The following is a 55183-nucleotide window of genomic DNA, read 5'->3' on the forward strand; positions in this document are numbered from 1 at the left end:
GCAACGCCCATGACATTGTAGTTCGGCATGATGCGCGTGGAGCCGCCATAGGTCAGCGTCAGCATCGCGCCGCCGTCGGTCATGAGATCGGCCGCGCGCTTGGCGATCTCCGTGAAGGAGAAGCAGGAGATCACCATGGTGCGCGAGAAATTGTCGCGCGAGGTGTCCGCGTAGAGGCCCTTCAGTTCGTTCTTGTCGGAAAAACCGATGGCATGCACGACGAAATCGAGCTTGCCCCACTTCTCCTTGATCGCCTCGATCGTCGCATCGACCGAGGCGATGTCCTCGACGTCGCAGGGAATGACGAAATCCGAGCCGAGTTCGGCGGCGAGCGGCTTGACGCGCTTACCGAGCGCCTCGCCCTGGTAGGTGAAGGCGAGCTCCGCGCCCGCACCGGCCAGTTTCTGCGCGATCCCCCACGCGATGGAATGGTTGTTCGCGACCCCCATGATGAGGCCGCGCTTGCCGTTCATGATCCCCGTCATTGACGTCATCCGTTGTGGCGCTGGAAGACCAGCGTGGCGTTCGTGCCGCCGAAGCCGAAGGAGTTGGAGAGAACCGTGTCGATCTTGGCATTGTCGATGCGCTTGCGCACGATCGGCACGCCGTCGAATTCCGGGTCGAGCTCGGTGATGTGCGCGCTTTCGCCGATGAAGCCGGCCTGCATCATCAGGAGGCCGTAGATCGATTCCTGCACGCCGGCCGCGCCCAGCGAGTGGCCGGTCAGCGACTTGGTCGACTGGATGTGCGGGATCTTGTCGCCGAAGACTTCGCGGATCGCGCCGATCTCCTTGCTGTCGCCGACGGGCGTCGAGGTGCCGTGCGTGTTGATGTAGTCGACGTCGCCCTTCACGGTGGAGAGCGCCTGGCGCATGCAGCGCACCGCGCCTTCGCCCGACGGGGCCACCATGTCGTAGCCGTCCGAGGTCGCGCCGTAGCCGACGATTTCGGCGTAGATCTTCGCGCCGCGTGCCTTGGCGTGCTCCAGCTCCTCGAGAACCAGGACACCGGCGCCGCCGGCGATGACGAAGCCGTCGCGGCTGACGTCATAGGCGCGCGAGGCCGTCGCGGGCGTGTCGTTGTACTTTGAGGACATGGCGCCCATGGCATCGAAGAGGTTCGACATGGTCCAGTCGAGGTCCTCGTGGCCACCGGCGAACATGATGTCCTGCTTGCCCCACTGGATCATTTCGGCAGCATTGCCGATGCAGTGCGCCGAGGTCGAGCAGGCCGACGAGATCGAATAGTTGACGCCGTGGATTTTGAACCAGGTGGCAAGCGTTGCCGACGCCGTCGAGGACATGGCCTTCGGCACGGCGAAGGGGCCGATGCGCTTCGGCGAATTGTTCTTGAGCGTGATCTCGGCCGCTTCGATCAGCGTGCGGGTGGAAGGGCCGCCCGAACCCATGATGATGCCGGTGCGCTCGTTGGCGGCGTAGTCTGCCTCCTCCAGGCCGGAATCGGCGATCGCCTGTTTCATGGCGACGTGGTTCCAGGAGCCGCCCTGCGAAAGGAAGCGGGCGGCGCGGCGATCGACGAGCTCGCTCGTGTCGATGCTCGGCGCGCCCCAGACCTGGCACTTGAAGCCGTGGTCGGCGAAATCCTGCGAGAAGCTGATGCCCGAGCGCGCGTCGCGCAGCGACGCCGTCACCTCGTCCGCATTGTTCCCGATGGAGGATACGATCCCCAGACCCGTGACAACTACCCGTCTCATGTTTCTGACCTTTTCTAGAACGTCTCGTTGTGAAGGCGGCTGACCGCCGCCTTCTGGCTTCCGGTGGCTCGCGCCGCCTTAAGCTTCCTTGTCCTTCGACAGGCCGACGCGCAGGTCGGTCGCCTGGTAGATGGTCTCGCCATCGGCCTTCAGCCAGCCGTCCGCCGTGCCGAGCACCAGGCGGCCGCGCATGACGCGCTTGAAGTCGATGCCGTATTCGAGGAGCTTCGTGTGCGGGCGGACCATGCCCTTGAACTTCACTTCACCGGTCGAAAGCGCCATGCCGCGGCCGGGTTCGCCCAGCCAGCCGAGGAAGAAGCCGGTGAGCTGCCACATGCCGTCGAGGCCGAGGCAGCCCGGCATGATCGGGTTGCCCTGGAAGTGGCAGGGGAAATACCAGTCGTCGGGCTTCACGTCGTATTCGGCGCGGATATAGCCCTTGTCGAAGGCGCCGCCGGTCTCGGAGATGTCGGTGATGCGGTGGACCATCAGCATGGGCGGCAGAGGAAGCTGGGCATTGCCGGGGCCGAACAGCTCGCCGCGGCCGCAGCGCAGGATTTCCTCGTAGTTGTAGCTGGATTGCCTGGTCGTCATCGAATGTCTCATCCCCGGTCTGAACAACGCTTGGTCTGCGTTAGATTTAGAGAAGGTGTGGTGCGAATTGAAGCACCCGGGTCTTCTCCTTTTTGTCGCCCCGCCTTCTTCGAGCGGGACGTTCATTCAGCAGTCCGCATACATGATGCCAGCGGTGACAGCCAGTGCAAATTGCCGTGACAGGAGCAAAGGCCCCGGTTTTTCCGCATGTTGGGCGCCTTCAGGCCGCCGCAATCCTATTGAATCCCGACGCTCGTAAAGTTATATCGAAAGTTCAAGATTGTTGTTCAAGGCCAGACAAGCGGATCCGTCGCCCATGACGCATGCACACGAGATGCCCATTGAAGAGCGCCTGCGCCATTGCGGCCTGCGCCCGACGCGCCAGCGCGTGGCACTCGGCGACCTGCTCTTCGCAAAGGGCGATCGCCACCTGACGGTGGAGGAGCTGCACGAGGAAGCCGTCACCGCCGGCGTCCCGGTCTCGCTGGCGACCGTCTACAACACGCTGCATCAGTTCACCGAAGCCGGCCTCATCCGCGTCCTGGCGGTCGAAAGCTCGAAGACCTATTTCGACACCAACGTATCGGACCACCACCACTTCTTCGTCGAGGGCGAGAACCACATTCTCGACATTCCCGTCAGCAACATCGCCATCGGCAACCTGCCGGAGCCGCCCGAGGGCATGGAGATCGCACACGTCGACGTGATCATCCGCCTGCGCCCGAAGAAGGGCTAGGACCAGCCACCCTTCGGCTCATGCCGGCCTGAACTGAAGGACGGTTGCTCCTCGGCTTCACATCACGTCGTCGGGATGCCGACCCGGCCGCGGCTTGTAGACGGGAAAGCACCAGCCGAATCGCAACGCCCCGCCGCGCACGATGAAGGCTGCGCCGATGCCGATGGCCGAGGCGGCCCAGAGCGGCGCGCCCACCACGCTCGCCGCCGTGAAACCGGCCGCGCCGATGAGCGCCGCGGTGATATAGACTTCCGGCCGCAGCAGCACGGAGGGCTCGCCCGCCAGGAGATCGCGCAGGATGCCGCCGAAGCTCGCGGTGAGGACGCCGGTCGTGATCGCCACCGTCGGCGAGCCGGTGGCGGCTAGTCCTTTGGCCGCGCCCATCACGCAATAGGCCGAGACACCCATCGCATCGAGCCAGAGCAGCAGGCGGTAGCGCGACTCGATCCGGTGCGCCAGCATGAAGACGAGCAGCGCCACCGCCACGCAGACGATGAGATAGGTCGGGTTGACCACCCAGAAGACCGGCGTCGCGCCGAGGATGACGTCGCGGAACGTGCCGCCGCCGATGCCGGTCGCGGCGGCGAGGAAGAGAAAGCCGATGATGTCGAGCTGCTTGCGCGAGGCCGAGAGCGCACCGGTGGCGGCAAAGACGGCGACGCCCGTGTAATCGAGCAGTTCCAGGATCGACACGCATTCCTCCTTCGCCGCCCAAGCCTCGCGACAGCTTTCCCGCGCTAGAGTGCGCGCCCGTACGCCCGGGCAGAATCAGGCGCAGCGCTGGCCCGTCTGCATATTGACCGAATCGCCCGCCATGGAAAGGTTTGACAGATGGCCATCCGCATCAGAACGCTCGCCCTTCTTGCCGCCGTGCTCGTTTCGACCGCCCTGCCGGTCCGCGCGGCGGAGATCGTGCCGGATGCCAGGGCGGCCGTCGAGGCGACCGTCGCCACGCGCTGCAAGACGCCTGTCTATGGCGAGGATTTTGCCGACAATGTCGATTTCAACAATGACGGCATCGTCGATGCGATCTTCAATCTCGGCGCGGTCAACTGCGATGGCGTGCCGGGTGGCCTGTGCGGCAATGTCGGCTGCCCCCATGAATTCTACATCCAGGTCGCGGAAGGCGGCTATTTCCTCGCCGCCAATGCCGATCTCTACGGCTACGAGATGAAGAAGCGCTACGGCAACATGGTGCTGGAGCTGAAGGCCAATGCCGTAAGCTGCGGGCGGGACGATCCCGAATATTGCATCATGACCATTCGCGTGCGCGGTGCGCAGTTCGACACGATCTCGAAGAAGTAGGCCTATTGCGGGAAGAGCGCGTGGGTGCGGCCCGCGACGTAGTAGAGCAGCAGCCCTGTCCATTCCCTGAGCGCCGTCGTCGTTAGCTGGCTGTTGGTCGAGGGCTGGGTGAAGTCGAGCGCGAGGCCGGTGCGGCCCGTCGTGCGGAAATCCGTCGGCCAGGGCAGGACGTCGAGGCCAAGTTTGCTGAAGAGGCCGACCGAGCGCGGCATGTGGAAGGCCGAGGTCACCAGCAGGCAGCGGTCCAGCCCGTTCGCGGCGAGCAGGTCCTTCGTGTTCGCGACGTTCTCGAAGGTCGTGCGGGATTCCGTCTCGCGGATCAGCCGGTCGGCCGGCACGCCGAAGGCTTCGAAGAAGCGTGTCGCAACCGCCGCATCACCCTCATAGTTGCCGCTCAGCGAGCCGTCGCCGCCGGAAATGAGGATGCGCGCCGCCGGAAAGTCCCGCGCCAGCCGCAGCGTCTCGATGAAGCGGTCGCCCGCCTGGTTCATTTCGAAGCCACCGCGTGCTGCGATCACCTCCGCCTCCACGCCGCCGCCGAGCATGATGATGCAGCCCGGTCCGCCGGCGGGCAGCTCCGCCCGCGGGATGCGATCCTCCAGCACCTGCAGGAGGACGGGGCCTGTCGTGGTGAACAGCGTCACGAAGAGCACGAGAGCCGCAAGCCCGCTCGCCGCGGAGCGAAGGCGGTACCATTTGAAAAGCCCGGCCAGGAGGCCGAGCAGCAGCAGCAGAAGGGCGAGCGAGAGCGGTTGCGCCGCCAGCCAGAAAATTTTCGAGGCGTAATAGGTCAAACTTTATCCGCTCATCCTGTTGTCGTCGGCTTCAGGCGCGCCCGAGGGCCGGCGTCGCCGCGGCCTTGCCCCGCCGCAGATAGAGGATGCCCGCCGCCAGAGCAACACCGACCGCGAGAACCGCGATGGCGACCAGCGGGCGATAGGCGATCCACGCGATGGCGATGACCGCGGGTCCGATCAGCAGGGTGAGGATGAGTGCGACCGCCGTCGTGCCGAAGCGCACGATGGAGCCGACGAAGGGCACGACGTCGGCGATGACGCCGAGGATCGACAGGATGAAGGCGAAGCCGACGAAGATGCCGACGAGCCCGCCGACCCGCACCAGCCAGGTGATGATCGTGTTCTCGCTCTGCGCCGCATCGAACATGGCGGCTGCATCGACGAGACCGGCTTGGCTCAGGAAGAGATCGCGCCCGTTCGTCGTCCTGTAGGGCGTCAGGCCGCTGCCGCGCTGGGCACCGACGAAACTCGCCTCGGCAATGTCGGAGCGTTCGAAGCGGATGCGGATGTCGCCGACCTGCGGATCTTCGGGATTGAACGAGAAGACCGCCTGGCCGGCGATCGTCGAGACGGGCTTGCCGAGCGTCACGGCCTCGCCCATCCGGTTGGCGTCGAGCGCGGTAAGCGGCACGGGCCGTTCGTCGCCGAGGCGCGCGACGGCGCGGCCATCCACGCTGAACGCGCCGATCGTCGCGGACTTGACCGGGAAACTCGCATCGTCGATCGGCTTTTGCGGATTGTCATGGCCCGCCTGCCGGAAACCGCTGGAGCTGACCGCGTTGCGCTTCCATTCCTTGTGATAGGAATAGGTGGTGACCGTCTCCTCGCTGCCGCCGAGCTGCTTGCGCGTCTCCGACTTCGATGTCTCCACCCACTGGTACATTTCCACGATGCGCTCGAGCCCCGCCGCGCCTTCGGCCGAAACGCCGAGCACGTCGTCCTCCGGCACGCCGACCGGCTTCACCGGCCCGGAAATGTGCACCAGCTTGCCCTCGTTTACCGGATCCACGCTGCCGTTGTCGACGGAGACGACGAGGCCCGCGCCCTCGACGAGCGCCCGGTAGGTCTTCACCGACCGGCCTTCGTTCCAGAAGAGAAGCCAGATGCAGGCGATGAGCAGGATGAAGCCGACCACGATCTTGATCAGCGCCCCCTTCAGCCTGGAGAACCAGGACGTGGTCGTCGTTTCCGTGAAGCTCATGATTTGTCCCCCGACAAGGCGTGCGTCATGCCAGAGACGCGCGACAGGACATGCTTATTCGCGCTTCCTGAACGACGCAAGCGGGGACATAATGGCGCCAGGGCGAGGGCAGGGTGTCGGAACATCTCCTCCCCTCTGCCGTTATCGCAGAAACGGAAGGGAGCCTGTCCATGACCGACGATCGCGAAGAGAAGATCCGCAAGCGCGCCCACGAACTCTGGCTGCAGGAAGGCCAGCCCGACGGCAAGCCGGATGACCACTGGTATCAGGCCGAACGGGAGATCGACCAGGGCGACGGCGAGATCGAGGGCGACGATGTGCCGAACCTCGCCGCCATGCGCGAAGCCGCCCGCCAGCACAGCGACGCCTTCATCGTGAAGACCGACCTGGAGGACGCCGACCAGCGCGAAGCAACGCCGGGCATGCGCGAGCAGCCGTAGAGCGGCGGATTATGGATGCGGCCGCTCCCGCTCAGGGCGTCACCAGATTGATTTCGAGCCTGGCTCCAGTGGCCTCGGCATATCGGCGCAAGGTAGAGAGGGAAGGGGAAACGCCGCCCCCTTCCAATCGAGCGATGGCCGATTGCGTCGTGCCGATGCGCTTTGCGAGTTCGGCCTGGGAAAGCTTGGCCTTCGTCCTGGCGTGGACGAGGGTTTCGATAAGCCGGAATTCCGCGTCGGCCTTCTCGTATTCCTGCCGGAATTCCGGGTTGTCCATCAGCTTCTTCTTGAGGTCTGCAATCTTCGTCATGGCTTCACCTCTTTCATTCGCGCTCTCGCAATCTCAAGGGCGGCTTTCGGTGTCTTCTGCGACTTCTTCACGAAGACATGCAGGATGACCACGCGCCGTCCGGTGACAGTCACGTAAATGCCGCGTGCGATACCTTCGAAAGCCTTGGCGCGCAGTTCCCAAAGCTTGCCTTCCAGATGCTTGACGTGCGGTTCCCGCAACTGCTCAAGCCCAACGTTCTCGACCGCTTCCATGAGACGGATAAGCCGGGACTGAAGTCCGGGCGGCAGTGCCTCGATTTCTGAATCGACAATGTCGAGGGTTTCAACCGTCCATCGCGTGAAGGCTATATATAGCAAATATGCGATAATCACGCAATGGACGCAACATTGTGAAAAGGCGAGTCGATTTCCGTCCTCGGGATACCCCGAAGTCTTAAAGCGGAAATCAACGAAAGATGCTGATTGGTAAACTGCTGTATTATCGGGAGAAGTTTGGTGGAGCTAAGCGGGATCGAACCGCTGACCTCTTGCATGCCATGCAAGCGCTCTCCCAGCTGAGCTATAGCCCCATAAGGGTCCGGCAGAGCCGGTTTCCGGGAACCGAAGCGGCGTTGCCGTTCGGTGTGGCGGCTTATTACTTCCGGGTTTCGGAGATGGCAAGCCGAAAAATGAAATCCGGCCGATTTTTTTGAAACCGGCCGGAAAATCAATCTCTTATGCTTCGTCTTCGTCGCCGGTCACGCCGATGAGGTCGCTCATGTCGTCATCGTCGTCGTCTTCGTCCTGTTCCAGGAACGTGTCGTCCTCGTCACCGTCGATCTCCACGTCGTCGTCGCCGAGGTCCGGCAGGTCGTCGCCGCCCGCTGCATCCTCGTCGGCATCCTCGAGCGAAACGAGTTCGACTTCCGTGTTCTCGGTATCGACTTCGTTGACGTCCTCGTCCTCATCCTTTTCGAGGATCGCAGCCGCCGACGTTTCCTCGAAGAAGGAGAGCGGATAGGACTTGCCCGTGTAGGGGGAAACGATGGGGTCGCGGTTCAGGTCGTAGAATTTCCTGCCGGTTTCCGGATCGATGCGTTTGGTTCCGAGTTCCGCTTTTGCCACAGTCAAAGCCTTCTCTGTGCCGTATGTTTCCGGCGGGGCCGGGGTTTCCGGCGCGTTGAACGGTAAAATGATTAGCCGGTCCCCTTAATCGTCTTGGACAATCCTGTCAAAGCCTAACTTCGGGCCGGTTCGGTTGAGGCATCGTGACGAATGTTTTTCGACGGGATGATGACGCTTTAAATCGTTTGTGATAGCAAGCCCGCGTTCTCCCCGGGCGATCCTCTCCGGGGAGCCGTGGATGTATATAAGGAAGACGACCATGTCGCATGGCGCCAGTGCACGGCCCGCAACCGCCCGCAAATCCTCCGGCCTGTCCGGAACCGTCCGCATCCCCGGCGACAAGTCGATTTCCCACCGCTCCTTCATGTTCGGCGGTCTTGCCAGCGGCGAGACGCGCATCACGGGCCTCCTTGAAGGCGAGGACGTGATCAATACGGGCAAGGCCATGCAGGCCATGGGCGCGAAGATTCGTAAGGACGGCGACACCTGGATCATCAACGGCCTCGGCAATGGCGCGCTGCTCGCGCCGGAAGCCCCGCTCGATTTCGGCAATGCCGGCACCGGCTGCCGCCTCACCATGGGCCTCGTTGGCGTCTATGATTTCGATTCGACATTCGTCGGCGACGCCTCGCTCACCAAGCGCCCGATGGGCCGCGTCCTCAACCCCTTGCGCGAAATGGGCGTGCAGGTGACGTCCGCCGATGGCGACCGCCTGCCGGTCACGCTGCGTGGGCCGAAGACGCCGACGCCGATCACCTACCGCGTGCCGATGGCCTCTGCGCAGGTGAAGTCCGCCGTGCTGCTCGCCGGCCTCAACACGCCCGGCATCACCACCGTCATCGAGCCGGTCATGACACGTGACCATACCGAAAAGATGCTGCAGGGTTTCGGCGCCAATCTCTCCGTGGAAACGGATGCGGACGGCGTGCGCACGATCCGCCTGGAAGGCCAGGGAAAACTCACCGGCCAGGTCATCGACGTGCCGGGCGATCCGTCCTCGACGGCCTTCCCGCTGGTCGCGGCGCTGCTCGTGCCGGATTCGGATGTCACCATCCTCAACGTGCTGATGAACCCCACCCGCACCGGCCTCATCCTGACGCTGCAGGAAATGGGCGCCAATATCGAAGTGCTGAACCCGCGCCTTGCCGGCGGCGAGGACGTGGCGGATCTTCGCGTGCGCTCCTCGGCACTGAAGGGCGTAACGGTGCCGGAAGACCGCGCGCCGTCGATGATCGACGAATATCCGGTTCTCGCCGTCGCGGCGGCCTTCGCGGAAGGCACGACCGTCATGAACGGTCTTGAGGAGTTGCGCGTCAAGGAAAGCGACCGCCTCTCGGCCGTCGCGGTCGGCCTGAAGCTCAACGGCGTCGATTGCGACGAAGGCGAAGCCTCGCTCGTCGTGCGCGGCCGCCCGGACGGCAAGGGCCTCGGCAATGCTTCTGGCGCCGCCGTCGCCACCCATCTCGACCACCGCATCGCCATGAGCTTCCTCGTCATGGGCCTCGTCTCGGAAAACCCGGTCACCGTGGATGATGCGACGATGATCGCCACGAGCTTTCCGGAGTTCATGGATTTGATGGCCGGATTGGGCGCGAAGATCGAACTCAACGATTGACGTTTGACCGGGCTTTCCGAGGAAAGCGATGCATCGAAGGGTGATTGCGCGCTGCCTGCGCGCATCGCCGATGGCGGCGATGAACGCGACCTGCCTCTTGGCATCGTTGCGCATCTTCCGCTAACACCTTTCGTGAAAAGTTTGTGACGCACGGGTGCGCAATGAAGACGATCGCCATCGATGGTCCCGCGGCTGCGGGCAAGGGAACGCTGTCGCGCCGCATTGCGGAGGATTATGGCTTTCATCATCTCGATACGGGCCTGACCTACCGGGCGACGGCGAAGGCGCTCATCGACCGTGGCCTGCCGCTCGATGACGAGGCCGTCGCGGCCGAGGTGGCGCGCACGCTCGATCTCGGCGGGCTCGACCGCGCGGTGCTGTCCGCCCATGACATCGGCGAGGCGGCCTCGAAGATCGCCGTCATGCCGACCGTCCGGCGCGCGCTGGTCGAGGCGCAGCGCGGCTTTGCGGCGCGCGAGCCGGGCACGGTGCTCGACGGGCGCGATATCGGCACGGTCGTCTGCCCCGATGCGGCGGTAAAGCTCTATGTGACGGCCTCGCCGGAGGTGCGCGCCAGGCGGCGTTACGACGAAATCGTCGGCAATGGCGGGGTGGCCGATTTCGAGACGATCCTCGACGACATCCGCCGGCGCGACGAGCGCGACATGGGCCGGGCGGACAGCCCGCTGAAACCGGCCGACGATGCGCACTTGCTTGATACCTCGGAAATGGGTATAGAGGCGGCGTTTTCGGCGGCCAAGTCGATCATCGACGCCGCATTGAAGCACTAGCTTTTCCTTCCGGAATTGCGCCAGCATAGAACAAGGCCTGTCCCCGCGCCGGATTTGCTGCCCAAGGGTAGCGGACACAGCCTCGTTCCTCACCAACGCTAACCCCCGGCGCCCGTGCCCATAGGCACACCAGGAGTTTCAATGTCTCAAGCAAACCCCACGCGCGAAGATTTCGCAGCCCTTCTGCAGGAATCCTTCGCCGCTAACGATCTCGCCGAAGGCTATGTCGCCAAGGGCATCGTTACCGCGATCGAAAAGGACGTCGCCATCGTCGACGTCGGCCTCAAGGTTGAAGGCCGCGTCCCGCTGAAGGAATTCGGCGCGAAGTCGAAGGACGGCACGCTGAAGGTCGGCGACGAAGTCGAAGTCTATGTCGAGCGCATCGAAAACGCGCTTGGCGAAGCTGTTCTTTCGCGCGAAAAGGCTCGCCGCGAAGAGAGCTGGGCCAAGCTCGAAGTCAAGTTCGAAGCCGGCGAGCGCGTCGAAGGCGTCATCTTCAACCAGGTCAAGGGTGGCTTCACCGTCGATCTCGACGGCGCCGTCGCCTTCCTGCCGCGTTCGCAGGTCGACATCCGTCCGATCCGCGACGTCACGCCGCTCATGCACAACCCGCAGCCCTTCGAAATCCTCAAGATGGACAAGCGCCGCGGCAACATCGTCGTTTCGCGCCGCACGGTTCTCGAAGAGTCGCGCGCCGAGCAGCGTTCCGAGATCGTCCAGAACCTCGAAGAAGGCCAGGTTGTCGACGGCGTCGTCAAGAACATCACCGATTACGGTGCGTTCGTCGACCTCGGCGGCATCGACGGCCTGCTGCACGTCACCGACATGGCCTGGCGCCGCGTCAACCATCCGTCGGAGATCCTGTCCATCGGCCAGCAGGTCAAGGTCCAGATCATCCGCATCAACCAGGAAACCCACCGCATCTCGCTCGGCATGAAGCAGCTCGAGTCGGATCCGTGGGATGGCATCGGCACCAAGTACCCGACCGGCAAGAAGATCTCCGGTACGGTCACGAACATCACCGACTACGGTGCGTTCGTCGAGCTGGAGCCGGGCATCGAAGGCCTGATCCACATCTCCGAAATGTCCTGGACGAAGAAGAACGTTCACCCCGGCAAGATCCTGTCCACCAGCCAGGAAGTCGACGTGGTCGTTCTCGAAGTCGACCCGACGAAGCGCCGCATCTCGCTCGGCCTCAAGCAGACGCTTGAAAACCCGTGGCAGGCTTTTGCGCACAGCCACCCGGCCGGCACGGAAGTCGAAGGCGAAGTCAAGAACAAGACCGAATTCGGCCTGTTCATCGGCCTCGACGGCGACGTGGACGGCATGGTGCACCTGTCCGACCTCGACTGGAACCGTCCGGGCGAGCAGGTCATCGAGGAGTTCAACAAGGGCGACGTCGTCAAGGCAGTCGTTCTGGATGTGGACGTCGACAAGGAGCGCATCTCGCTCGGCATCAAGCAGCTCGGCCGTGATTCGGTCGGCGAAGCTGCCGCCTCGGGTGACCTGCGCAAGAACGCCGTCGTTTCGGCTGAAGTCATCGCGATCAACGATGGCGGCATCGAAGTGCGTCTCGTCAACCACGAGGACATCACGTCGTTCATCCGCCGTGGCGATCTCTCGCGTGACCGTGACGAACAGCGTCCGGAGCGTTTCTCGGTCGGCCAGACCGTCGACGCGCGCGTCCTGAACTTCTCGAAGAAGGATCGCAAGATCCAGCTTTCGATCAAGGCGCTGGAAATCGCCGAAGAGAAGGAAGCCGTCGCACAGTTCGGTTCGTCCGACTCGGGCGCATCGCTCGGCGACATCCTCGGCGCGGCTCTGAAGAACCGCAACAACGCCGAATAAGCGTTCGCTTATTTCGAAACGGAAACCCGCGGAGAGCGATCTCCGCGGGTTTTTCTTTGGGCCTGGTCAGGTCCAGTAGTCGCCGAGCTTCTGGTAGAAGACGAGGCCCGGTTCGATGACGCCGACCATCTCGGCGGTCTTCTCGCGACGTTTTGCCATGTCGTCCGCCTCGGGCTCTTCGCCGGAGGTTTCGAAGGCGGCGTCCTCGCCCGCTTCTCCGCCGGCTTCCCCATCGTCGCCGTCGCCCTTGTTGGCGGCCTCGTCCTCCTCGCCCCTCTCGCGGCCCTCGGACCAGTCGAGGTCTTCCTCGGCCGGCAGGTAGGGCACGAAGGCGAGCGGGATGCCCTCGCGCAGGAGGGTCGCCGAAAGCAACCTTTCCGGTGTCACATCGGCCAGCGCCGCCTGAAGGGCCTGCAATGCCTCGCGGGCCTGCGGCATCGGAAGGGGTTCGTCCGGCGCCGCGGCCTGCTCCGGCTGGGTGGATGCTGCCTGTGCCGGCGTGGCGCGGGCCTTGCCGGTCTCCGGCGCCATCTCGGCCTGTTCGTCGCCATCGGTCATGAGCAGGGCTGGGTCTGCCTCGCCCGTGGGGTCGAGCGGGCGCTCCAGAAGGAAGCGGATGAAGTTCGCCTCTTCCGGCGTCAGATTTTCCAGCAACTGCGCAACGGCCGGCATCAGCACGGCCGGGGCCATGTCGCGGGTTACGGCCTGCAGCACGCTGCGGGCAAGGGCCTGTCCAACCGCGCTGGAGACCTGCGCTCTGGCCGGCATGTCCTCCCGCTTCACGGACGGCGTTGCGCTCTCGCTCTCCTCGGCGCCGCCATTGTGGCGCACCGACGGTTCCGTGGCCTCGACCGGTAGCGGATTGCCGGCCTTGGCCGTGGGCGTCGATATCGGCTGACCGCTCTGCGCGGTGGTGTTTTCGCCGACCGGCAGCCGGGTTGGTACGGCAAGCGCCAACCGGCCGGCGGCCGTTTCAAGCGCCCGGGCGGTTGCCGGGCGCGGCTTGCTGCCGTCGAAATCGAAAATGCGCTTCAGCATCGTCTGCAGGGCGCGGGCATCGCCCAGAAGCTGGGCCGGCTGGCCGGCCTGCTGCAGGCTGTGGCGGCCGACGGCGGCAAGCTGCTGGGCATTCAGCCGGAGCGGCTTGGGCTGGCTCTCCGTCTGCAGGGCGGCCGGCATATCGGCCTTGAGGCTTGTCGAAAGAAGGGCGGCGAGTTTCTGCGCCTCCGGGCCGCTTGGATTGCGCAGCACCTCCACGAGGCTGCGCGTCGGCATGGAGGAAAGCACCGTGCCGATCAGCTTCTCGACGCTCGGGCGCAACTCCGGCGGCAGCTTGGCGAGAATATCGGCAAGCTTGCGGCCACCCTCGCCCTCGCGGCCGGGCAGGGCCTTCAGCACGGCAAGCAGGGTTTCCAGGAGGTCGCGGCCCTGGCTCGCTTCCCCTGTGCGCGGCATGTGCTTGAGCATGATCTCGATCAGGCGCAGCAGCACCTCGGCCCTGAGATTGGCAAGGGCGGCTGCGGAAGGCTGCGGCTTGGCTGCGGCCTCGACCGATGCGCTCGCCGGAGCGGCGAGGGAGGGCTGCACGGTATCGCTCGTCATTGCCAAACGCGGCAGCATGCCTGCCTCCTGTTCTCCCTGCCGATGTCATCCGCATCCCAGGGCCTGCCAATGGTCCATCTTTCTTCGGATGGCGCATCATGCGCGACGCTGCGAGCTGGTGAGCTTTCGGCCCGGGCGAACCGGGCAGGTACGACGGAGGCGGGGCGCAACCCGGCAGGCGCGGAACCACGCGACTGTGCCGGACGGGCGAACCCGGAACTCCGAACAACGATCCATAGATTACAATTGGCATTTTATGGTTAATGAATTGCTAATGCGCGAGATTGCGCTTCGCACATGCAGCATTGCCCGCCTCGAATTGTCCCGCGCGGCGGCTCTTGCCCCTTATGCTCGGCTCGCGTAAATCTTCGCGGCACTGTTGCGCCGCCGCTTGTTCGCCGGCCGCGGATGCGGCGGAGACCCTCGATGAACCTCACCAACCTCATCCTCAACACCGACAGCTACAAGTTCAGCCACTACCTGCAATATCCGCCGGAAACCCGCGCCATCTCCTCCTATGTCGAGGCGCGCGGTCACTCGGAGCAGGCGGAAGTGCTGTTCTTCGGCCTCCAGATGTTCCTCAAGGAATATCTGTCGAAACCGGTGACGATGGCGGACGTGGACGAGGCCGAGGGGATCGTCACGGCCCATGGCCTGCCGTTCAACCGCGCGGGCTGGACGCATATCGTCGCGAAACACGGCGGTTTCCTGCCGCTGCTCATCGAGGCGCTGCCGGAGGGCACGCTGGTGCGCCGCGGCGTGCCGGTCGCGCAGGTGGTGAACACCGACCCAGAATGCTACTGGCTGACCTCCTATATCGAGACGGCGCTGCTGCGCGCCATCTGGTATCCGAGCACGGTCGCCTCCAATTCGCGCAAGGTGAAGCAGATCATCCAGCCGATCCTGGAAAAGACCTGCGAGGACCCGGCCGCCGCGCTCCCCTTCCGCCTGCACGATTTTGGCGCGCGCGGCACGACGAGTTTCGAGCAGGCGGGCATCGGCGGGGCGGCGCACCTCGTCAATTTCATGGGTACCGATACGGTGAGCGCCGTGCTGTTCGCGCGCCGCTATTACGGTGCCGACATGGCCGGCTTCTCCATTCCCGCCTCCGAGCACTCGACCATGACGTCGTGGGGCCAGGAACGCGAGGCCGAGGCCTATGGCAACATGATCGACCGGTTCGGGAGCAAGGGCCTCTATGCGGTCGTCTCCGACAGCTACGACATCAACAATGCCGTCACGGAGATCTGGGGCAAGCAGTTGAAGGATCGGGTGCAGGCCGCCGGCGGCACGCTCGTCGTGCGGCCGGACAGCGGCGATCCGGTGGAAACCCCGGTGCAGGTGGTGCGCCAACTCGCCTATGCCTTCGGCACGCATCTCAACGCCAAGGGCTACAAGGTGCTGGACAACAGCGTGCGCGTCATCCAGGGCGACGGCATCTCGCCCGCCGATATCGGCCTCATCCTCGGCCGGCTGGAAGCCTTCGGCTTCTCTGCGGAGAACATCGCCTTCGGCATGGGGGCAGGGCTCCTGCAGAAGGTCAACCGCGACACCTATTCCTTCGCCATGAAGGCCAATGCAAGACAGGACACCGGCGGCGCCTGGCACGACGTCTACAAGCGCCCGGCGACGATGAACCTCAAGGCCTCGAAGGCCGGACGCCAGGCCGTGGTGGCGGGCGTTGGCGGGCTTGAGGCCGCACGCATCGACCAGCTCGCGGGCCGCGAGAACCTTCTGCAGCCCGTCTGGCGTGACGGCAGGCTCCTCGTCGACTGGACCTTCGACGCCGTGCGTGCCCGCGCCGCCTGAGGCCTTGCGGCAGGGATCCCGGCGCGCCATCTTGAGTCCGATGACTGGAGATGAAAGATGACGGTTCGCCCGCCACAGGCGCTCGCCCCCTCCTTCAGCAAGGACACCGGGCTCAACATCCTCGAATACGAACTGATGTCGGAGCGGGCGGACGCGCTCGGCCGGCACGGGCTGAAGGTGGAAAAGGCGCTGGAACTGCTGGCCGGGCGCCTTGCCGCGGGCTGCGGCGAAGAGGAGCGGGAAGACCTCCTCAACGATGCGGCCGACAAGGTCTGGGCCTTCTTCATCCAGCGGGAAATATGCGGCCTGCGCAGCCAGAAGGACGCGATCCGCCGCTACGCCATTCCGCCGGAGGTCATCGCCCGGCTCGGCATCGTGCGGCGCAAGGCCTGAACTACAGGGCGACGATCTGGCGCGTGATGAGATCGTAGATGCCGTTGTCGTCGACGCGCAGCGCGAAGATTTCCTTGCGCGCCGCTTCGCGCTCTTCCTGTTCCCGCACGCCGGCTGCGTCGAGCTTGCGAACGGCCTCGCCCGTCGTTTCCGCCGGGATGTCCTCCCCGTCGCCGGCTTTCTCGGTCTTGGCGGGGACCTTGTCGGCAAGCTGGGTCGTCTCGGCACCGGCGGCGAGCAACTGGATCGTGTCGAGCGCGGCGGCGGCCGGATCGTCCCGCCGCTTGTCCTCCCGCACGCCCTTGGCCGCATCGGCATGGGCGCGGCCGACCGCGTCCTGGAGATCCTGCACGTCCTCCAGCTTCTCGCCGGCTTCCAGCGAGCGGATCGTCTCCTCGCGTTCCTTGCGCGTTTCCGCGTCCTCGATGCGGGTCGGGTCGCGCCGGGTCCGGTCGAGCTTCAGCTCCTCGATGGTCTTCGGGTTCGCCGCGTCCTCCAGACGGGCGAGCACCTTGCGCATTTCGGGCGTCAGCGCCTTCTCGTCCTCGGCCTTCTCGGCAAGCGCATCCTTCACCCGCCCGGCTTCCGTGCCATAGGGGTTGCGGATTGCCGCGATGAGATCGGTCGCCTTGAGGCCGAGATCGGCAAGGCCGGATTTCTTCTCGAGCGTCGCCACGTCTTCCGGCAGTTCGCCGCGAAGGCGCGTCAGCATGCCGGAAAGGCGCTGCTCGAAATCGGCATCCGCTTCGCCCTCGCCCTGCGTCACGCCGGCGGTCAGCGCAAGGCGGGCGACGAGGTTGGCCGCCGCATCGTCCGACGGACCAGCCATGGCCTGCCTGACGGCGGTGAGCGTGGTGCCAAGCCCGCGAAGGGTGACATTGAGCGTGCTGCCCTTGGCGGGAAGCGAGACCTGGTCGACGAGCGCCAGCCGGTCGGCAAGGCGCTGCGCAAAGGCACGGGCGCCCTCGCCCTCCTGCTGGGTGATGCCGAGCGTGTCGCTGAAGCGGGAAATCAGCTTGGCGAGCGTTTCCCCGCCGCGGGCATTGCTGCCGAAGAAATGTTCGTTGATGCGGGCATTGGCCTGCCGCGCCGTGTCGTCGGAGCGCAGCGGCGCCTGTTTCTGCGTGTCGTCCTTCGGCCGCCCGCTGGCCTTCTCGGCCTCCTCGCGGCGGCGCTCCTCGAGCGTTTCGACGATCGACTGCATCGCCGAGACGGCGGCGGTGGACTGCGCGCTCTGCAGGGGTGTCAACATGGCAACCTCCGGTCTCGCCGGAAGAATAGGCGGGAGGGGATTAACCGCGCGTTAAGCCTGCGCCCGCTGGTTTTCAGGGGGATCGGGCGGCTGCGGCCGGCAGACGATCGTCACGAGCACGAAGCTGACATAGAGCAGGAGATACCACGAGCCGAGCTTGGTGAAGGGCACCATGTGCCAGGTCGTCTGCCCCGGATAGAGCCACACGCCCGTCGCCGTGCCGATGTTCTCGGCGATCCAGAGGAAGATGGAGGTGAGGAAGGCGGCAACGACGAGCGGCATCCAGCGCAGCTTCTCCTCCACCGTGTAATAGATGCGCACGCGCCAGAAGAGGAGCACCGTCGCGGCGAAGAGCGCCAGGCGGATATCGACGAGAAAGTGGTGCAGGTAGAAGTTGGCGTAGATGGCGATTGCCAGCAGCGCCGTCGTCCAGAAGGGCGGATAATGGGTGAAGCGCATGTCGAAGATGCGCATCGCGCGCGCCATGTAGCTGCCGACCGAGGCATACATGAAGCCGGAAAACAGCGGCACGCCGCCGATGCGGATCACGGCCTCCTCCGGATAGATCCAGGAGCCTATATGGACCTTGAAGATCTCCATGGCCGTGCCGACGAGGTGATAGATGAGGATGACTTTCGCTTCCTCGAAGGTCTCCATCTTCAGCTTGAGGAACGTCACCTGGATGGCGAGCGCCATCAGGAACAGCGCGTCATACCGGTGGATCGGCCAGTCCGGCTGCCAGACGAGCTTCGTGGCGATGATCAGGCCCAGCATGAGCCCGCCGAAGAGGCAGGCCCAGGCCTGTTTCAGCCCGAACAGGATGAATTCCGCAAGGCCGGGCGGGAGCGTTTCGAGCCGGCTGCGGATCAGCCGGCGCAGCGGCTCCAGCGTCGGCCCGGTCTGGTGCTGCCATCCGTTCTGCACGGGCGGCTCAGCTATGGGCGAAGATGTCGGTGTCTTCCCAGCCGAGGAGGTCGAGCTTGGCGCGCGTCGGCAGGAAGGCGAAGCAGGCTTCCGCATGCGCCAGCCGGCCGTCGCGCACGAGGCGCGCCATCAGCTTGTCGCGCAGGGCATGGAGATGCAGCACGTCGGAGGCGGCATATTCGAGCTGCGCGGGCGACAGCGTCTCGGCCGCCCAGTCGGAGGACTGCTGCTGCTTGGAAATGTCGACTTCGAGCATTTCCTTCAGATTGTCCTTCAGGCCGTGCCGGTCCGTATAGGTGCGCGTCAGGCGCGAGGCGATCTTGGTGCAGAAGACCGGCGTGGTGGTGACGCCGAAGGTGTGGAACAGGACGGCGATGTCGAAGCGGCCGTAATGGAAGATCTTCTGGCGGGCCGGGTCTTCCAGCATGGCGGTGAGATTCGGCGCGTCCTTCTGGCCGGCGGCAATGCGGATGACATCGGCGGTGCCGTCGCCCGGCGAAAGCTGCACGACGCACAGCCGGTCGCGGCGCGGGATGAGGCCCAGCGTTTCGGTGTCGATGGCGATCGCGCCGGTATAGCGGGCGGCATCCGCCGCCGAGATGTCACCTTCGTGATACCGGATTGCACTTGCCATGAAAAACCCCATCTAAGCTGTCTCTGTGTCCGCTGGCCTATAGCGCATGTTTCCGGCCTGCGGTACTTCTTTATGGATTGCGAAGGACCGGCCCGCGGCCGAAAGACGATATGACGAAACGATTGATCCTTGCCGCCCTCACCGCATTGCTCTTCGCCCCCGTCGCCGGCGCGCAGGTGTTTCATGATCTGCCCGGCGTCGTGACGACCGAGGAGCACGAAGCCGAAGACCAGGTCTTCTGCGCGCCGCATTACATTCCCGCGCCGGAAAACAGCACGAAGCGCCACTGGGGCCGCACCGTCTACAATTGTACGCGCGGCGGGGTGACATCGAGCGGCAGCAACCTGCCGCTGTCGCGCGAGCGGAGCCTGCGCGGCTACGACTGGTAGCACGCCCGTTCATTCCCGGCCGTTCCGGCCGGCGCCATTCATCCGGAGGAGCCATGACCGACGAAAGCCTGCCGCTGGTGATCAGCGCGCCCGAACCGCGCACGCTGGACCTGATCTTCACCCCTGCAGCGCAAGCCGAGCTGCGCCGGACCTATCGCATCGTCGAAGCCGATCCGGAAGACATTGCCGGGCTCGGCGACGCGGTGCTCGGCGAGGCACGCTACATCATCGGCCAGCCGCCGCTTTCCGCCGAAACGCTGGTGCGCATGCCGAACCTGCGTGCGATCCTCAATGTCGAGAGCAACCTCCTCAACAACATGCCCTATGAGATCCTGTTCGAACGCGGCATCCATGTCGTGACGACCGGCCAGGTCTTTGCCGAACCGGTGGCCGAACTCGGCCTCGCCATGGCGCTGAACCTTGCCCGCGGCGTCATCGATGCCGATGTCGCCTTCCGCGACGGCACGGAACTGTGGGGCGGGGAGGGCAACCGGTCCGCGCGCCTCCTCTCCGGTTCCGAGGTCGGCATCGTCGGCTTCGGCGATCTCGGCCGGGCGCTCAACCGCGTTCTCTCGGGCTTCCGCGCGAAAATCCGTGTCTTCGACCCCTGGCTGCCGCCGTCGATGCTGCGTGAAGCCGGTGTCGAGCCGGCCTCGCTCTCCGAGGTGCTGGCCATGAGCGACTTCGTCTTCGTCGTCGCCTCGGTGACGAGCGAGAACAGGGGCTTCCTCGGGGCCGAGGCCTTCGCCTCCATGCGCAAGGGGGCGGCCTTCATCCTGCTCAGCCGGGCGGACGTCGTCGATTTCCCGGCGCTGATGGCGGCGGTCGCTTCCGGCCATATCGTCGCGGCAAGCGATGTCTATCCGGAGGAGCCGCTGCCGGCGGACCATCCGGTGCGCGGGCTGAAGGGCTTCATCCGCTCGGCCCACCGCGCCGGCGCGCTGGACAGCGCCTTCAAGAAGATGGGCGACATGGTGCTGGAGGACATGGCGCTGATGGACCGCGGCCTGCCGCCGATGCGCTGCAAGCGGGCCGAGCGCGAGACGGTCTCGCGCATGCGCTCGAAACCGGTGAGCGTCAACTGAAAAGGCCGTGGCGGAAACCGCCACGGCCTTTTCGTTTCATGGCGTGCGATCAGGCGCGCTTGATGACCTTGATGAGCACGAGCAGGATCACCGCGCCGATCGTGGAATGGATGATCGCGGCGATGATGCCGCTGCCGAGGCTGATGCCGATGGCCGGAAAGAGGAAACCGGCGATGAAGGCGCCGACGATGCCGACAACGATATTGCCGATCAGGCCGAAGCCGAAGCCCGAAACGATCAGGCCGGCCAGCCAGCCCGCAATGGCGCCGACGATGAGGAAAACGAGAATGCTTTCAATGCCCATACGATGCTCCCTTAGACAGTCTCATTCTGTCCCTGTCCAATCTGGCAGCGGTTTTCCGGAAAGCAAGGGGGTCTGAGAACTTCTCTTCGGCGGTATCAGACGATGCCGCCGCCGCCGCTCGCCACGGCCGGCCGTTCCCCCGCCACCTTCGCCCGGTAGCCCGCCGCGCGGTATGTCGCGACTGGCTCGATCGCCCCGCCCGTCTCCAGCCGCGCCATGGCGAGGATCGGCTCGACATCGGTGCGGAAACCGGCCTTCAGCGTTTCCGAGGCCATCAGCGCGTCGTTCGCATCCTGGTAGCCGGTGAGCGCCGCGCGATCGACGATCAGCCCCTGCGCATAGGCCCGGCAGACCTCCATGGCGCTGCGCATCAGGCTTTCGATCGGATCGGTGACATTGTGGCTCTGGTCGAGCATATACGCGGGTGCAAAACCTTCGGCCTGGCGCACTTCCGCATCCACCAGCTCGTTGAAGACGAGGAACAGCCGGTAGGGATCGATCGAGCCGGTATCGAGGTCGTCGTCGCCATATTTCGAATCGTTGAAATGGAAGCCGCCGAGCTTCCTGAACTGGATGAGGCGGGCGACGATCATCTCGATATTGACGTTCGGCGCATGGTGGCCGAGGTCGACAAGGCAATAGGCCTTCGGGCCGAGTTCCTGCGCGATGAGGTAGTTCGTGCCCCAGTCCTGCACGACGGTCGAATAGAAGGCCGGCTCGTACATCTTGTGCTCGGTGAAGAGCCGCCAATCCTCCGGCAGTTCCTTATAGATGGCCTTCATCGCATCGAGATAGCGCTCGAAGCTTTTCGTAAAATTCGCCTGCCCCGGAAAATTCGTGCCGTCGCCGATCCACACCGTCAGCGCCTTCGAGTCGAGCGCCTTGCCGATGGCGATGCATTCGAGATTGTGCTCGACGGCCTGCTGGCGCGTCGCGGCATCGGCGTGCGACAGCGAGCCGTATTTGTAGGAATGCGCCTGCTGCGGCGCGTCGGAAAAGGTGTTGGAGTTCATCGCGTCGAAGCCGAGGCCGAGCGCCTTGCCCTTCTCCTTCAATTCACCGAGATCCGCCACCTTGTCCCACGGAATGTGCAGCGAGACGGTCGGCGTGGCGCGGGTCAGTTGCTGGATGACCGCGCAGTCCTCCAGCTTGTCGAAGATGTTGCGCGGCTCGCCCTCGCCGGGAAAACGCGCAAACCGCGTGCCGCCGGTGCCGACGCCCCAGGACGGCACCGCCACCGCATAGGCCGCGACCTTGCTCTTCACCACATCGATATCGACGCCGCGGCGGGCAAGCTGCGCGCCGAGATGATCATAATCCTGCCGGAGATCGGCGCGGCGCCTGTCGTTCTCGCGTGCGATCACGTCTTCGGAAATCATCGTCATCGGTCGATCTCCTCAGCGCGTGAAGGACTGGGCATTGCCCGCGTCGACATTGATGATGTTGCCGGTCGATTTCGCCGACATGTCGGAGGCGAGGAAATAGATGGCCTCGGCGATATCCTCCGGGAAGACCGAGAGCTTCAGCATGGAGCGCTCGCGATAATGTGCTTCGAGGTCATCCGTCTTGTAGGTCGCGGCGCGCTGTTCTTTCCACTCGCCGGTCCAGATCTTCGAGCCGCGCAGCACGGCATCCGGGTTCACCACGTTGACGCGGATCTGCTCCGAGGCACCCTCCAGCGCGAGGCACCGGGCAAGGTGGATTTCGGCGGCCTTGGCGGTGCAATAGGCCGCAGCGCCGGGGGAGGCGGCAAGGCCGTTCTTGGAGGCGACGAAGACCACGTTGCCGCCCGCCTTCTGCCGGCGGAAGATGCGAAAGGCTTCTCGCGCGACGAGGAAATAGCCCGTCGCGAGAATGCCGATATTCCTGTCCCAGAGTTCCAGCGTCGTCTCCTCGATCGGCGCCGAAGAGGCGAGGCCGGCATTGGAGACGAGAATATCGAGGCCGCCGAATTCCACCAGCGTATCGGCAAAGCTCTTCGCCACGAGCGCTTCGTCGGTGACGTTCATGGAGACCGAGCGCACGACATCCCTGCCGTAGCGGCCGGCAAGCTCGTTCTCGGCCGCGGCGAGCGCCGTCTCGTCGATATCGGCAAGCACCACGCAGGCGCCTTCCGCCATCAGCCGGTCCGCCGTCGCCTTGCCGATGCCGCCGGCCCCGCCGGTGACGAGCGCGATGCGGCCGGCCAGGCTTTTCGGCTTCGGCATGCGCTGGAGTTTTGCCTCCTCCAGCAGCCAGTATTCGATGTCGAAAGCCTCCTGCTCCGGCAGGCCGACATAGTCGGAAACGCCGGAGGCGCCGCGCATCACATTGATGGCGTTGACATAGAATTCAGCGGAAATGCGCGCCGTCGCCTTGTCCTTGGCGAAGGTAATCATGCCGACGCCGGGCACGAGGTAGACGACCGCGTTCGGATCGCGCATGGCCGGGCTGTTGTCCCGCTTGCAGCGCTCGTAATAGGCCGCGTAATCGGCACGGTAGGCGGCGACGGCATCGGCAAGGCCGGCAAGCGTCCTGTCGATATCCGGATCGGCCGGATCGAAATCGACGACCAGTGGGCGGATTTTCGTACGCAGGAAATGGTCCGGGCAACTCGTGCCGAGCGCCGCCAGCGGCGCGAGATTCTTCGAGGTCACAAAGTCGAGCACAGCCTCGCCGTCATCGAAATGGCCGACCTTCTTCTCGTCCCGGCCGATCATGCCGCGGATGACCGGCATCAGCTTTTCCGCAATGGCGCGGCGTTCGGCCGTGGGGAGCACCGGCTTCACCGCGCCGCCGAAGGCCGGTGCGCTGTTGTTCGCCTCGAACCAGCCGATCGCCTTGTTGATGATCTCGATCGTCGTCTCGTAGCATTCTTTCGCCGTATCGCCCCAGGTGAAGAGGCCGTGGCTTTCCAGCACCACGCCGCGCGCGCGCGGATTTTCCAGGCAGAATTTTTCGAGCCACAGGCCAAGCTCATAACCCGGCCGCTTCCACGGCAGCCAGCCGATGTCGTCGCCAAAAATTTTTTGGGTCAGTTCCCGGGAGTTCTTCGCAGCGGCGATGGCGATGATCGCATCGGGATGCATGTGATCGACATGCTTCTTCGGCACATAGGCATGCAGCGGCGTATCGATGGAGGCGGCGCGCGGGTTGAGGTTGAAGGTGCAATGGGGCAGGTACGCCACCATCTCGTCTTCATGCTCGACGCCGCGATAAAGGCCCTTCAGCGCGTTGAGCTTGTCCATGTAGAGCGTGGCGAAACCATCCATCCGGATGGTGCCGACATCGCCGCCCGACCCTTTCACCCAGAGCACCTCGACCTCGCCCGCGCCGAGCGGATCCGTCTCCATCACCTTCGCAGACGTGTTGCCGCCGCCGTAATTGGTGATGCGCTTGTCGGAACCGAGCAGGTTGGAGCGATAGAGCAGCCGCTCGGATTCGCTCATCGTCGACGCCCTGGCGTCATCCCACAGGTTGGCAAGGCGTGCGCCCTGGTTCTTCTCCAGCATCGGCATTTCCTCCCGGTATTTCTCATGCGCAAGGCTATCGCCGCGCCTGAAGGCATGCTTTCAGATCACATGAGAGCACCGCCGATGTCAATCATAAACGATCAAAAACAATCATATTGCGCTGCACAATGAAAAAATATGATTGATCGTGATTGACATTGCGCGGTCGTGATGGAAGCATTGCCAGCATTGGAGGAGCCATGCACGAGAAGGAAAGACACCGGATCATTCTGTCCGCCGTCCAGGAAAAGCCTGTCGTCACCGTGCCCGAACTGGTGGACCTGACCGACAGTTCCGAGGCGACGATCCGGCGCGACATCGCGGCGCTGCATGTGCAGAAGAAGCTGCGCCGGGTGCGCGGCGGGGCGGAGGCGTTGCATCCGCCGCAATTCGTCGGCCTTGCCGGCCGGCCCTTCACGGTCAACGAGACGCTCAACACCCGCCAGAAACAGGCGATCGCCAAGGAGGCGGTCGCGCTCTGCGAGGATGGCGACCCGATCATCATCAACGGCGGCACCACGACGTTCCAGATGGTGCATTTCCTGACCAACCGCCGCATGCAGGTCTTCACCAACTCGTTCAACATCGCCGAGCACCTGCTGAAGCATTCGAAGAACACGATCATGCTGTCCGGCGGCACGATCTACCGCGAGCAGAACATCGTGCTCAGCCCCTTCGACAATGACGTGACGCGCAATTTCTATGCGCGCCGCATGTTCATGGGGGCGCAGGGCATCGGCCCGCTTGGCCTGATGGAGGCCGATCCGCTGCTGATCCAGGCGGAGCAGAAGCTGATCGACCAGGCGGACGAGTTGGTCGTTCTGGTCGATTCCACCAAGTTCAAAAAACGCTCCAGCCTCATCCTGTGCGGGTTGAAGCGCATCGCCACCATCATCACGGATTCGGGCATCGAGGACAGGGATGCCGCGATGCTGGAGGAGGCCGGCGTCAACCTGATCGTCGCGAACGTTCAGGCGGATGCCAAGACTGGGAATGCACCCTCATCGGCGTGAGGCCGATGGATTTCACTGGGAGGAGACGTCGTGAAAATTCTGAAGACACTGCTCGTGACGGCGGCCGTTTCGGTCGCGCTGATCGCCAACACCGCGCAGGCGGAAACGAAAAAGATCGCCCTGGTCGTCAAGGCGCTCGGCATCGGCTTCTTCGAGGCGGCCAACAAGGGCGCGCAGGAAGCCGCCAAGGAACTCGGCGACGTCGAGGTCATCTATACCGGCCCGACGACGACCACGGCGGAAGGCCAGATCGAGGTGATCAACTCGCTGATCGCCCAGAAGGTCGACGCCATCGCCGTTTCGGCGAACGACACGAATGCGCTGGTGCCCGCCCTCAAGAAGGCGATGGACCGCGGCATCAAGGTCATCTCGTGGGATTCGGGCGTGGCGCCGGAGGGACGCTCGATGCACCTCAACCCGTCGTCGAACCCGCTGATCGGCAACATGATCATAAAACTTGCCGCCGATAATCTTCCCGACGGCGGCGACGTCGCCGTGCTCTCGGCCACGGCCACCTCGACGAACCAGAACGTCTGGATCGCGGAGATGAACAAGGTGCTCGGCAACTACAAGGGTATCAACGTGGTCGCCACCGTCTATGGCGACGACCTTGCCGACAAGTCCTATCGCGAGACGCAGGGGCTCATCCAGTCGCATCCGGACCTGAAGGCGATCATCGCGCCGACCTCCGTCGGCATCGTCGCCGCCGCGCAGGCCGTCACCGATGCCGGCAAGATCGGCCAGATCAACGTCACCGGTCTCGGCCTTCCCTCGGAAATGGCCGGCCATGTGAAATCGGGTGCCTCGAAATCCTTCGCGATCTGGAACCCGATCGACCTCGGCTATTCGGCGACGATGATCGCCTATGACCTGATCGGCGGTGCGGAAGCCAAGCCCGGCGCGGAACTGAAGATCGGCCGCATGGGCACCGTCAAGCTCGACGACAACAACGAGGGCGCCATGGCCGACCCGTTCGTCTATGATGCCTCGAATGTCGAGGAATTCGCCAAGATCTTTTGATCCGGCGTTACCTCTCCTGCCTGCCGGGCATCTCCCCCAACAAGGGCGGCGATTTCGTGCAGGCAGGAAAGGTGGGGGCACTGCGATACCCCCCTCTGCCCTGCCGGGCATCTCCCCCTCAAGGGGGGAGACTGGATGGAGCGCCGTTTCGCCCATCTCCGGCGTTGCTGATGAAGCAAAGTTCTTGCCTCTTGCCGATCTCCCCCCTTGAGGGGGAGATGCCCGGCAGGGCAGAGGGGGGCGGATCGCCCGCTATCGAGCATGAAACCCAACCGGTGGACCGAGACTTGTTGCAAGACACGATCACATCGCGGATGAAGCCCGCCATCGCGCTCGAAGGGATTTCTAAATCCTTCCCCGGTGTGCGCGCGCTCGCCGAGGTTTCGCTCGCGCTCTATCCGGGCTCGGTGACGGCGCTCGTCGGCGAGAACGGTGCCGGCAAGTCGACGCTCGTCAAGATCCTCACCGGCATCTACCAGCCCGACGAGGGCACCATCCGCGTCGACGGCGTTGAAACCCATTTCCCGACCGCCAATTCCGCCGCCAAGGCCGGCGTCACCGCCATCCACCAGGAAACCGTGCTGTTCGACGAACTGTCGGTGGCGGAAAACATCTTTCTGGGCCACGCCCCGCGCACCGGCCTCGGCCTGATCGACTGGAAAAAGATGAACGCCAAGGCCCGCGCGCTGCTCGCCCGCGTCGGCGCCGATCTCGATCCGGCGATCCGCCTGCGCGATCTCGGCATCGCCAACAAGCACCTCGTCGCCATCGCCCGCGCGCTTTCCATCGACGCCCGCGTCGTCATCATGGACGAGCCGACGGCGGCCCTGTCGCACAAGGAAATCCACGAACTCTACGAACTGGTCGACCGGCTGAAGGCGGACGGCAAGGCCATCCTCTTCATCTCGCACAAGTTCGACGAGATTTTGCGTATCGCCGACCGCTACACCGTCTTTCGCGATGGCCGGATGGTGGGCGAGGGGCTGATTTCGGAGACGACGCAGGACGACCTCGTGCGCCTGATGGTCGGCCGCGATGTCGGCCAGGTGTTTCCCAAGCAGGACGTCGCGATCGGCGAGCCGGTGCTCACCGTTTCCGGCTATCGCCACCCGACGGAATTCGAGGACATCCATTTCGAACTGCGCCGCGGCGAGATTCTCGGTTTCTACGGCCTCGTGGGCGCCGGTCGCTCGGAATTCATGCAATCGCTGATCGGCATCACGAAACCCTCGGCCGGCGCGATCCGGCTGGATGGCGAGATCAAGGTCATCCGATCGCCGGCGGAGGCCATCGAAGCCGGCATCGTCTATGTGCCGGAGGAGCGCGGCCGGCAGGGCGCGATCATCGGCCTGCCGATCTTCCAGAACGTCACGCTGCCCTCGCTCTCGCGCACCTCGCGTTCCGGTTTTTTGCGCTTGGCGGAGGAATTCGCCCTGGCGCGAGAATATACCGCGCGCCTCGACCTGCGCGCCGCCTCGCTCGACCAGGATGTCGGCACGCTCTCCGGCGGCAACCAGCAGAAGGTGGTGATCGCCAAATGGCTGGCGACGCGGCCGAAGGTGATCATCCTCGACGAGCCGACCAAGGGCATCGACATTGGCTCGAAGGCCGCCGTGCACGCCTTCATGAGCGAGCTGGCCGCCTCCGGCCTCAGCGTCATCATGGTCTCCTCGGAAATCCCGGAGATCATGGGCATGGCCGACCGGGTCATCGTCATGCGCGAGGGCCGCATCGCCGGCCGCTTCGAGCGGGCGGACCTGACGGCCGAAAAACTGGTGCGCGCCGCCGCCGGCATCGAGGAGGCCGCATGAAACGCCTGCTGAAGAACCGCGAAATGCTGCTGGTCGTGGCTGTCATCGCGCTGGTGGCGCTGATCGCGCTGCGCTTCCCGCCCTTCGTGACGCCGGGCAATCTCGCCAATGTCTATAATGACACGTCGATCCTGATCATCCTGGCGCTCGGCCAGATGGCCGTCATCCTGACGCGCTGCATCGATCTCTCCATGGCGGCGAACCTCGCGCTGTCGGGCATGGTCGCGGCCATGCTGAACGCCGCCATGCCCGGCCTGCCGATCCCGCTGATCATCCTTGTCGCCATGGCGCTCGGCGCGGTTCTGGGCTCGATCAACGGCCTGCTCGTCTGGAAGCTCGATATCCCGCCGATCGTCGTCACGCTCGGCACGCTCACCATCTATCGCGGCCTGATCTTCCTGCTCTCCGGCGGCGCCTGGATCAATGCACACCAGATGAGCAATGCCTTCAAGGCGCTGCCGCGCACCACGCTCCTCGGCTTCCCGCTGCTCTCCTGGCTGTCGCTGGTCATCATCGCGCTGATGCTGGTGGTGATGCGGCGCACGCCGCTCGGCCGCGCCTTCTTCGCCGTCGGCGGCAATCCGCATGCGGCGGTCTATACCGGCATCGATGTCGGCCGCACGCGCTTCTTCGCCTATTGCCTGTCCGGCACGCTGGCCGGGCTTTCCGGCTATCTCTGGGTCTCGCGCTATGCGGTCGCCTATGTCGATATCGCGGCCGGCTTCGAACTCGATATCATCGCGGCCTGCGTCATCGGCGGCGTGTCGATTGCCGGCGGCATCGGCTCGGTCGGCGGCGCGGTGCTCGGCGCGCTCTTCCTCGGCGTCATCAAGAATGCGCTGCCGGTCGTCAACATCTCGCCCTTCGCCCAGATGGCGATATCAGGCATGGTCATCATCATCGCCGTCGCCGTGAACGCCCGCGCCGAAAAGCGCAAGGGCCGGGTGATCCTCAGAAAAGCGGAGGCGGCCCATGGCTGAGACCCCGATGGTCGCGCGCCACATCCCCGACCGGCTGGAAGGCCGCGGCGCCCGCCTCGTCAAGAGCTGGGAAACGCTGCTGATCGCCGTGGCACTGGCGATCTTTCTCGTCAATTCCTTCGCCTCGCCCTATTTCCTCGATCCGTGGAATCTGTCCGACGCCACCTTCAATTTCACTGAAAAGGCGATGATCGCCTTCGCCATGGCGCTGGTCATCATATCAGGCGAGATCGACCTTTCCGTCGCCTCCATCATCGCGCTCACCTCCACGGTGATGGGTTATGCCGTGCAACTCGGCTTCGATACGCCCGCGCTGGTTCTGGTCGGCCTTGCCGCCGGCCTTCTCTGCGGCGCCTTCAACGGCCTGCTCGTCACCGGCCTAGGCCTGCCCTCCATCGTGGTGACCATCGGCACGATGAGCCTTTTTCGCGGCCTCTCCTTCGTCATCCTCGGCGATCAGGCTTTTACCGGCTACCCGGCGAGTTTTTCCTGGTTCGGCCAGGGTTATGTCTGGTGGGTCTTCTCCTTCGAATTCTGCCTCTTCCTCGCCCTTGCGGTCGTCTACGGCGTGGTGCTGCACAAGACGAATTTCGGCCGCGCCGTCTATGCCATCGGCAACAACCAGACGGCCGCGCTGTTCTCCGGCGTCCGCGTCGGCCGGGTGAAATTCGTGCTCTTCCTTTTGACCGGCCTGATGGCGGCGATCGCCTCGATCTGCCTCACCGCCCGCCTCGGCTCGACGCGCCCCTCCATCGCGCTCGGCTGGGAACTGGAAGTGGTGACGATGGTCGTGCTCGGCGGCGTCAGCATCCTCGGCGGCTCGGGCACCATTCCCGGCGTGGTGCTGGCGGCGCTCATCATGGGCATGGTGACCTTCGGCTTCGGCCTCCTCAACGTGCCCGGCATCGTCATGTCGATCTTCATCGGCCTGCTGCTGATCTCCGTCATCGCCCTGCCGATCCTCTATCGACGCTTGCGCGGGAGCCATTGAGCCATGGAAAAATACGCCTTTCGCATGCGCCTCAACCCCGGCATGGCCGCCGAATACAAGGCGCGGCACGATGCGATCTGGCCGGAACTCTCCGCGCTGCTGAGGGAGGCCGGCGTCTCCGACTATTCCATCCATCTGGATGCGGAGACGAACCTGCTCTTCGGCGTGCTCCGGCGGCGCGACGACCACACGATGGCGGACCTGCCGAACCATCCGGTGATGCAGCGCTGGTGGGCGCACATGGCCGATATCATGGAGACGAAGCCGGACAACGAGCCCGTCGCCGTGCCGCTCGTCACCGTCTTCCACATGGAATGAGCCGATGAAGACCATCGCCATCATCGATATCGGCAAGACGAATGCCAAGGTCGTGCTCGTCGATGGCGAAGACTTCCGGGAAGTCGCCGCACGCACCATGCCGAATGGCGTGGTGAACGCCGCGCCCTATCCGCATTTCGACACGGAAAAGCTCTGGGCCTTCATCCTCGAAAGCCTCGCCGCGCTCAACAGCGAGCGCCCCATCGATGCGATTTCGATCACCACGCACGGCGCCACCGTCGCGCTGGTCGGCGAAGACGGCGACCTCGTGCTGCCGGTGCTGGACTACGAGCATGACGGCCCGCAGGCGCTTGCGGAAGACTACCGCGCCATCCGCCCGCGCTTCGAGGACAGCGGCACGCCCGTGCTGCCCGTCGGCCTCAATGTGGGCCTGCAGCTCTATTGGCAGTCGAAGGCGTTTCCGGACGCTTTTGCCAGAACGCGCTGGCTGCTGATGTATGCGCAATACTGGTCCTTCCGCCTCACCGGCATCGCCGCCAGCGAGGTGACGTCGCTCGGCTGCCATGCCGACCTGTGGGAGCCGCGGCGCGGCCGCTTTTCCAGCCTCGTCGAAAGCGAGGGGTGGACGCGCCTAATGCCGCCGGTGCGCAAGGCCGGCGACGTGCTCGGCCCGATCCATCATAAGATCGCGGCGGCGACGGGCCTCGCGCCGGATGTGCCCGTCCATTGCGGCATCCACGATTCCAATGCCTCGCTGCTGCCCTATGTGCTGACGCGTCCCGCGCCCTATGCCGTCGTCTCCACCGGCACCTGGGTCGTGGTGATGGCGATGGGCGCGCGGCCGGTCGTGCTGGACGAGGCGCGGGATACGCTCATCAACGTCAATGCGCTCGGCGAACCGGTGCCGTCTGCGCGCTTCATGGGCGGGCGGGCCTTTTCCCTGCTCGGCGGCAAGTCCGGCGACCTGCCGGCCTCCGCCATCGCCGAGGTTTTTGAGCGCGGTGCCATGCTGCTGCCGTCCTTGCCGGAGGAATCCGGGCCGTTCCCCGGCCGCAAGGCGACCTGGACCGTTGCACGCGAAGAATTGAGCGAGGATGCGGCGCAAGCCGTCATCGCCTTCCACCTCGCCCTGATGACGGCGACCTGCCTCGATCTCATTGGCGCGGCCGGGCCGGTGATCGTCGAAGGCCCCTTTGCGGCCAATCGCGCTTTCCTGGCGATGTTGAAGGTGGCGACGGGGCGGCCGGTGCTCGCCGGCGGCGGCGCGACCGGCACGAGCGTCGGTGCAGCGTGCCTTGCCGCGGGGGGCGCGCCGGAGCCCGCACTGGTCTTGGTGGAGGAGGGGTTGCCGCAGGGTGCGGCGGACTACGCCGCGCTGTGGCGCAGGCTTGCCGCCGAGAACTGAAGGCCGCTCAGAAAACCCGACCCTTGGCCGGGATGCGGCCTGCATCGATATCGAGAAGAAGATAGATGGCGGCCAGCGTCGCTGCTGCAATCACCGTGGCGCCCAGTCCCAGAACAATCATTGCCCGTTCCTCCTGACATCATTGTCAGTTCAGGCTTCGACCCTACGCGCGCGAGCTTGCGCGTGGCTGACGTTGGGTCGGATGAGTTTAATTTTAGCAATGCGATAAGCAAGCCATGAAGCATTAACCTTCAGGCAAGGAATTAACCATAAACATTGGACTACACGTCGGAATGGGAAATTCGCCGTTTCTCACCCAGGCATGATGCCGAACCGCCGTACCGGATTTAGCCGGTATTCGAGTTTCACCGAATTTGATCATGGATCGTCGGCTGCCAAGGCTTGGCCCCCGCTCCTCCATGCGAAAATTCAGCGGCTGTCCCAAGGGCGGCCGGGCATCACGGGTTTGGGAGCATACGGGTGCAGGAAATGCCGGCAGAACAGGCTCGAACGGGACAGGCGGCCAGCCTGCGCGACCGTTTGCGCTTTGCCGGTGTGGAAGGCGCCCAGGGCGATACGCTCCGCCGCCATCGCCAGACGCTCGAACGGCATGTCGAAACGGCGCTTCGCGACCTCTTCCAGCGTTTCCAGACCTTTCCCGATGCCGCCCGCCACTTCCACAGCGAGCGCCAGATCGACCGCCTGCATGACCTCCAGAGTTCCCACTGGAGCGTGTTGACCGACGCGCGGTTCGACGGGCTCTATGCGGAACGCGTCAAGATCCTCGCCGACAGCGAAAGCCAGATGGGCCTCGACCCGCGCTGGCGCATCGCCGGCCATTCGATCGTCATGGAGACGGTCGTCAACGGCCTGATCGAGGAATACTGGCCGAAATCCATCCTGCCCGGCGGCAAGGCGCGCCGCCAGGAACTGACCGACCTCATCTCCGCCTTCCTGCGCACCGCCATGGTGGATGCCGAGATCGGCGTCTCGCTGCGCTTCAACGAACTGCGCCACGCCCACCACCGGGCGCTCGGCGAGCAGCGGCGCGAGGACCGCGCCGAACTCGACCGCGTCTTCGGCGAGACGATCCGCAGCCTCTCCCAGCTCGATTTCTCCGCCCGGGTTTCCGGCGAGATGCCGGATGCCTGGCGCGACATGGCCGAGACGCTGAACGGCGCGCTCGACGAGATCCAGTCCCGCCTCACCTCCGCCGCCGACCGCGCCAGCGAAAGCGACCGTCTCGTCGGAACGCTCGCCTCCGGCGCCGGCGCCCTTTCGGCCCGGTCGGCCGAGCAGTCCGCGAACCTGATCGAGACGGCCAATGCCCTGGGCTCCATCGTCGAGCGCGTGCGCCAGACGCTCGGCGAGACGCGCAAGGCACAGTCCGCTGCCGCCTCCACGCAGGCCTCGGTCGCGCTCTCGGGCAACATCGTCGGCGAAGCGATGTCGGCCATGGCGGATATCGAAGCTTCGGCGGAAAAGATCGGCCAGATCATCGGCGTGATCGACGAGATCGCCTTCCAGACCAATCTCCTGGCGCTCAATGCCGGCATTGAGGCCGCGCGGGCCGGCGACAGCGGCCGCGGCTTTGCGGTCGTCGCGCAGGAAGTGCGCGCGCTCGCCCAGCGTTCGGCGGATGCGGCGCGCGAGATCAAGCAGCTCGTGACGGGCACCAAGGCGCAGGTCGAGGCCGGTGTCGAGCATGTGCATCGCACCCAGGACGCGATCGGCAGCATCGTGCGCCAGGTCGAGGGCATCAACGAGGCCATCACCGGCATCGTGCGTGAAAGCGCCGTCGATGCGGAAGGGCTCGATGGCGTGACGGCGGATATCGGCCGTGCCGGCCGCGCACTGGAGGCGGATGCGTCCGATGCCGGCCGTCTCGGCGGCGCAGGCGCGGATTTGCACACCGTCATCCTCGAACTCGGCCGGACGATCCGCGAATTCCACGTTTCCGCGCAGCGCGATCCGCGCCGTCCGGTGCGGCCCGCCGAGGTGCGCGCGGCGCCGGAGCGCGACGAGCCGCAGGCTTCTTCCCTCGATTTCCTGGCGGCCCGCGCCGTCGGTTTCGGAGGCTGAGATGATTTTGGTGAGACACTGTTTCAGACAAGGAACACGGTAATGGCGAGCAGGAAAGCCGCTCAGAAAAGTTTAAGCCTTGCCCCCGTTCTCGACCTCAACGAGGCGACGGCGCTGCACCAGCAGCTCATGAAGCTCAAGGGCAATCCGCTGGTCATAGATGCATCGGCGGTCGAGCGGGTCGGTGCGCTTTGCGCCCAGGTCCTGATGGCCGGGGCGAAGAGCTGGGAAGAGGACAGGCAGCCCTTCACCTTCGGTAAGGTGTCCGATCCATTCATGAAAACGATGCAGCTTATCGGCGTAAATATCGATCACTTGCTGGCACAGGAGGCTAGGCAATGAAGAAAAAAGTCCTGACCGTGGATGATTCCCGGACAATCCGGAACATGCTTCTGGTGACGCTCAACAATGCGGGCTTCGAGACCATCCAGGCCGAAGACGGCGTCGAGGGCCTGGAAGTTCTGGAGAACGCCAACCCGGACGTCATCGTCACCGACATCAACATGCCGCGCCTCGATGGTTTCGGCTTCATCGAAGGCGTGCGCCGCAACGAGAAATACCGGGCGATCCCGATCCTCGTGCTGACGACCGAAAGCGATGCGGAAAAGAAGAACCGCGCCCGCCAGGCTGGCGCGACGGGCTGGATCGTCAAGCCCTTCGATCCGACCAAGCTGATCGACGCAATCGAGCGCGTAACCGCCTAAAATCACTAGTCCAGGATTACTCCCGATGGATATGAACGAAATCAAAGAGATCTTCTTCCAGGAGTGCGAGGAGCAGCTCGCGGAACTGGAATCCGGTCTCTTGAAGCTGAATGACGGTGATCGCGACCCCGAAACGGTCAATGCCGTGTTCCGCGCCGTGCACTCGATCAAGGGCGGTGCCGGTGCCTTCGGCCTCGACGATCTCGTCTCCTTCGCCCATGTGTTCGAGACGACACTGGATTGCGTTCGATCCAACAAGCTGGAGCCCACCCAGGACGTCCTGAAGGTCATGCTGAAATCCGCCGACGTGCTGGCGGACCTGACCAATGCGGCGCGTGACGGCGGCAGCGTCGACGAGGCCCGCAGCCGCACCCTCATCCGTGAGCTGGAAGCGCTCGCCCATGGCGAGGCGCCGGCCGCTGCCGAAGCGCCTGCGCCGAAACCCGCAGCCGCTGCCCCCAAGGCAGCAGCACCGGCGCCGGTCGTCGAAAAGCCGCCGGTCAACGACGAAGGCTTCCAGCCGATCCCCTTCTCCTTCGGCGATTTCGACGAGGAGCCGGCCGATCGCTACGTGCCGACCTGCCAGGTCGTCTTCAAGCCGAAGAAGGATCTCTACGCCAAGGGCAACGAGGCTGTGCTTCTCCTGCGCGATGTCTCGCGCCTTGGCGAGATGAGCGTCTACTGCGACATGGACAGCCTGCCGCCGCTCGACAAGATGAACCCGGAGGAGGCCTACTTCTCCTGGAAGATCTCGGTCACGACCGACAAGGGCGAGGACGGCGTGCGCTCCGTCTTCGAATTCGCCGAGTGGGACTGCGATCTCGACATCCACACCATCGAGGAAGACGTGGTCGGCGAGGCATCGGACGACGAAGAGCTGCCGATGCAGCCGGTACCGTTCGACCTGTCGATGCTCGACGAAGGCGGCCCGTCCGCCGGCGGGGAAGAAGAGCCGACCGCGGTTGAAGGCGATGCCGCCGCTGCCGTCGCCGCTGCCGAAACCGCCACCAAGGTTTCCCAGGCCGCCAGCCGCGCCGCCGAGAACGCCAAGGCGGCCGCCTCGGCTGCCGGCGCTGCGCAGGCGAACCAGGCCGCTGCCGCCGGCCAGACGATCCGTGTCGATCTCGACCGCGTCGACCGCCTGATCAACCTCGTCGGGGAACTCGTCATCAACCAGGCGATGCTCTCGCAGAGCGTCGTGGAGAACGACAACAACGGTGCCTCTTCCATCAATATGGGCCTCGAGGAGCTGCAGCAGCTCACCCGCGAGATCCAGGATTCGGTGATGGCCATCCGCGCGCAGCCGGTGAAGCCGGTCTTCCAGCGCATGGCCCGTACCGTTCGCGAAATCGCCGACATCACCGGCAAGTCGGTCCGCCTCATCACCGAAGGCGAGAACACCGAAGTCGACAAGACCGTCATCGACAAGCTCGCCGAGCCGTTGACGCACATGATCCGCAATGCGGTCGACCACGGCCTCGAAATGCCGGAGAAGCGCGAAGCCCTCGGCAAGAACCCGGAAGGCACGGTCCGTCTCACGGCAAAGCACCGCTCGGGCCGCATCGTCATCGAGCTGGCCGACGACGGCGCCGGCATCAACCGCGAGAAGGTGCGCCAGAAGGCCATCGACAACGACCTGATCGCGGCGGACGCCAACCTGTCGGACGAGGAAATCGACAACCTGATCTTCCATGCCGGCTTCTCCACCGCCGACAAGGTGTCGGACCTGTCCGGCCGCGGTGTCGGCATGGACGTCGTCAAGCGTTCGATCCAGGCGCTCGGCGGCCGCATCTCGATCTCTTCGAAGCCGGGCCAGGGCTCCGTCTTCACCATGAGCCTGCCGCTGACGCTTGCCGTGCTCGACGGCATGGTGGTCACGGTCGCCGGCCAGACGCTCGTCGTGCCGCTGACGGCCATCGTCGAGACGCTGCAGCCGGAGGCCTCCGCCATCCACTCCTTCGGTGCCTCGCAGCGCCTCATCTCCATCCGCAATTCCTTCTGCCCGCTGGTGGATGTCGGCCGGATCCTCAACTTCCGCACCATCCAGGCCAACCCGATCGAAGGCGTCGCGCTGCTCGTCGAATCGGAAGGCGGCGGCCAGCGCGCCCTGATGGTCGATGCCATCCAGGGCCAGCGCCAGGTGGTCATCAAGAGCCTGGAGGCCAACTACACCCACGTGCCCGGCATCGCCGCCGCGACCATCCTCGGCGACGGCCGCGTCGCCCTCATCCTGGACGTCGATGCGGTGGTCGCCGCTTCGCGCGGCCAGTCCCTGAAACAAGACATCTCGCTTGCTGCCACCGGTTAAGAAGCCATGACGACGTATGCGGTAAAGAATCTCACGCACGGACGCGAACTGATCGCCTTCAGGATCGGCGAGCAGGAGTTCTGTGTGAACATCATGTCGGTCCGGGAGATCCGTGGATGGACCCCGGCGACGTCGATGCCGCACGCGCCGCCCTATGTGCTTGGCGTCATCAACCTGCGCGGCGCCGTGCTGCCGATCGTCGACCTGTCGCTGCGTCTCGGCATGAAGCCGGCCGAGCCGACCGTGCGCCATGTCATCATCGTCGCCCAGGTCGGGCCGAAGGTGGTCGGCCTGCTGGTGGATGCGGTCTCCGACATCCTGACCGTGACGAACGAGAACATCCAGCCGACGCCGGACATCGCCAACGAGGCGGAGAAGGCCTATGCCCGTGGCATCCTCGCCATCGAGGGCCGCATGATCTGCCTCATCGAACTCGATTCCCTGTTCCCGCATACCGAAAGCGAAGCCGCATGACCTATTCCTCGGCCATCGACACGCGGCAGCCGCCGGATGAGTGCCTGGCAAGCGGCGAATATCCGCTGACGCGCAAGGACCTCTCCGAGATTGCGGCGATGATCTATGCGGATGCCGGCATCTATCTCAACGAGACCAAGGCCTCGCTCGTCTATTCGCGCCTGTCGAAGCATATTCGCCAGCTCGGCCTGAAGGGTTTTCGCGAATATTGCGCGCTCGTGTCCTCGCCGGCCGGCGCGTCGGCGCGCAAGGAAATGCTGTCGCACCTGACAACGAACTTCACGCGCTTCTTTCGCGAGAACCACCATTTCGAGCATCTGAAGAGCGAGGTCCTGCCGGAGCTTCTCGCCCGTGCCCGCAATGGCGGCCGCGTGCGCATCTGGTCGGCCGCCTGCTCGGACGGGCAGGAGCCCTATTCGATCGCGCTCACCGTGCTCTCGCTGATGCCGAACGTCGCCGACTACGATTTCCGGATTCTCGCGACCGACATCGACCCGAAGATCCTCGCCGTCGCCCGGGCCGGCGCCTACGACGCCAATGCGCTCGAAACGGTCAACCCCGCCATGCGCAAGCAGTTCTTCCGCGAGACGGATACGGGCGGCCGGCAGAAGTGGCAGATCGACGACCGGGTCAAGCGGCTCATCACCTTCAACGAGCTGAACCTGATGGCGCAATGGCCGTTCAAGGGGCCGTTCGACGTCATCTTCTGCCGCAACGTCGTCATCTATTTCGACGAGCCGACGCAGATGAAGATCTGGTCGCGCTTCGCCGGCATGCTGGGCGACAACGGCCACCTTTATATCGGCCACTCCGAGCGCGTCTCGGGCGAGGCGAAGAACCAGTTCGACAATATCGGCATCACAACCTACCGCTACACCGGCAAGCACAGGAGGAGCGCATGATGGCACCCGCGCGCGTACTCGTCGTCGACGATTCGCCGACCATGCGCGGCCTGATCACGGCCGTGCTCAATGCCGACCCCGAGGTCAACGTCATCGGGCAGGCCGGCGACGCAATGGAAGCCCGCAACGCGATCAAGCAGCTCAATCCGGACGTCGTGACGCTGGATATCGAGATGCCGAACATGAACGGGCTCGAATTCCTCGACAAGATCATGAAGCTCAGGCCCATGCCGGTCATCATGGTCTCGACGCTCACCCATCGCGGCGCCGAGGCATCGCTGATGGCGCTGGAGATCGGTGCCTTCGATTGCGTCGGCAAGCCGCAGCCGGGCGATGCCCGCCCCTTCGGCGACCTTGCCGAAAAGGTGAAGGCCGCCGCCCGCTCGCAGCGCCGCCAGCTCCGCACGGACGTGCCGCCGCTCGCGCCGACCGCCGCCAACGTCAACCCGGCCGCCGCCTACAAGCCCGGCCGCCGGGTGATCGCCATCGGCGCCTCGACGGGCGGCGTGGAGGCGCTGATCGCGGTCCTGCAGAAATTCCCGGTCAACTGCCCGCCGACGGTCATCACCCAGCACATGCCGCCGACCTTCACCAAGAGTTTTGCCGACCGCCTGAACCGGCTCTGCGCTCCCGTGGTGCAGGAGGCGACGGACGGCGCGCGGCTGGAGATCGGCAAGATCTATCTGGCGCCCGGTGGCGAACGCCACCTTCAGATCGCCAACCCGCATGCGCCCTGCTGCCGGCTGGTGGAACGGGATCCGGTCAACGGCCATCGCCCGTCGGTGGATGTGCTGTTCGATTCGGTGGCCGAGCTTGCCGGCCGGAACGCCGTCGGCGTCATCCTCACCGGCATGGGCCGGGACGGGGCAAGCGGTCTGTTGAAAATGCGCCATGCAGGGGCGCGGACCATCGGCCAGAACGAAAAAACCTGCGTCGTATATGGAATGCCGCGAGTGGCTTTCGAGCTTGGCGCCGTAGAACACCAGTTTCCGCTCTCCTCCATCGGGGAGGAAATCTTGAAAATCACTGCGGCCCGTAGAGAAGGGAGCGAATAATGTCTATCGCTGAAAAAATCAAAGTCCTCATCGTTGACGATCAGGTGACCAGCCGCCTGCTGCTGGGCGATGCCCTGCAGCAGCTTGGCTTCAAGCAGATCACGGCGGCCGGCGACGGCGCGCAGGGCATGGCCATCATGTCCCAGCAGCCGCACCATCTCGTCATCTCCGACTTCAACATGCCGAAGATGGACGGCATCGAGTTCCTCCAGGCGGTGCGGTCCAACCCCACCACCAAGAAGGCGGCGTTCATCATCCTGACCGCGCAGGGCGACCGCGCCCTGGTGCAGAAGGCGGCGGCGCTCGGCGCGAACAACGTTCTGGCCAAGCCGTTCACCATCGAAAAGATGAAGGCGGCCATCGAAGCCGTGTTCGGGGCATTGAAATGATATCAGACGCCGGGACGCGCCGCGTCCATGTCATTCAGGGCGAATACAAGGTCCTCAACGACCCGAATGTGGTGCTCACCACCATTCTCGGGTCCTGCGTGGCCGCCTGCATGCGCGACCCGGTGATTGGCGTCGGCGGCATGAACCACTTCCTGCTGCCGGGCTCGGCCGAGGCCATGGCCTCGGGGGGCGATGCGACGCGCTACGGCGTGCATCTGATGGAACTTCTGATCAACGGCCTCCTGAAGCAGGGCGCGCGGCGCGACCGGCTGGAAGCGAAGATCTTCGGCGGGGCAAGGACGATCGCGCGCTTCTCCAATGTCGGCGAGCAGAATGCGCGCTTCGCGCGGCAGTTCCTGATGGACGAAGGCATCAAGGTCGTCGGGGAGAGCACCGGCGGCGAACATGGCCGCAAGCTGGAATACTGGCCATCGAGCGGCCGGGCCCGGCAATATGCCCTGACGGGCGTCGAGACGCAGAAGACGGTGGCGCTGGAACAACGGCCCGTACCCGCCGCCAAGCCTGTCGAAAGCTCGATCGAATTCTTCTGAGCGGCGGTTTCGCCGCAAGGACGCGAAAGTACGAACAGTATTGCGTAGTCGGCCGTCCCAGAAGGAGACGGCCTCGTACGGGAAAAGGGTAACCCATGCAAGCCGAGTATCTGAGTGCAGCCACTGCCATGGAGGAAGCCCTTCCGGATGTCCTGATGCGGATCGTGTCCGAACTGCACGATGTCGCCTATCTGATCGAGCGCATAGAGCCGCAGCTTGCCGGCGTCCACGGCGATGCCGTGCTGGATGCCGCCGAGCGCATGATGGTGCTCCAGGGCATCGACCTCGCCGTCCAGAAGACGCGGGGTCTCGCCGAGTTCATCGACACGATCACCGCAAGCATTCCCGATAGCTGGATCGTCGATGTCACGACGGCGCTCAATCTGGTGAAACTTGCGGACATGCAGAAGGCGCTGAGCAACGGAATGCGCCACGGCCACTCCCAGCCGCTCGGCAAGGCCGCTGGCGATTTTGAAGCCTTCTAGCCAGTTCCTCAATATAATCAGGATGTTCGGCGGCGCCTTCGGGGCGCCGTCTTTCGTTTCGCTGCTTTCGTTCCGCGCGCGGCAACGAAATGCTCGCGCAAGTTTCACGGTCTAGTCTCCAGCCCGGATCGGTTAGATCCGCGTATTCCATGGGGCAGGTCGGTGCGTGCGGAAATGTACCGGCTCCGTCCCACGAGATTGAAAATGCGTCTGATCGCGCCGGCATGTCGGCCGGGGTCCAGGCGACTAGTCCGTGCGGGAACAGAATGAATCTGTTGGAACAGTTGACGAAAGTCTACAAGAACCTGGCTTCGCTGGGGCAGGCGAAACTCGCGATGCTGGCGGGAGCCGCCGTCGTTTCGATCGGTCTCGTGCTTGCCGCGGGGATCATGGTCAACAAGCCCGCCTATGAGACGCTCTATGTCGGCCTGGAAAAGACCGACGTGAACCAGATCAGCCTGGCGCTCGCCGAAGCCAGTATCGATTTCAACACCGGCACGGACGGATCGAGCATCGATGTGCCGGTCGGCCAGACGGGCAAGGCGCGGCTTTACCTGGCCGAGCGCGGCCTGCCGAGCAGCGCCAATTCCGGCTACGAACTTTTCGACAAGGTCGGCTCCCTCGGCCTCACCTCCTTCATGCAGGAGGTGACGCGTGTTCGCGCGCTCGAAGGCGAGATCGCCCGCACCATCCAGCAGATCAGCGGCATCGCCGCCGCCCGCGTGCACATCGTCATGCCGGAGCGCGGCAATTTCCGCAAAGCCGAACAGGTGCCGACCGCTTCCGTCATGATCCGCGCGAGCGCGCAGGCAGGCCGCGAATCGGCCGCCGCGATCCGCCATCTCGTCGCCGCCTCGGTGCCGGGGCTGGAAGTTGACGGTGTGACGATCCTCGATTCGGCCGGCCAGTTGCTCGCCTCCGGCGACGATGCGGAGAACGGTGCGATCAACCGTTCGCTGACCGCCGTTCAGACCGTGCAGAGCGAAGTCGAGCGCAACATCGAAAAGGCGCTTGCGCCCTTCCTCGGCATGGAGAATTTCCGCGCCAGCGTCACCGCCGCGCTCAACATGGATACCCAGCAGATCCAGGAGACGGTCTACGATCCGGAATCGCGGGTCGAGCGCTCCGTCCGCGTGACGCGCGAAAGCCAGAAGTCGCAGCAGCAGGCCGACAACAAGGCCGCCACCGTCGAGCAGAACATTCCGCAGGGCGGCCCCGAAGGCCAGGCCAACGGCCCGCAGTCGAGCGACGAGGCCGACAAGAAGGAAGAGCAGACCAACTACGAGATCAACAGCAAGACCGTTGCCACCATGCGCAACAGCTACACGGTCGAGAAGCTGTCGGTCGCCGTCGTGGTCAACCGCGCCCGCCTTGCGGCCATGGTCGGCGAGCCGGCCGACCAGGCGAAGGTCGATGCCTATGTCGCGGAGATGCAGAAGATCGTCTCGTCCGCCGCGGGCCTCAATGTCGAGCGCGGCGACGTCATCACCATCACCGCCATGGAATTCCTCGATCACCAGCTTCTCGACGAAGCCGTGGCGGGGCCGGGCGTCATGGAAGTGCTGACGCGCAATCTCGGCGGCATCATCAATGCGCTCGCCTTCCTCGGTGTCGCCTTCGTGGTGGTCTGGTTCGGGCTTCGTCCGGCGGTTCGCTCAGTCACCGGCGGCGGTGCCTCCGCCAATGCGCTGGACAGTGACATGGGCGGCCTCGAACTGCCCGACTTCTCGCCCGCCGCCGGCGTCGGCGGCCCCGGTGCCACCCTCATGGACGGCTTCGGTGCGGACTTCGGCTTCGACAGCACGGACGACCTGCTCAATGCCGGCGACGATGGCGACGGCGCCTTCAACCGCCGCGTCAAGGAAGGCCCGGAGCGTCGCCTCAGCCGCATGGTCGAGATCAGCGAGGAACGCGCTGCGAAGATCCTGCGCAAGTGGTCGGCCGAAAAGGAAGCCGCCTGATCAAGGCACCCGAAGAGGAACAGCGACGCGGCCGGAAACGGCCGCGTTTTCGTTTGCGCAGAAAAAAGCGATGTCCGTTTTTGACGTCTGCCTGTCGCTTTTCGGCAACGCTCATTCAGCCCCCTCGCAGCAATTTTGTCTTACTGGCGTCCCCACCATCGGAGCATGCGTTCACGGGGCCGTGATCGGTGAAAAAATTTTATCGCCGCTGCGGTTGAGTGAGGCGCCCGCAGGTTGCAATTTTTCCACGAATTAGCGATACCTTTTGCGGTTTCGTCGACCATGCCGCGCCAATAATTCATGGTTAACAATGGGTTAACTTATCGTTTCCCATCGATGGTCGGCAAGCAAATCATCTTGCACGTGTCGACTCACAGAAGCCGGCAAAAGTAAATCCCGAGAAGATGGCGGTGGTTTTTAGCGATGGCCGATGTACACTTTAGTTACTGATTCGCTTGGTGATTCTTGCCGATGCGGCCTGACCGGGAAGGGTTCGGACGGTTCCGAACGTTTGGCGGGAAGGAGGCATGGATCTCCGTTCGGAATCGGAACAGGGGGCTATCATGGAAACGATCCGGTCGGATGTCGCGGCCTGGGAATCCTATGGATTCTCTGCCGAGACGGGTGAGCGTAAGAGTGCGCGTGAACTTTTGGTTCAACACCTGGGACGCTGTGTGGATCGCGCCGGCCTGTCCTGCGGCCTGAGGGCACTGACCGATTATGTCAGCGCCTCCCACTACCTTCTCGTCCGGCACGACATCTCGCCCGAAGCGGGCATGGAGACGGTCGTCGCCTCTGACTGGCCTTTCGACATGGTGCGCAGCATTGCCGGTGCCGTCGTCGCCAGCCAGTCCCGCATGAGCGAACTCGACAAGTGCCTCAGCCTGCTGAAGCCCTGCTTCCATCACATGGCCGACGACATTGCCATGCCGAAGGGCGTCAGCCGTGAATATTGCATCATCGCCTTCCAGGTCGGCCGGGTGCGCATGTCGCTGCTGCTGCTCTTCCCGGAGCATTTCATCCTCTCCCAGAGCAAGCTGCGCGATGTCGGCGTGATGACCGGCTATTTCGCCAGCGTCTGCTGCCAGGGCGTGATCGCCCGGCAGGACCGCGAGATGGACCTCACCGAACGCGAGATCGAGTGCCTCTACTGGATCGCCGAGGGCAAGACGAGCGACGAGATCGCGGTCATCCTCGGCATCTCGCGCAATACGATCAACAACTACATCACCAGCGTGATGCGCAAGACCGCGACCAAGACGCGGTCGGAGGCGATCGCCTGGGCCGTTCGCAACAGCCTCGTCTAGGGCATGTCCAGCCGGAGCGGGATTGCTTCGGCACCGGACAATGCGGCAAAACATATGCCGGAGCGATTGCGGCAAGGTGCTTGAGTGGTTCTGCGTCCGGAACGGCGCAGGATAAACAGACAGGAGAACTGCCATGGACATCCAGCTTTCCTCCCCCGCTGTCCTGGAGACGGAAATCCGCCTCGCGCGGCCGCCGAAGGCGGCGCGGGCGTCCGATTTCGTCTCCCGCCTGCAGGTGATGCAGGCGGTCATCGGCGCCGAGCATTTCGCGGTGCTTCGCCTCAGCGGCCATGGCCTGCCGGCGGCGCGCAAGCTGACCCTGTCGCTGCACAACTGGGCGCAGGATGTCGATGGCAACGCCCGCGCGCTTCTGGAGGCCCATGGCGCTGCCATGCTGGCCCATCTGGAGGCCTCCATGCTGCCGCTTCTCTGGGAAGGAGCGGGGGACAACCAGTTCGCCGAATCGGGCGCCGAACCCTTCACGGCGCGTCTTCCCGCGCGGCTGCTGCCCTGGTCGGGCATCGCCTTTCCCGTTCGCCTCGGCGCGCATGGCAACGGCTATGTCGTCTTCACCGGCACCTTCATCGCCCCGTCCAGCGACCTCATCGTCGACATGCACATGAAGAGCTGCCAGGTGCTCATCGACATGCTGGCCGGCGAGGAGCGCAAGCTCGCGCCGTCCGAAGCGCTCAGCGAACGCGAGATCGCCTGCCTGCAGATGGCGGGCGACGGCTGCATCTCCGAGGCGATCGCCGAGAAGATGGGCCTTTCCGTGCACACGGTGAACGCCTATCTCGGCACGGCCACCACCAAGCTCGACGCGGTCAACCGCATCCAGGCGATCGCCAAGGCCATCCGGCTTGGATATATTACCTGACGCGGTCGCCTGCGAACAGAAACGTTTAGGCACTGCAGCGCCCGCTCTGGCCGGCAGGCCAAAGGGGCGATAGGCGGATCCGTCTACGAAATCACAAATTGCTTCAGTGGGCGTGCTGCGACCCCGAATCGGACTTCACATATTTCGCCTCCGCAAGGCTTTTCCGCAGGAAGTCCGTGTTGTCGTCGGGATCGGCGGACGGATTGTTGAAGGCCACATGGGTGACCTCCACGCCGGCCTTGTCCTTCTGCAGCAGGAGCTTGGCATAGACCGTCACGCCCTGCGGGCGCAGTTCCATGTCCAGCGTCACTTCCGGTTCGGTGTCCCAGTCGAGACGGTAGTCGCCGCCGGCGCCGAAATTGACCGTGCCGGGCAGGAAATAGAGTTCGGCCGCCGAAGAGACCAGGTCGGCGAGGTTCCCGTAGCACTCGAAACGCAACAACGAGACGAGATCGGCGGCATCGAGCAGGCGAAGCTCAGTGGCGACCGGGCAGATTGCTTCTGCAACAATCTTCTCGCGCTCGGCGGAATAGGTGCATTTTCTCATCGGATCTAGTTTACCCGTCTGGTCTGGGGCGAGGCTGCGTAAACCCGGTGAATCAGCTCCGCCACGGCTTTGTAGAACACCGGCGGAATGACACTATCCACCGAGACTTGCGCAAACATTGAGCGGGCGAGCGGCGGATCTTCGAAAACGGGTATTCCGTTCTCCTCGGCGATCTCGCGAATCTTCAGCGCGACGAGGTCCTGGCCCTTGGCGACGACGACCGGCGCATCGCCCTCTTCGCGCACATAGCGCAGCGCGACGGCGAAGTGGGTCGGGTTGGCGATGACGAGCGTGGCGCGCGGCACGGCGGTGATCATGCGGCGGCGGGCGCGGTCGCGCTGGATCGAGCGCATGCGGGCCTTCACGATCGGGTCGCCCTGCGACTGCTTCATTTCCTCCTTCACCTCCTGCTTCGTCATCATCAGCTGGGTGAACCAGTGATGGCGCGTCCAGGCAAAGTCGATGCCGGCGATCAGGGCGGTCGCGAAGAGGATGATCAGCAGAACCTTGTTGATGTCCGACGTCATCATGTAGACGAGCGCCGCCGGCTCGGAGAACATCGTGTCGAGCGAGGCGAAATAGTCGCCGCGCATGGCAAGCGCCACGACAAGCGAGACGATGAGGATCTTGATCAACGACTTGCCGAACTCGACGAGGCCCTGCTTGCCGAACAGGCGCCCGAGGCCCTTCATCGGGCTGAGGCGGGAGATCTGCGGACGCACCCGTTCCAGCACCGGGCTCGGCAGGTTCTGCAACACCGAGGAGGCGATGCCGAACAGCATCATCATCGCGAGGATGGGCAAGAGAAGCGCGCCGGCCTCCCAGCCGAGATGGCGGAAGATGGCGATGACGTCGGTGCCGGTCTTGAGGTTCCAGGCCTCCGGCTGCTCGAAGAAGTCGCGCAGCGTCTCGTTCATGCGGGAAACGCCTCCCGGCATGAAGAAGACGAGGAAGAGATAGATCGCGAGCGTCGAGGCGAAGATGGTGATTTCGCGCGAGAAGGGGGTGTTGCCCTTCTCCATGGCGTCGCGAATCTTCTTCTCGGTCGGCAGTTCTGTTTTGCTGTCCTTGTCTTCGTCCGACACGTCGCGCTCCCGGGCCGTCGTGGACGGCCAAAAACAAACGGCCCGAACCCCCATTCCGGAGATTCGGGCCGCAGATACGCTCCGCCTGTGGCGTTACCGTGTCAAGGAGGATCAGGCCGCCTGGCGCTCCTCTTCCTTTTCCTTCAACTGGATTTGTCCGGCAGCGGCGAGGCGGATGGCTTCCTGCGTGATCGAGCGGCGGGCGATCGCCACTTCGCGCGGGTTGACGCCCTGGTCGCCGGCCGCAAGGTCGGATTCGATCATGCGGCGCTGGCGTGCGCCGATCGAGGAGAGGACCGATTCGCGCAGTTCCATCGAGGCGCCGCGCAGCGCCGCCGTGATGATGTCGCCGGAAACGTCGTTGAACAGCGACACGCGGCTTCTCTGCGGCATGTAGAGCACGTCCTCGAAGAGGAAGATCTTCGGACGGACCTTCTTGACCGATTCGGTCGAGACCGTTTCGAGCGAGGCGAGCATCTCGTCGACCTGTGACTTCTCCAGTTCGTTCATGAGGTCGGCGACCTTGTTCGAACCGATCGAGTTGCGCTCGGCGTCCAGCGCGTTGATCATCTCGATGACGCGTGCCTCGACGATCACGGTGGCCTTCGGGCTCGCATCCTTCAGGTTGACGGTGCGGTTGATGATGTCGGCGCGATGATCGTCCGGGATCTCCAGCAATACCTTGGCGCCGAAGGCCGAAGGCATCATGGAGAGGATATAGGCGATGGTCTGCGGATGCTCGTTGAGCAGGAACTTTGCGACGAAGACCGGATCGGCATCCTGCAGGCGGTCCCAGATGGTCGTCTCGTAGGCCTGGAAGGCGGCGCGGCGGCCAAGCAGGCCGTCCACCTCGTCCGGCGTCAGGCCCTCTTCGAGAATGCCTTCCATCATCTTGGCATTGTCCATCAGGCCCGCGCCCTCGGTGAAGAGGTCCTCGAACTCGTTGACGAGATCGATCAGTTCATGCGGCGGGATGGCGCGCAGGTTCTGCGCGGCGGCGATGATCGCCTGGAGCTCGCTCTGGGTGAAATATTTGAGCAGCTTGCCGGCAACACCCTTGCCCATGGCGAGAAGCACGGCTGCCGCCTTCTCGACCTGCGTCAGCGGTGCGCCGACCGCCGTGGAGGTGCCGAAATTTTCGAAATCCATCATGGATCCATCCCCCTGAGACCTCAACCGGTATCAGATCTTGCGTGTACTCTTCACTTCGATGAGCTTGACCCCGAAGCGGGTGTCGTCGTTTTCAAGAACGGTGATTTCGCCGCGGCCGATGACGCGGCCATTGACCATGACCTCGACGGGTTCGCCGATGCGGCGGTCGAGCGCGATCGTGGCGCCCTCGGAAAGGTTCATGAGGCTGGAGACCTGCATCTGCGAGGAACCCAGCACGATCTGCAGATCGATCGGGATGTCCATGATGAGGTCGAGGTTGGACTGCAGCGCGCTGCCCGGCCGTGCCGGCTCGCTCGGCTCGGCGCTAAAATCGCTGCCGCCGAAATCGCTGCCGCCGCTGAAATCCGAACCGCCGAAGCTGGCGCCGGCGTCGAAATCCGGAGTGGTCGCGCCGCCGGCGAAGTCGGAAGAGCCGAAATCGCCACCAAAGGCGGCCAGCGGGTCGTTGTCGACGGTCGCCGGCAGGTCGGCGGAAAAACCGCCGGAGGAATCTTTCTGAAGAACGCCGCGCAGGTCGTCGATCGCCTGCTCCAGTTCCTGGTCGCCCGCATTGAGGGAAGACGTCATGTCGTCAGCGATGGGTGTTTTCTTCGGTGCCATAAGACCACTATTCCATTCGAAACTTGCCCGAGGCGTGCCGCCGGGCAGGCATCATGCCCAAACTATCCGATGAGATGCTGGAGGATGTCTTCCTCCGAGCCGTATGTATCCTTGACGCGAACCGTGTAGCGGGCGCCGGAGCGACCGAATTCGCAGACATAGAGGTTTCGGCCGTTCGCGTTGACCTCCACGCGCACGTCGCCGGCCTCGTTGAACGGGATGATGTCGCCGGCCTGCAGGCGGCTGATCGTGTCGAGCGTCTGCGCTTCCAGGCGGATGCGCGCCTCCAGCGACACCTTGGAGCGGCGGACCTGCTCACCGAGCTGCTCGCTCCACTCGACGCGGGTCTTCGGTGCATTGGCGGGCTTGGGCGCGGCGATGGTCGACTTCAGAAGAACGGCCTGGGGCACGATGACGTGGAAGGTCGAAAGCACCGGGCCGATGCCGACGGCCATGTTGACCATGGCGACGAAGGCCTCGTCCGTGCCGTCATCGGAGGCCTTGCGGGTCTCCATATTGTGTGCCGGGCCGAGTATCGGCTCGAAGCCGTTCGCGCCCATGACGGCGGTCTTTAGCACGCCGGAAATCCGGTCGAACATCATGGCGGCAAGGTCGAGCTCGATCTTGGAGAGCGGGCGCGGCTCCGGATCGTCGATCGCGTCGCTGACGGCGCCGAGCATGTTCTCGACCAGCGTGATGATCATCGGGCTGTCACAGATCAGCGTGAAGCGATCGCACCAGTCGCGCAGCGACGCATCGCAGCAGGCCATGGCGCCGCCGAGGCCTTCGACCAGCGGGCCGTACTTGCCCGTCGCAAAACCCGCATAGGAGACCGCGACCTCGAAGCCGAGTTCGCTTTCCAGCATGTCCGGCAGGAACTCGGCGAAGACGTCGCCGAGGCTGGCGCAGAGCTTGGAGATCGTCGCCTGGTCGCCGAGCCGGCCGGTCAGGCGCGCCAGCACGATCGGATCCATGGCGGAAGGGGCTTCGGTCACGCGTGCTTCCTTCATCTCTTAGGCCGCCTTCGAACCGCCGCCGGGATTCATCATTTCCTGCTCCACCGCGTCGATGGAGGGGCGCTCGTAGGAGGAGATGGTCTTGCGGCCGTATTCCAGCGCGACCTGCGGCACGGAGCCGTTCATGTAGGCGAGCAGCGTCTGCTTGACGATGATGTAGAGGCGGTTCTGCTTCTCGCGCACGACCTTGATGTTGGTGGTGACGGGCGTGACGATCGAATAGGACAGGAACACGCCGAGCAGCGTGCCGACGAGGGCGGCGGCGATCTTGCCGCCGAGGATTTCCGGGCTTTCGTTGATGGCGCCCATGGCCTTGATGACCCCGAGAACGGCCGCGACGATGCCGATGGCCGGGAAGGCGTCGCCCATCGTGTTGAGTGCGTTGTAGGGCTTCATCTTGTCGCGCGTGATCGTCTGGATCTCCTCGTCCATCAGCGCCTCGATCTCGTGGCTGCGGGCATTGCCGATGATGATGAGGCGGACGTAGTCGCAGATGAAGGCGGTCAGTTCCTTGTTGGCGAGCACTGTCGGGGCGGACTGGAAGATCGGCGATTCGGCCGGGTTGTCGATATGCGCCTCGATCTCGTTGCGCGACTTGGTGCGCAGGTCCCGCATCAGGCTGTAGAGCACGCCGAGCGTATCGAGATAGTGGCGTTCCTTCGGAACCTTGTGCTTGAAGGCCTCGCCCAGAGCCTTTCCGGTCTCCTTGATCACCTTCATCGTGTTGGCCACGATGAAGCCGCCGATCCCGGCGCCGCCGATGATCAGGAGTTCGAAGGGCTGGTTCAGCACTTCCAGATGACCACCCATGGCCATGTAGCCGCCAAGGACGCAGCCGAAGGTAACGATTAGACCGATAACGATGTTCATGAGCGCAGGTGTCCCGACACAATTCTGACCGTTCCGGAAATACGGTTCCAGCCTTGCGTGAAGCTGTACCTAACGGCAGGTTTACCGATCAGGTTCGCGCAAGCAAAAGCCGCGAGGATCATGGTTCAAAACGGGCATTCATGCCCTCCCGAACCCTGATCGGCGGCCCATCGTGACGACCACCTATACGAGCTACAAGCTGATTACCGCGGACCTCCAGACGTCGCTGAAGCGCGTTTCGGAGCAGCCGGATGTCAAGCGCGAGACGGAATACTATCTCGCCAGGATCGGCAGCGTGAAATCGATCGACGATTTCTTCGCCGATGCCAGGCTCTACAATTACGCGATGAAGGCGCACGGGCTGGAGGACATGGCCTATGCCAAGGCCTTCATGCGCAAGGTGCTGACGGAAGGCGTGGACGACAAGGCGGCCTTCGCCAACCGGCTCTCCGACACGCGCTACAAGGAACTGGCGGAGTCGCTGAACTTCGCAAGGCACGGCGAGCTTGCCACCACCTTCGAGCGCGCCCAGAAGGGCGTCGTCGAAAAATACACCCGCCAGACGCTGGAAATCAGCGCCGGCGAGGACAATACCGGCGTGCGGCTCGCGCTCTATTTCGAGCGCATGGCATCCTCCATCACGTCGGGCTATTCGATCATCGCTGACGACGCGCTGGCGCAGGTCGTGCGCACCGCGCTGCAGCTTCCCGCGGAATTCGCCGCCACCGATATCGACCGGCAGGCGGAATTCTACGAGGACGTGCTCAACCTCGAGGACTTCAAGGACACCTCGAAGATCGGCAAGTTCCTCGAGCGCTTCACTTCGATGTGGGAGCTGGAGAACCCTTCCGGCAGCTACGACCCGATGACCGCCTTCCAGCCGTCGAGCCTCACCGGCATTTCGACGGATCTGCTCATTTCCATCAACAATCTGAAACTCGGAGGTCGCTGACGTGCAGACCGGACTCTATGTATCGCTTTCGTCCCAGCTCGCGCTCGACCGACGCCTGACGACGCTGGCCGACAACGTCGCGAATTCCACGACGGTCGGCTTCCGCGCCACGGAAGTGAAGTTCAATCAGGTCGTCAGCGACCAGAAGGTCGCCGATGTCGCCTTCGTGTCGCAGGGCAACGAGTTCCTCTCCACGCGCAGCGGCGGCATGACCGAGACCGGCGGCACGCTCGACTTCGCCATCAAGGGTGACGCCTGGTTCCAGGTGCAGACGCCCTCCGGCCCGACGCTGACGCGCGACGGCCGCTTCACGGTGACCGATGCCGGCGAGCTCGTCACCCTCAACGGTTATGCGGTGCTCGATGCCGGCGGCGGGCCGATCCAGCTCGATCTCGCCAACGGGCCGATCCTGCTCAGCGCCGACGGCCAGCTCAACCAGAACGGCCAGCCCATCGCCGCGCTCGGCCTGTTCCAGGCGGATCTTTCCGGCGGCTTCGTGCGCGCCGGCAACAGCGGCATCATCACCACCATCCCGCCGGAACCGGTCGTCGACCGCATCGATGCCGGCGTGGTGCAGGGCTATATCGAGGAATCCAACGTCAACGCCATCGGCGAGATGACGCAGTTGATCCAGGTCACGCGCGCCTTCGAGAGCATCGCCTCGCTGATGCGCGACTCTGAGGAATCGCTGAAGGAAGCCATCCGCACCTTCGGCGGAAACCGGTAAGCGCCCATGAGTTCGGCACAGGGCGGCACGAGCAACGAAACGGGCAGGGCAGGCGGCAAGCTGAATGCGCTGGCTGGCCTCGTCAAACGGTACTCCTCCCCGGAATTCTCCGTGGCGCATGGCGGTCATGTCCAGACCATCGCGGCCGGGAACTATACGGTCAGCGGCTTGTCGCGCCATGTGCGGCTCGGCGAGTTCGTCGCCCATCGCAGCCCGACCGGCATCCATCTCGGCGAGGTCGTCCGCGTCGAGCCGGATACGGTCGTCGTCTGCCCGATCGAGCCGGGCGAGCCGATCGGCATCCACGACGTGGTGATCCGCAAGGGCGCCTTCCGCGTCGCGCCGACATCGGCCTGGTGCGGCCGCACGATCAACGCGCTGGGCGAGCCGATCGACGGGCTCGGCCCGCTCGTGCAGGGCGGCGTGCGCCGCTCGATCTCCAATTCCGCCCCGCCCTCGATGACGCGCAAGCGCGTCGAGACCGGCTTCGGCACCGGCGTGCGGGCGATCGACATCTTCGCCCCGCTCTGCCTCGGCCAGCGCCTCGGCATCTTCGCCGGTTCCGGTGTCGGCAAGTCCACGCTGCTCTCGATGCTGGCGCGGGCCGATGCCTTCGACAAGGTGGTCATCGCGCTGGTCGGCGAACGCGGCCGTGAAGTGCGCGAATTCATCGAGGACACGCTCGGCGACAACCTCGCCAAGTCGGTCGCCGTCGTCGCCACCAGCGACGAAAGCCCGATGCTGCGCAAGATGGCGCCGCTGACCGCCGTGACGATCGCCGAGCACTATCGCGACCAGGGCGACAACGTGCTCCTGATCATCGACAGCGTGACGCGCTTCGCCCATGCCATCCGCGAGGTGGCGACCGCCTCCGGCGAGCCGCCGATCGCCCGCGGCTACCCGGCCTCCGTCTTCACGGAGCTGCCGCGCCTCCTGGAGCGCGCCGGGCCGGGTGCGGAAGGCGCGGGCACGATCACGGCGATCATCTCGATCCTCGTCGACGGCGACAACCACAACGACCCGATCGCCGACTCGACGCGCGGCATCCTCGACGGCCACATCGTGCTGGAACGCAGCCTTGCCGAAGAGGGGCGCTATCCGCCGATCAACCCGCTCGCCTCGATCTCGCGTCTTGCCCGCAAGGCCTGGACGCCGGACCAGGAACGGCTGGTGGCGCGGCTGAAGGCGCTGATCCATCGCTTCGAGGAAACGCGGGACCTGCGCCTCATCGGCGGCTATCGCCCCGGCGCCGATCCCGACCTCGACATGGCGATCAAGCAGGTGCCGATCATCTATGAGGTTCTGAAACAGACGCCGGGCGAACCGCCCGCGGGCGATGCATTCTCCGATCTTGCCATGGCGCTGAAGAATGCGGCCGGGCAGGGCGGTGCGCCGGCAACGAGAAGGGGATGACAGTGACGGATTTCGACGCGGACCAGGTCATTCAGCCGATGAAGCGCGCGGAAAAGGGGCGTTATTCGACGGGTGACAAGCTTCTGGTGGGCACGGGCGTGCTGCTCGCCGCCATGGCGGCCTTCTTCCCCTGGTATGTCTTCCTGAACCCGGAAAAATTCTCCGTGCCGGCCCTCTGGGAAGGCACGACCCGCGATCTGCCGGAGACGGCGGCGAAGGAGGTGATGAGCGTCTCGCCCGCCGCCATGGTGGACAATGACAGCGATCCGGGGCTGGAAAGCCTCGACCCCGTTTCGACCGCCACAGCGCCCAGCGTCGGTGAGAAGGACAAGACGCTCGGCACGCCGGTCGAAACCGGTCTCGACCAGCCGCTGCCGGCCTCGTCCGGCTTCCGACTGATGCATGTGGCCAACGGCCGGGCGCTGATCGAGGATGCCAGCGGCATGTATATCGTGCGCGTCGGCTCGATCCTGCCCGACAACAGCCGTCTTGCGACCCTCGAACAGCGCGACGGCGCCTGGGTCATCGTCACGTCGAACGGCGACATCATCAAGCGCAACTGACGAAGATCCCGAAGGCAAGGCAATCGCCTATGGTCTTGCCACTCACCCGAGCCCTCTTCCCGCAAGCGGGGAGAGGGACTTGCCCCGCAAAACAGTCATTGGTTGGGGAAACCGGCGCGGCCTATACCCTTCTCCCCACTTGCGGAGAGAAGGTGGCCGGCAGGCCGGATGAGGGGCACGTCGTGCGGCAGGCGGAGAATGCTTCCGCTCCCCACACTTATTCCCCCGCAATTTCAGCCGGTTGCAAACAAACCGCCGCGCAGCAAGTCTGACGCAAGATTGGCTCCGTAGGTTCGCCGTGAACAAGGATGGAGCTTGTCATGCAACCGATACAACTGTTTGAACTGGCCTCGAAACAAGCCGAATGGCTATCCGTCCGCCAGAGTGTGGTTGCAGGCAATATCGCCAACGCCAACACCCCCGGGTTCAAGGCGAAGGACGTCACCCCCTTTCAGGCGGTGCTCGAAACGACGGGCATCCGCATGGCGGCGACGCAGCCCGGCCATTTCACCGACGCAAGCGAAATGGCCAGCCGCGTCGTCGAGACCAAGCCCTCCGACGAGATCGGCGTGCAGGAGTCCGGCAACACCGTCGGCCTTGCCGAGGAACTCATGAAGCAGGGCCAGGTCAAGCGTGAGTTCGATATGAATGCCGGCCTCGTCAAGGCCTTTCATCGCATGATGCTGATGACAGTCAGAAGGTAAAAAATGGATCCGCTCGTAGCTTCAATGAAAGTCGCGGCCTCGGGACTTGAGGCGCAATCCACCCGTATCCGCATCGTCTCGGAAAACCTGGCGAACGCCCGTTCGACCGGCGACGTCCCCGGTGCCGATCCCTTCCGCCGCAAGACGGTGACCTTCGCGGCCGAGCTGGACCGGGCGTCCGGCGCCTCGCTCGTCGAGGTCCAGCGCCTCGGCTTCGACGAGGGCGCGTTCTCGACGGAATACGACCCCGGCAACCCGGCGGCCAACGCCGAGGGCATCGTCAAGATGCCGAACGTCAACATGCTGGTGGAAATGGCCGACATGCGGGAAGCCAACCGCTCTTATGAAGCCAACCTGCAGAGCATCAAGCAGTCGCGCGACCTGATCAGCGCTACCATCGACCTCCTGAGGGCCTCGCAATGATCGAAAGCGTAAAGGGCGTCAATTCGCTCTTCTCCACCAACGCCCTCTCGGGCGTCACCAGCGAGACCTCCGGCTCCGTTTCCGCCGCCGCCGCGCAGGGAACGGGAACCCAGATGAGTTTCGCCCAGGTGATGGGCGACATGGCGACGGACATGGTGGACCGGCTGAAGCTCAGCGAGACCAAGTCCTTCGAAGCC

At 64.4% G+C, this 55183-nt stretch carries 60 protein-coding genes and 1 tRNA gene (2 of these 61 running past the window's edge); 38 read left to right on the forward strand and 23 right to left on the reverse strand.

The window, feature by feature from the left end; translation table 11 throughout:
* The 3 genes from fabI to fabA form a co-directional block, all read right to left on the reverse strand.
* Positions 1-485: the 5' portion of an enoyl-ACP reductase FabI gene (fabI, locus tag EV665_RS23585; protein WP_133035947.1), read on the reverse strand. It extends 322 nt beyond the left edge of the window; only the first 485 of its 807 coding nucleotides appear in the window; its start codon is at positions 483-485; its stop codon lies beyond the left edge, outside the window.
* Between the two features lie 5 nt (positions 486-490).
* The gene (gene fabB / locus EV665_RS23590) at positions 491-1714 is read right to left on the reverse strand and encodes a beta-ketoacyl-ACP synthase I (protein ID WP_064328826.1); all 1224 of its coding nucleotides are present in this window, start codon (positions 1712-1714) and stop codon (positions 491-493) included.
* A 78-nt stretch (positions 1715-1792) separates the two neighbouring features.
* Positions 1793-2308 (reverse strand): 3-hydroxyacyl-[acyl-carrier-protein] dehydratase FabA, encoded by a 516-nt coding sequence (fabA, locus tag EV665_RS23595; RefSeq protein WP_064328827.1) that lies wholly within the window; start codon positions 2306-2308, stop codon positions 1793-1795.
* A gap of 316 nt (positions 2309-2624) precedes the next feature.
* On the opposite strand from fabA, the gene irrA reads away from it, so the two are divergent.
* A complete protein-coding gene (irrA, locus tag EV665_RS23600; RefSeq protein ID WP_133035948.1) occupies positions 2625-3044 on the forward strand; it encodes an iron response transcriptional regulator IrrA in 420 nt (139 codons plus the stop codon).
* A gap of 57 nt (positions 3045-3101) precedes the next feature.
* Here the strand turns inward: irrA and EV665_RS23605 are convergent, their stop codons facing one another.
* Positions 3102-3737, reverse strand: a complete 636-nt coding sequence (locus tag EV665_RS23605; RefSeq protein WP_133035949.1) for a trimeric intracellular cation channel family protein — start codon at positions 3735-3737, stop codon at positions 3102-3104.
* Positions 3738-3875: 138 nt separating this feature from the next.
* Here EV665_RS23605 and EV665_RS23610 point away from each other — a divergent pair, with 138 nt between their 5' ends.
* Entirely contained in the window at positions 3876-4349 is a 474-nt protein-coding gene (locus EV665_RS23610; protein WP_133035950.1) for a hypothetical protein, read from the forward strand.
* 2 nt (positions 4350-4351) lie between these two features.
* Here the strand turns inward: EV665_RS23610 and EV665_RS23615 are convergent, their stop codons facing one another.
* Together EV665_RS23615 and EV665_RS23620 are read right to left on the reverse strand one after the other, a co-directional pair.
* Positions 4352-5143, reverse strand: coding sequence for a YdcF family protein (locus tag EV665_RS23615; protein ID WP_133035951.1), 792 nt, complete (start codon positions 5141-5143; stop codon positions 4352-4354).
* Between the two features lie 31 nt (positions 5144-5174).
* Positions 5175-6347, reverse strand: a complete 1173-nt coding sequence (locus EV665_RS23620) for a TMEM43 family protein (protein WP_133035952.1) — start codon at positions 6345-6347, stop codon at positions 5175-5177.
* A gap of 170 nt (positions 6348-6517) precedes the next feature.
* Here EV665_RS23620 and EV665_RS23625 point away from each other — a divergent pair, with 170 nt between their 5' ends.
* Entirely contained in the window at positions 6518-6787 is a 270-nt protein-coding gene (locus tag EV665_RS23625) for a DUF2934 domain-containing protein (RefSeq protein ID WP_133035953.1), read from the forward strand.
* A gap of 31 nt (positions 6788-6818) precedes the next feature.
* Here the strand turns inward: EV665_RS23625 and EV665_RS23630 are convergent, their stop codons facing one another.
* The 4 genes from EV665_RS23630 to EV665_RS23645 form a co-directional block, all read right to left on the reverse strand.
* Entirely contained in the window at positions 6819-7097 is a 279-nt protein-coding gene (locus tag EV665_RS23630) for a helix-turn-helix domain-containing protein (RefSeq protein WP_064328833.1), read from the reverse strand.
* On the reverse strand, positions 7094-7450 hold the full coding sequence (locus EV665_RS23635) for a type II toxin-antitoxin system RelE/ParE family toxin (RefSeq protein ID WP_342636230.1): 357 nt from the start codon (positions 7448-7450) through the stop codon (positions 7094-7096). The genes EV665_RS23630 and EV665_RS23635 overlap by 4 nt, the downstream gene beginning before the upstream one ends.
* Before the next feature lie 121 nt (positions 7451-7571).
* Positions 7572-7647 (reverse strand) — tRNA-Ala (locus tag EV665_RS23640).
* Positions 7648-7792: 145 nt separating this feature from the next.
* Complete coding sequence (locus tag EV665_RS23645; RefSeq protein ID WP_064328834.1) at positions 7793-8182, reverse strand: TIGR02300 family protein; 390 nt, start codon at positions 8180-8182, stop codon at positions 7793-7795.
* 259 nt (positions 8183-8441) lie between these two features.
* Here EV665_RS23645 and aroA point away from each other — a divergent pair, with 259 nt between their 5' ends.
* From aroA to rpsA, 4 genes are all read left to right on the forward strand, one after another.
* Entirely contained in the window at positions 8442-9797 is a 1356-nt protein-coding gene (aroA, locus tag EV665_RS23650; protein WP_133035983.1) for a 3-phosphoshikimate 1-carboxyvinyltransferase, read from the forward strand.
* 3 nt (positions 9798-9800) lie between these two features.
* Complete coding sequence (locus EV665_RS32435; protein ID WP_162853145.1) at positions 9801-9944, forward strand: hypothetical protein; 144 nt, start codon at positions 9801-9803, stop codon at positions 9942-9944.
* A 14-nt stretch (positions 9945-9958) separates the two neighbouring features.
* On the forward strand, positions 9959-10588 hold the full coding sequence (gene cmk / locus EV665_RS23655) for a (d)CMP kinase (protein WP_133035954.1): 630 nt from the start codon (positions 9959-9961) through the stop codon (positions 10586-10588).
* Positions 10589-10729: 141 nt separating this feature from the next.
* Positions 10730-12436 carry a 30S ribosomal protein S1 gene (rpsA, locus tag EV665_RS23660; RefSeq protein WP_064328837.1) on the forward strand — a complete coding sequence of 569 codons (1707 nt, stop codon included), beginning with the start codon at positions 10730-10732 and terminating at the stop codon, positions 12434-12436.
* Between the two features lie 66 nt (positions 12437-12502).
* Here the strand turns inward: rpsA and EV665_RS23665 are convergent, their stop codons facing one another.
* Entirely contained in the window at positions 12503-14056 is a 1554-nt protein-coding gene (locus EV665_RS23665) for a hypothetical protein (protein ID WP_133035955.1), read from the reverse strand.
* Positions 14057-14464: 408 nt separating this feature from the next.
* Here EV665_RS23665 and EV665_RS23670 point away from each other — a divergent pair, with 408 nt between their 5' ends.
* Positions 14465-15847 carry a nicotinate phosphoribosyltransferase gene (locus tag EV665_RS23670; protein ID WP_133035956.1) on the forward strand — a complete coding sequence of 461 codons (1383 nt, stop codon included), beginning with the start codon at positions 14465-14467 and terminating at the stop codon, positions 15845-15847.
* A 57-nt stretch (positions 15848-15904) separates the two neighbouring features.
* Positions 15905-16240, forward strand: coding sequence for a DUF6665 family protein (locus tag EV665_RS23675; protein ID WP_064328841.1), 336 nt, complete (start codon positions 15905-15907; stop codon positions 16238-16240).
* A gap of 1 nt (position 16241) precedes the next feature.
* On the opposite strand, the gene EV665_RS23680 is transcribed toward EV665_RS23675, so the two are convergent.
* The 3 genes from EV665_RS23680 to EV665_RS23690 are packed head-to-tail and all read right to left on the reverse strand — an operon-like array spanning position 16242 to position 19050.
* Entirely contained in the window at positions 16242-17492 is a 1251-nt protein-coding gene (locus EV665_RS23680) for a hypothetical protein (protein WP_133035957.1), read from the reverse strand.
* 51 nt (positions 17493-17543) lie between these two features.
* Positions 17544-18416: a DUF817 domain-containing protein gene (locus EV665_RS23685; RefSeq protein WP_380687685.1), complete on the reverse strand. Its 873-nt coding sequence runs from the start codon at positions 18414-18416 to the stop codon at positions 17544-17546.
* 7 nt (positions 18417-18423) lie between these two features.
* Complete coding sequence (locus tag EV665_RS23690; RefSeq protein ID WP_133035959.1) at positions 18424-19050, reverse strand: ribonuclease D; 627 nt, start codon at positions 19048-19050, stop codon at positions 18424-18426.
* A 110-nt stretch (positions 19051-19160) separates the two neighbouring features.
* On the opposite strand from EV665_RS23690, the gene EV665_RS23695 reads away from it, so the two are divergent.
* Both EV665_RS23695 and EV665_RS23700 read left to right on the forward strand, forming a co-directional pair.
* Positions 19161-19439, forward strand: coding sequence for a hypothetical protein (locus tag EV665_RS23695; protein WP_064328843.1), 279 nt, complete (start codon positions 19161-19163; stop codon positions 19437-19439).
* Between the two features lie 53 nt (positions 19440-19492).
* A complete protein-coding gene (locus EV665_RS23700; RefSeq protein ID WP_133035960.1) occupies positions 19493-20524 on the forward strand; it encodes a hydroxyacid dehydrogenase in 1032 nt (343 codons plus the stop codon).
* A 49-nt stretch (positions 20525-20573) separates the two neighbouring features.
* Here EV665_RS23700 and EV665_RS23705 read toward each other — a convergent pair whose 3' ends face one another.
* The 3 genes from EV665_RS23705 to EV665_RS23715 all read right to left on the reverse strand — a co-directional run bounded on the left by EV665_RS23705 (position 20574) and on the right by EV665_RS23715 (position 24319).
* Positions 20574-20828, reverse strand: a complete 255-nt coding sequence (locus EV665_RS23705; protein ID WP_064328845.1) for a GlsB/YeaQ/YmgE family stress response membrane protein — start codon at positions 20826-20828, stop codon at positions 20574-20576.
* Between the two features lie 95 nt (positions 20829-20923).
* Positions 20924-22213 carry an L-rhamnose catabolism isomerase gene (gene rhaI / locus EV665_RS23710; RefSeq protein WP_133035961.1) on the reverse strand — a complete coding sequence of 430 codons (1290 nt, stop codon included), beginning with the start codon at positions 22211-22213 and terminating at the stop codon, positions 20924-20926.
* A 12-nt stretch (positions 22214-22225) separates the two neighbouring features.
* Entirely contained in the window at positions 22226-24319 is a 2094-nt protein-coding gene (locus EV665_RS23715) for a bifunctional rhamnulose-1-phosphate aldolase/short-chain dehydrogenase (RefSeq protein ID WP_133035962.1), read from the reverse strand.
* A 200-nt stretch (positions 24320-24519) separates the two neighbouring features.
* Here EV665_RS23715 and EV665_RS23720 point away from each other — a divergent pair, with 200 nt between their 5' ends.
* The 20 genes from EV665_RS23720 to visR all read left to right on the forward strand — a co-directional run bounded on the left by EV665_RS23720 (position 24520) and on the right by visR (position 44913).
* Entirely contained in the window at positions 24520-25332 is an 813-nt protein-coding gene (locus EV665_RS23720) for a DeoR/GlpR family DNA-binding transcription regulator (protein ID WP_064328847.1), read from the forward strand.
* A gap of 30 nt (positions 25333-25362) precedes the next feature.
* Positions 25363-26352 (forward strand): rhamnose ABC transporter substrate-binding protein, encoded by a 990-nt coding sequence (gene rhaS, locus EV665_RS23725; protein WP_064328848.1) that lies wholly within the window; start codon positions 25363-25365, stop codon positions 26350-26352.
* A gap of 314 nt (positions 26353-26666) precedes the next feature.
* Positions 26667-28163, forward strand: a complete 1497-nt coding sequence (locus tag EV665_RS23735) for a sugar ABC transporter ATP-binding protein (protein WP_133035963.1) — start codon at positions 26667-26669, stop codon at positions 28161-28163.
* Entirely contained in the window at positions 28160-29143 is a 984-nt protein-coding gene (locus tag EV665_RS23740; protein WP_133035964.1) for an ABC transporter permease, read from the forward strand. Before EV665_RS23735 ends, EV665_RS23740 begins: the two co-directional genes overlap by 4 nt.
* Positions 29136-30134 (forward strand): ABC transporter permease, encoded by a 999-nt coding sequence (locus EV665_RS23745; RefSeq protein ID WP_133035965.1) that lies wholly within the window; start codon positions 29136-29138, stop codon positions 30132-30134. The genes EV665_RS23740 and EV665_RS23745 overlap by 8 nt, the downstream gene beginning before the upstream one ends.
* A gap of 3 nt (positions 30135-30137) precedes the next feature.
* Positions 30138-30452 (forward strand): L-rhamnose mutarotase, encoded by a 315-nt coding sequence (gene rhaM / locus EV665_RS23750; RefSeq protein ID WP_133035966.1) that lies wholly within the window; start codon positions 30138-30140, stop codon positions 30450-30452.
* 4 nt (positions 30453-30456) lie between these two features.
* Positions 30457-31818 carry an FGGY-family carbohydrate kinase gene (locus tag EV665_RS23755; RefSeq protein ID WP_133035967.1) on the forward strand — a complete coding sequence of 454 codons (1362 nt, stop codon included), beginning with the start codon at positions 30457-30459 and terminating at the stop codon, positions 31816-31818.
* A gap of 489 nt (positions 31819-32307) precedes the next feature.
* A complete protein-coding gene (locus EV665_RS23760; RefSeq protein ID WP_245507807.1) occupies positions 32308-33900 on the forward strand; it encodes a globin-coupled sensor protein in 1593 nt (530 codons plus the stop codon).
* Between the two features lie 42 nt (positions 33901-33942).
* Entirely contained in the window at positions 33943-34242 is a 300-nt protein-coding gene (locus EV665_RS23765) for an STAS domain-containing protein (RefSeq protein WP_064328855.1), read from the forward strand.
* Complete coding sequence (cheY1, locus tag EV665_RS23770) at positions 34239-34604, forward strand: chemotaxis response regulator CheY1 (RefSeq protein ID WP_024270516.1); 366 nt, start codon at positions 34239-34241, stop codon at positions 34602-34604. Before EV665_RS23765 ends, cheY1 begins: the two co-directional genes overlap by 4 nt.
* A 25-nt stretch (positions 34605-34629) precedes the next feature.
* Positions 34630-36912, forward strand: coding sequence for a chemotaxis protein CheA (locus EV665_RS23775; protein ID WP_133035968.1), 2283 nt, complete (start codon positions 34630-34632; stop codon positions 36910-36912).
* Between the two features lie 6 nt (positions 36913-36918).
* Positions 36919-37386 carry a chemotaxis protein CheW gene (locus EV665_RS23780; RefSeq protein ID WP_064328857.1) on the forward strand — a complete coding sequence of 156 codons (468 nt, stop codon included), beginning with the start codon at positions 36919-36921 and terminating at the stop codon, positions 37384-37386.
* The gene (gene cheR, locus EV665_RS23785) at positions 37383-38288 is read left to right on the forward strand and encodes a protein-glutamate O-methyltransferase CheR (RefSeq protein ID WP_064328858.1); all 906 of its coding nucleotides are present in this window, start codon (positions 37383-37385) and stop codon (positions 38286-38288) included. The genes EV665_RS23780 and cheR overlap by 4 nt, the downstream gene beginning before the upstream one ends.
* A complete protein-coding gene (cheB, locus tag EV665_RS23790; RefSeq protein ID WP_064328859.1) occupies positions 38285-39343 on the forward strand; it encodes a protein-glutamate O-methylesterase CheB in 1059 nt (352 codons plus the stop codon). Before cheR ends, cheB begins: the two co-directional genes overlap by 4 nt.
* Positions 39343-39732: a response regulator gene (locus EV665_RS23795; RefSeq protein WP_023514236.1), complete on the forward strand. Its 390-nt coding sequence runs from the start codon at positions 39343-39345 to the stop codon at positions 39730-39732. The genes cheB and EV665_RS23795 overlap by 1 nt, the downstream gene beginning before the upstream one ends.
* Positions 39729-40283, forward strand: coding sequence for a chemoreceptor glutamine deamidase CheD (gene cheD, locus EV665_RS23800; protein WP_064328860.1), 555 nt, complete (start codon positions 39729-39731; stop codon positions 40281-40283). Before EV665_RS23795 ends, cheD begins: the two co-directional genes overlap by 4 nt.
* Positions 40284-40378: 95 nt before the next feature.
* Positions 40379-40768 carry a chemotaxis protein CheT gene (cheT, locus tag EV665_RS23805; protein WP_064328861.1) on the forward strand — a complete coding sequence of 130 codons (390 nt, stop codon included), beginning with the start codon at positions 40379-40381 and terminating at the stop codon, positions 40766-40768.
* Positions 40769-41034: 266 nt separating this feature from the next.
* Entirely contained in the window at positions 41035-42729 is a 1695-nt protein-coding gene (gene fliF, locus EV665_RS23810) for a flagellar basal-body MS-ring/collar protein FliF (protein WP_064328862.1), read from the forward strand.
* Between the two features lie 563 nt (positions 42730-43292).
* On the forward strand, positions 43293-44036 hold the full coding sequence (visN, locus tag EV665_RS23815) for a transcriptional regulator VisN (RefSeq protein WP_133035969.1): 744 nt from the start codon (positions 43293-43295) through the stop codon (positions 44034-44036).
* 133 nt (positions 44037-44169) lie between these two features.
* Complete coding sequence (gene visR, locus EV665_RS23820; protein ID WP_133035970.1) at positions 44170-44913, forward strand: transcriptional regulator VisR; 744 nt, start codon at positions 44170-44172, stop codon at positions 44911-44913.
* A 103-nt stretch (positions 44914-45016) separates the two neighbouring features.
* On the opposite strand, the gene EV665_RS23825 is transcribed toward visR, so the two are convergent.
* The 6 genes from EV665_RS23825 to motA all read right to left on the reverse strand — a co-directional run bounded on the left by EV665_RS23825 (position 45017) and on the right by motA (position 50204).
* The gene (locus EV665_RS23825; RefSeq protein ID WP_064328865.1) at positions 45017-45460 is read right to left on the reverse strand and encodes a hypothetical protein; all 444 of its coding nucleotides are present in this window, start codon (positions 45458-45460) and stop codon (positions 45017-45019) included.
* 5 nt (positions 45461-45465) lie between these two features.
* Positions 45466-46599, reverse strand: a complete 1134-nt coding sequence (gene flhB / locus EV665_RS23830) for a flagellar biosynthesis protein FlhB (RefSeq protein WP_064328866.1) — start codon at positions 46597-46599, stop codon at positions 45466-45468.
* A 57-nt stretch (positions 46600-46656) separates the two neighbouring features.
* Positions 46657-47697 carry a flagellar motor switch protein FliG gene (gene fliG, locus EV665_RS23835; RefSeq protein WP_064328867.1) on the reverse strand — a complete coding sequence of 347 codons (1041 nt, stop codon included), beginning with the start codon at positions 47695-47697 and terminating at the stop codon, positions 46657-46659.
* 30 nt (positions 47698-47727) lie between these two features.
* Complete coding sequence (gene fliN, locus EV665_RS23840; RefSeq protein WP_064328868.1) at positions 47728-48318, reverse strand: flagellar motor switch protein FliN; 591 nt, start codon at positions 48316-48318, stop codon at positions 47728-47730.
* A gap of 62 nt (positions 48319-48380) precedes the next feature.
* Positions 48381-49292: a FliM/FliN family flagellar motor switch protein gene (locus tag EV665_RS23845; protein ID WP_133035985.1), complete on the reverse strand. Its 912-nt coding sequence runs from the start codon at positions 49290-49292 to the stop codon at positions 48381-48383.
* A gap of 39 nt (positions 49293-49331) precedes the next feature.
* The gene (gene motA, locus EV665_RS23850; protein ID WP_064328870.1) at positions 49332-50204 is read right to left on the reverse strand and encodes a flagellar motor stator protein MotA; all 873 of its coding nucleotides are present in this window, start codon (positions 50202-50204) and stop codon (positions 49332-49334) included.
* A gap of 172 nt (positions 50205-50376) precedes the next feature.
* On the opposite strand from motA, the gene EV665_RS23855 reads away from it, so the two are divergent.
* The 7 genes from EV665_RS23855 to fliE form a co-directional block, all read left to right on the forward strand.
* Positions 50377-51156, forward strand: a complete 780-nt coding sequence (locus EV665_RS23855) for a DUF1217 domain-containing protein (protein ID WP_064328871.1) — start codon at positions 50377-50379, stop codon at positions 51154-51156.
* Position 51157: 1 nt separating this feature from the next.
* Entirely contained in the window at positions 51158-51883 is a 726-nt protein-coding gene (gene flgF, locus EV665_RS23860) for a flagellar basal-body rod protein FlgF (protein WP_133035971.1), read from the forward strand.
* Positions 51884-51889: 6 nt separating this feature from the next.
* Positions 51890-53296: a flagellar protein export ATPase FliI gene (fliI, locus tag EV665_RS23865; protein WP_133035972.1), complete on the forward strand. Its 1407-nt coding sequence runs from the start codon at positions 51890-51892 to the stop codon at positions 53294-53296.
* Positions 53293-53859 (forward strand): flagellar protein, encoded by a 567-nt coding sequence (locus EV665_RS23870; protein ID WP_133035973.1) that lies wholly within the window; start codon positions 53293-53295, stop codon positions 53857-53859. Before fliI ends, EV665_RS23870 begins: the two co-directional genes overlap by 4 nt.
* A gap of 320 nt (positions 53860-54179) precedes the next feature.
* The gene (gene flgB / locus EV665_RS23880) at positions 54180-54563 is read left to right on the forward strand and encodes a flagellar basal body rod protein FlgB (RefSeq protein ID WP_064332389.1); all 384 of its coding nucleotides are present in this window, start codon (positions 54180-54182) and stop codon (positions 54561-54563) included.
* A 3-nt stretch (positions 54564-54566) separates the two neighbouring features.
* On the forward strand, positions 54567-54986 hold the full coding sequence (gene flgC / locus EV665_RS23885; RefSeq protein ID WP_064328875.1) for a flagellar basal body rod protein FlgC: 420 nt from the start codon (positions 54567-54569) through the stop codon (positions 54984-54986).
* Positions 54983-55183, forward strand: the 5' portion of a protein-coding gene (fliE, locus tag EV665_RS23890) for a flagellar hook-basal body complex protein FliE (RefSeq protein WP_064328876.1). Its footprint extends 132 nt past the window's final position; the window shows 201 of its 333 coding nt (coding positions 1-201); its start codon is at positions 54983-54985; its stop codon lies beyond the right edge, outside the window. Before flgC ends, fliE begins: the two co-directional genes overlap by 4 nt.

Origin of the sequence: Shinella granuli (assembly GCF_004341885.1) — a bacterium.
Lineage (GTDB): Bacteria > Pseudomonadota > Alphaproteobacteria > Rhizobiales > Rhizobiaceae > Shinella > Shinella granuli.

Excerpts from the sequence above, each read along its gene's own strand:
- EV665_RS23690 (WP_133035959.1), bottom strand. The coding sequence starts at position 19,050 with ATGGCAAGTGCAATCCGGTATCACGAAGGTGACATCTCGGCGGCGGAT.
- motA (WP_064328870.1), bottom strand. The coding sequence starts at position 50,204 with ATGAACATCGTTATCGGTCTAATCGTTACCTTCGGCTGCGTCCTTGGC.
- EV665_RS23760 (WP_245507807.1), top strand. The coding sequence starts at position 32,308 with ATGCCGGCAGAACAGGCTCGAACGGGACAGGCGGCCAGCCTGCGCGAC.
- cheB (WP_064328859.1), top strand. The coding sequence starts at position 38,285 with ATGATGGCACCCGCGCGCGTACTCGTCGTCGACGATTCGCCGACCATG.
- EV665_RS23665 (WP_133035955.1), bottom strand. The coding sequence starts at position 14,056 with ATGCTGCCGCGTTTGGCAATGACGAGCGATACCGTGCAGCCCTCCCTC.
- EV665_RS23610 (WP_133035950.1), top strand. The coding sequence starts at position 3,876 with ATGGCCATCCGCATCAGAACGCTCGCCCTTCTTGCCGCCGTGCTCGTT.
- EV665_RS23625 (WP_133035953.1), top strand. The coding sequence starts at position 6,518 with ATGACCGACGATCGCGAAGAGAAGATCCGCAAGCGCGCCCACGAACTC.
- EV665_RS23765 (WP_064328855.1), top strand. The coding sequence starts at position 33,943 with ATGGCGAGCAGGAAAGCCGCTCAGAAAAGTTTAAGCCTTGCCCCCGTT.
- fabA (WP_064328827.1), bottom strand. The coding sequence starts at position 2,308 with ATGACGACCAGGCAATCCAGCTACAACTACGAGGAAATCCTGCGCTGC.
- EV665_RS23620 (WP_133035952.1), bottom strand. The coding sequence starts at position 6,347 with ATGAGCTTCACGGAAACGACGACCACGTCCTGGTTCTCCAGGCTGAAG.
- EV665_RS23780 (WP_064328857.1), top strand. The coding sequence starts at position 36,919 with ATGACGACGTATGCGGTAAAGAATCTCACGCACGGACGCGAACTGATC.
- visN (WP_133035969.1), top strand. The coding sequence starts at position 43,293 with ATGGAAACGATCCGGTCGGATGTCGCGGCCTGGGAATCCTATGGATTC.
- flgC (WP_064328875.1), top strand. The coding sequence starts at position 54,567 with ATGGATCCGCTCGTAGCTTCAATGAAAGTCGCGGCCTCGGGACTTGAG.
- EV665_RS23720 (WP_064328847.1), top strand. The coding sequence starts at position 24,520 with ATGCACGAGAAGGAAAGACACCGGATCATTCTGTCCGCCGTCCAGGAA.
- EV665_RS23695 (WP_064328843.1), top strand. The coding sequence starts at position 19,161 with ATGACGAAACGATTGATCCTTGCCGCCCTCACCGCATTGCTCTTCGCC.
- cheD (WP_064328860.1), top strand. The coding sequence starts at position 39,729 with ATGATATCAGACGCCGGGACGCGCCGCGTCCATGTCATTCAGGGCGAA.
- flhB (WP_064328866.1), bottom strand. The coding sequence starts at position 46,599 with ATGGGGGTTCGGGCCGTTTGTTTTTGGCCGTCCACGACGGCCCGGGAG.
- cheR (WP_064328858.1), top strand. The coding sequence starts at position 37,383 with ATGACCTATTCCTCGGCCATCGACACGCGGCAGCCGCCGGATGAGTGC.
- fliG (WP_064328867.1), bottom strand. The coding sequence starts at position 47,697 with ATGATGGATTTCGAAAATTTCGGCACCTCCACGGCGGTCGGCGCACCG.
- fabB (WP_064328826.1), bottom strand. The coding sequence starts at position 1,714 with ATGAGACGGGTAGTTGTCACGGGTCTGGGGATCGTATCCTCCATCGGG.
- EV665_RS23715 (WP_133035962.1), bottom strand. The coding sequence starts at position 24,319 with ATGCTGGAGAAGAACCAGGGCGCACGCCTTGCCAACCTGTGGGATGAC.
- rhaI (WP_133035961.1), bottom strand. The coding sequence starts at position 22,213 with ATGACGATGATTTCCGAAGACGTGATCGCACGCGAGAACGACAGGCGC.
- rpsA (WP_064328837.1), top strand. The coding sequence starts at position 10,730 with ATGTCTCAAGCAAACCCCACGCGCGAAGATTTCGCAGCCCTTCTGCAG.
- EV665_RS23745 (WP_133035965.1), top strand. The coding sequence starts at position 29,136 with ATGGCTGAGACCCCGATGGTCGCGCGCCACATCCCCGACCGGCTGGAA.
- fliF (WP_064328862.1), top strand. The coding sequence starts at position 41,035 with ATGAATCTGTTGGAACAGTTGACGAAAGTCTACAAGAACCTGGCTTCG.
- EV665_RS23795 (WP_023514236.1), top strand. The coding sequence starts at position 39,343 with ATGTCTATCGCTGAAAAAATCAAAGTCCTCATCGTTGACGATCAGGTG.
- EV665_RS23675 (WP_064328841.1), top strand. The coding sequence starts at position 15,905 with ATGACGGTTCGCCCGCCACAGGCGCTCGCCCCCTCCTTCAGCAAGGAC.
- visR (WP_133035970.1), top strand. The coding sequence starts at position 44,170 with ATGGACATCCAGCTTTCCTCCCCCGCTGTCCTGGAGACGGAAATCCGC.
- EV665_RS23670 (WP_133035956.1), top strand. The coding sequence starts at position 14,465 with ATGAACCTCACCAACCTCATCCTCAACACCGACAGCTACAAGTTCAGC.
- flgB (WP_064332389.1), top strand. The coding sequence starts at position 54,180 with ATGCAACCGATACAACTGTTTGAACTGGCCTCGAAACAAGCCGAATGG.
- cmk (WP_133035954.1), top strand. The coding sequence starts at position 9,959 with ATGAAGACGATCGCCATCGATGGTCCCGCGGCTGCGGGCAAGGGAACG.
- EV665_RS23775 (WP_133035968.1), top strand. The coding sequence starts at position 34,630 with ATGGATATGAACGAAATCAAAGAGATCTTCTTCCAGGAGTGCGAGGAG.
- rhaM (WP_133035966.1), top strand. The coding sequence starts at position 30,138 with ATGGAAAAATACGCCTTTCGCATGCGCCTCAACCCCGGCATGGCCGCC.
- cheY1 (WP_024270516.1), top strand. The coding sequence starts at position 34,239 with ATGAAGAAAAAAGTCCTGACCGTGGATGATTCCCGGACAATCCGGAAC.
- EV665_RS23845 (WP_133035985.1), bottom strand. The coding sequence starts at position 49,292 with ATGGATCCGATCGTGCTGGCGCGCCTGACCGGCCGGCTCGGCGACCAG.
- EV665_RS23630 (WP_064328833.1), bottom strand. The coding sequence starts at position 7,097 with ATGACGAAGATTGCAGACCTCAAGAAGAAGCTGATGGACAACCCGGAA.
- irrA (WP_133035948.1), top strand. The coding sequence starts at position 2,625 with ATGACGCATGCACACGAGATGCCCATTGAAGAGCGCCTGCGCCATTGC.
- fliN (WP_064328868.1), bottom strand. The coding sequence starts at position 48,318 with ATGGCACCGAAGAAAACACCCATCGCTGACGACATGACGTCTTCCCTC.
- EV665_RS23755 (WP_133035967.1), top strand. The coding sequence starts at position 30,457 with ATGAAGACCATCGCCATCATCGATATCGGCAAGACGAATGCCAAGGTC.
- aroA (WP_133035983.1), top strand. The coding sequence starts at position 8,442 with ATGTCGCATGGCGCCAGTGCACGGCCCGCAACCGCCCGCAAATCCTCC.
- EV665_RS23825 (WP_064328865.1), bottom strand. The coding sequence starts at position 45,460 with ATGAGAAAATGCACCTATTCCGCCGAGCGCGAGAAGATTGTTGCAGAA.
- cheT (WP_064328861.1), top strand. The coding sequence starts at position 40,379 with ATGCAAGCCGAGTATCTGAGTGCAGCCACTGCCATGGAGGAAGCCCTT.
- fliI (WP_133035972.1), top strand. The coding sequence starts at position 51,890 with ATGAGTTCGGCACAGGGCGGCACGAGCAACGAAACGGGCAGGGCAGGC.
- EV665_RS23870 (WP_133035973.1), top strand. The coding sequence starts at position 53,293 with ATGACAGTGACGGATTTCGACGCGGACCAGGTCATTCAGCCGATGAAG.
- EV665_RS23735 (WP_133035963.1), top strand. The coding sequence starts at position 26,667 with ATGAAGCCCGCCATCGCGCTCGAAGGGATTTCTAAATCCTTCCCCGGT.
- EV665_RS23680 (WP_133035957.1), bottom strand. The coding sequence starts at position 17,492 with ATGTTGACACCCCTGCAGAGCGCGCAGTCCACCGCCGCCGTCTCGGCG.
- EV665_RS23705 (WP_064328845.1), bottom strand. The coding sequence starts at position 20,828 with ATGGGCATTGAAAGCATTCTCGTTTTCCTCATCGTCGGCGCCATTGCG.
- EV665_RS23700 (WP_133035960.1), top strand. The coding sequence starts at position 19,493 with ATGACCGACGAAAGCCTGCCGCTGGTGATCAGCGCGCCCGAACCGCGC.
- EV665_RS23740 (WP_133035964.1), top strand. The coding sequence starts at position 28,160 with ATGAAACGCCTGCTGAAGAACCGCGAAATGCTGCTGGTCGTGGCTGTC.